The following is a 56,080-nucleotide window of genomic DNA, read 5'->3' as shown; positions in this document are numbered from 1 at the left end:
GGCCGGACATGGAATTTGCCCTGCACATCGAACCAACCGAGCCGGCGGTGGCCGATCCGGACCCGCAGGTGGCCGCCACCGCGCTCAATGCCGGCATCGAGCGCATCGCCCGGCGCGACCCGACGCAGTACCAGTGGACCTACAAGCGCTATACGCTGCGGCCACCGGGCAGCGGCGAGGACGACCCTTACGCCACCGAGGAACATCCGCACTGACGGCCGCCGCACCGAGGCCCGACCGGCCCCTGCGACCGGCAGCCGCACCGTGTTGAATACGACGCCGGCGCCCCCATAGAGACTGCGATGTCCGCCTCCCCCGGTCCTGCCATGCCTGCTTCTTCCCTGTTCGGCGACCCCGCCGCGATCCGCTGCGAACGCGCGGTGGCCGAACTGCGCGCCGGCCGCCCGGTGCTGCTCCACGATGGCCAGGGCCAGCGCCTGGCGGTCATCGCACTGGACAGTGCCACCGCCAGCAGCTTTGCCACCTTTGCCAATGCAGCGCGCGAGCGCCACTACCTGTTCCTGACCGCCACCCGCGCCCGCGTGCTCGGCGTGGAGGCAGCGCAGGGCGCGCGCCTGCCGCTGGCCGGCATCGCCTTTGATGCGCTGCCCTCGCTGGGTTATCTGCGCGAGCCGGGGCCGATGCCGGCTGACTGGAGCGCCGGTGATGCCTTCGATGCCGGTGCGGTGGAACTGGCGCGCCTGGGCCTGCTGCTGCCGGCGATGGTCGCGGTACGCCTGGAATCCGGCGACAGCACCTTCGACGGTGCCGCTGAAGTAGCCCTGTGCGACCTGGCCGAGGGTGCGGCACACGCGGCCCACGACTACGAACTGGTGGCGCGTTCGCCAGTGCCGCTGCGCGACGTCGGCATGACCACCTTCGCGGTGTTCCGCGGCGGCGTGGCGCAGCGCGACCAGGTGGCGATCATCGTCGGCGAGCCGGACCTGTCGGCGGTGGTGCCGGTGCGCGTGCACTCCTCGTGCCTGACCGGCGACCTGTTCGGTTCACTCAAGTGCGACTGCGGCGACCAGCTGCGGCGAGGCCTGCGCAAGCTGAAGGAGCTGGGCGGCGGCGTGCTGCTGTACCTGGACCAGGAAGGCCGTGGCACCGGCATTGCCGCCAAGATGCGCGCCTATGGCTACCAGCACGACGGCCTGGACACCATCGACGCCGATGCGCAGCTGGGCTTCGGTGCCGACGAGCGCCGCTATGGCAGCGCGGTGGCGATGCTGCGCGGCCTGGGCGTCACCCGCGTGGCCCTGCTCAGCAACAACCCGACCAAGGCGCAGCGCCTGCGCAATGCCGGCATCGAGGTGCTGGACTGCATTCCGGTCACTGGCGAGATCACCACCGAGAACGAGCACTATCTGCGCACCAAGGCCGACCGTGCCGGCCACCTGCTGGATGTGGATGCACTGATCCAGGCTGCGCAGTAACGCAGCCGACCTGCTACCGTCTGCGCGGTGCGGCCACGGCCGCCATCGCCCGCCCTGCCGCCTGACGGAGCCTGCGTGACCGACGTCGTTCCTGCCACCCCGCCCACCGCCGCCTGGCAGTCGCTGCCCCCGCGCGCGGCGCGTCTGGCCGCATTTGAAGGCGCCTTCGGTGGCCTGTTCGTGCCGGGCCTGCCACTGGCGGCGGCCTGGTGGTTCTTCGATCTTCCCGGCGGCTTCTGGGCTGCATCGGCGGGACTGCTGGCGGGGCTGCTGTTCGGCGCCTGGCTGGGCCATCGGCGCCTCACCCGCACCCGCTGGCGGCTGGATGCACAGGGCCTGGGCCTGCGTCGCGACCTGATGTGGCAGCTGGAAACGCGCATTCCCGTTTCGCGCGTGCAGCACCTGGACCTGCGCCGCGGTCCGCTGGAACGCCGCGCCGGCCTGGCCACCCTGATCGTGCACACCGCCGGCACGCGCATGAGCGCGGTCACCGTCAGCGGCCTGGACGAAGCCGACGCCGAACGCCTGCGTGACACCCTGGCGCACCAGCTGGACCAGGACGCCGACGCCCTGTGAGCCTGCCGCCGCCCCTGCCCGCATCGCTGCCCGCCGGTGGCGAGGACCATCGCCTGCACCCGTGGTCGTGGCTGTTCGTGCTGTTGATGCAGCTGCGCCACTACTTCCTGCCGCTGGTTGCGCTGCTGGTGTTCGGCCAGCGCGGTGACCGCGATCCGATGTGGGCACAGCTGGTTCCACTGTCCGCGATCGCCGTGCTGGTGCTGGTGTCGGTGCTGCAGTACCTGAGCTATCGCTACCGCATCGGCAGCGATGCGATCACCGTGCGCAGCGGATTGCTTGCGCGCAATCGTCGCGAGATTCCGTTCGCCCGCATCCACAATGTGGAGGTGCGGCAGAACCCGCTGCATCGCCTGTTCGGCGTGGCCGAACTGCGCCTGGAGTCGGCCGGCGGCGCCCGCCCGGAAGCGGAAATGCGGGTCCTGAAGCTGGACCAGGCGCTGGCGCTGGAGCGTCTGGTGCGCCAGCGCGGGCACGCGCCACAGGCCGCCGATACCCACGCCACCACCGACACCGCCGATGCAGGCGACGGGCAGGTACTGCTGCGCCTGTCGAGCTGGGAGGTGGTGCGCATGGGGCTGCTCTCCAACCGCGGCTGGACTCTGGTGGTGGCCGCCATCGGCGTGCTGTTCCAGATCGTGCCGCGTTCGCTGATGGACGATGCCCTGCAGCGCGGCGGCCGCGAGGCGTTTGGCTATGCCAGTCATCTGCACCCCGGCGTGGCCGGTGCCTTCGCGCTGCTGGCCGGTGCGCTGCTGCTGGGCTGGCTGGTGCTGCGCGCGCTGTCAGTGGTGCTGACCCTGTTGCGCTATCACGGCTTCATCCTCGCCGAGCAGGCCGGTCGCCTGACCGTGTCGGCCGGCCTGCTCAGCCGCACCCGCAGCAGCGTGGCGCGTCGCCGCATCCAGGCCTGGACGCTGCGTGAGGGCACCCTGCATCGATGGTTCGGGCTGCGTCAGCTGCGTATCGACAGCGCCGCCGGTGGCCCATCGCGCGAGGAAGATCGTGCCCTGCGCGAGCTGGCGCCGCTGGCTCCGGCGTCGCGTTGCGAGCAGTTGGTGCAGCAGCTGCTGCCGCACCTGCACTGGCCGCCCGCGTACTGGCAGGCGGTGCCGCAGCGCGGCCGGTGGCGGCTGTGCGTGGGTGCGCTGGTGCTGGTTCCAGCGCTGGCGGCGGCCGGCTACTGGCGCTGGGGTGGCTGGGGCCTGATCGTTCTGGCCTGGCTGCCGGTGGCATTGTGGGTGGCGCGCCAGCAGATGGAGCGCATCGGCTGGTACCTGGATGCGCACTACGTGGCGGTGCGTGGCGGCTGGTGGAACCGCTGGTGGCGCTGGGCCGAGCTGGACAAGGTGCAGGGCCTGCGGCTGCAACGCTCGCCGCTGGACAGGCTGCTGGGCACCAGCAGCCTGCAGCTGGACACCGCCGGTGCACACGGTGATGTGGCATTGACCCTGTCCTACCTGCCGCAGGCACAGGCGCAGCAGGTGATGGATCAGCTGGCCAGCGCGCTGGCACGGCGCAAGCTGCGCTGGTGAGGCGGCACTACCCGTTCACCGCTGCGACGGTCCCCAGTAGCCCAGATCCCTGCGGATCTGCAGGTCGCGAACCCAGCTGCCGAACGGCTTGCGGCGCAACACGCCCATTTCACCGGACAGGAAATCCTCGGTCGCCGCGATCACCCGTTCGCTGGACAGGCCATCACGGTAGGGATGGATGGCATCGGCATAACGCACGATCTCCGCCTTCAGCGCCGCGTCCGGGTGCAGCGCGCGCTGCAGCATCGCCGCCAGCTGCGCCGGGTCATCGAAGTCGATCATGTGCGGCTTCGGCACGCGGTTGCGGAAGGTCACCACCGGCTTGTGCTGGACGATGAACTCCGAAACGATCGACGAGGTATCCGACACCAGCACGTCGGCCGCACGCTGGGCGGCCATCACCTGCTCGGGCTCGATGAAGCGCGCATTGGCACCGGCCAGCGCGCGGTACTGCTCGAACAGCTGTGGCGGGCACTTCGGGTGCAGGGTCAGCAGCCAGTAGCGCTCGCCAGCGGCGATGTCGGCGGCGATCGGTGCATGCAGGTGCGGAGCCGCACTGAGGCGTTCGGTGAAGGTCGAGCCGAACAGGACCACCGGGCGATCGGCCGCGGGCGCGCGCAGCGCGGCGCTCTCGCCGCCATCATCGCGGAACAGGGGATCCAGTTTCGGCCAGCCGGTCTCGACCACCGCGAAGTGGCCCTGCTGATCGGCGATCTGGCGGAACGGTGCGGTGGTGGCCGGGCCCTGCGTGCAGTACAGGTCGAACATGCCGCGCACCCGGAAGTGGCCACGCGCACTGTCACGCTTCTCCACGTTGAAGCCATGGAACAGCTGCACCTTGGCCCCGGACAGGAACGTCGGTACCCAGTTGGCGGCGCTGAACACCGCGCGCGGACGCATCGCCAGGGCCTGCTTCAGGCCGATGTTGGGCACCCCGGGCAGGCTGCTGCCGGCCGCGCCGCCCTCGAACCAGGCGGCCAGCTCCTGCCCGGAGGCGTGCAAGGCCTGCGCCAACGGGGCGAGAATAGGCAGCGCATAGCGCTCCGTCGCAAACAACAGGTAACCGGCCATCATGTCCTCCACGACCGCTCCCATCGAACGGCCTCGCATCTCGGCGTGCATTATCACGTTCAACGAGGCCGGCCGCATCGGCGACTGCCTGGCCTCGCTGGACTTCTGCGATGAGATCGTGGTGGTGGACTCGCAGTCCACCGACGCCACCGTGTCCATCGCCGAAGCGGCCGGTGCCCGCGTGCTGCAGCGGCCGTTCGACGGCTTCCGCAGCCAGAAGGCGTTCTGCGTAGAGCAGGCCAGCCACGACTGGGTGCTGTGCCTGGACGCCGATGAGCGCATCAGCCCGGACCTGCGCACGGCCATCGAACAGGCCCGCGACGGCGGCTTCGCAGGCCATGCCGGCTACCGCTTCGCGCGCCTCTCCGAGTACTTCGGCAAGTTCCTGCGCCACGGCAACGCCTACCCGGACCGGGTGCTGCGCCTGTTCGACCGCCGCCAGGGCGGCTGGCGCGGCAAGCGCGAGATCCACGAAGCGGCCAGCGTCGACGGCAGCGTCGGCGCCCTGCGCGGCGACCTGCTGCACTATCCCTACCGCTCGCTGCAGCAGCAGCTGGCCAAGACCGAGAAGTACGCGCGGATGATGGCCGAGCACGAATTCGCACGTGGCAAGCGCGCCACCCTGGGCAAGCTGGTGCTGGCGCCGGCCTGGCGGTTCTGGCGCGGCTTCCTGTTCCGTGGCGGCTTCCGCGACGGCTGGCATGGCCTGGTCTATGCCTATGTCCGCGCCAACTACGTACGGCAGAAGACCATCATGCTGTGGATGCTGGGCAACGGCCAGGCGGTGGCCGATCCGCCAGGCGCCTGATCGTCGGCTGTCGCGTGGCGGTCAACCGCCGAGGCGTGCCCGGTGCCGCGCACCTTCGACGATCGACAGGCCGGTCAGCAGGCCGACCAGGGTGACGTAGAAACTGGCCGTCATCTGGTGCGCGAACATCGACTGGGTCAAGCCGCACAGGGCGTAGGTGATCACCAGCATCACGCCGGCGGCCGCTGGACCGCGGAACGTTGCCCGGCCACTGCGCCGGTGCAGGCGCACGAACAACCAGAGCGGAATGCCGTAGACCGCCAGCAGCAGTGCCAGGCCCGGAACTCCCTGGGTGGCCGCCCATTCGGCGATATCGTTGTGCGCATGCCCCAGGTGGCAACGTGCCTCGGCCGGGTTGTCGCGGCAGACCGGTACCCGCTGCATGGCGTTGTCGAAATGCCCGATGCCAACCCCAACCAGCGGGTGGTCAACGAAGGTGTCCCAGGCCACCTGCAGGCGTTCCACGCGCGCGCCGGCCGACGAATCGCTGTCGCCCTGCTCCATGCGCTGCACATCGCTGTGCAGTTCGCTCAGGCGTACCTGGTGGCGCAGTTCCGGCACCGACAGCAGCAGTGTCGCACCGATGGCCAGCATGCCCGCCAGCACCGACAGCCGCGCCGCACCGGTCCGCCAGCGCAGGCTCAGCGCCAACACCACCAGCAGCGCCAGCAACGCCGCGAAGACCCCGCGGCTGCCGGTCAGGACGATGGTGCCGCAGCCGGCCGCCATGCCCACGATCACCAGCGACCAGCGCCGCGATGGGCGGCAGAACACCAGCAGCACCATCAGCACCATCACGATGTCGGCCAGCACGATGGCATTGGTGAACAGTTCGGCGCGCGGCGCACCACCGAGCACCTGCCACAGCGACATGGCGAAGGTGGCCAGCAGACCGGTCAGCGCGCCGTACCAGAGCCAACGCAGGTCGGGACGCAACGCGCAGACCCACAAGGCGATCCACGGAATCACCACGAAGCGCGAGCGATTGTCGACGTCACGCAGGCCCTGTTCGAACAGCAGGACCGATACCAGCCCCAATACCAGCACGGCCAGCATCAGCCAGGTCAGCACCTTGACCGGCTGCCCGGCCATGCCACGCGCGCGCCACAGCAGCTCCGGCGCCAGCAAGGTACTGAGCAGCAGCAGCAGGCCATACGGCAGCAGGTTGATCGGCACGGTCAGGACCAGCGCCGGCAAGCAGAACAGGCCCAGTTGGGCCAGCCCGTGCGCAGCGCCCTGGCGCCCACCGACGGGAATGCCCAGCAGATCGCCGCCCTTGGAATTCAGGTTGTCCGATGAAGCTGGCACGTCGGAGATATCGCTGCAATCTGCGGAATGAACGGAAGCGGCCACCGAGGTCGTTTCCGCCTGCTGTTTTACTGCCTTTGGCCGCGCTTGGGCAGACTGGACAAGTCGAAATGGTAGGCGCTAGTCATGTTCCTGCAAGCGCCGTTCACGTTCCCGTTCGGCCGGGGTGGCCACGCACGGCAGGCTGACCGCTGCCGCAGGCACCAGCCACCAGCGGCGGCGGTTGGCCACACCGGCCAGTTCCGCGCGGCTGCGGTCGACGCAGGACAGCAGGGCGTGCTCGTTGACCAGCAACCAGCGACGTTCGGGCACCAGTCGCTGCCAGCGGGTCGCGGCCGCCAGCTGCGCGTACCAGGGGGTCTGGAAGCCGAACGTGGCCGCCGGGCGGTCGGCCAGCAGCAGGTTCTGTTCCTTCCATGCCACCAGCCCCAGTTCCGCGTCCGGGCCGATGCGGGCCCCCACCGTCCGCATCAGCCCATGGGCGGAACTGGAATCGTTCAGCAGCGGGTAGCCGATCAGGCTGTACACCGTCCATATCCCGGCCAGGGTCGAGACCAGCGCCAGGTGACGCCGGCGGCCACTGGCCAGCAGGCTCAAGCCACCCCACAGGCCCATGGCCAGAATCGCCCACGCCAGCGCGTCGACCGCCCCCGGCGCCAGCCCGCGGCTGTGCGTCAGACGCAGCTCGTAGCCCGGGTCCCCCAGCAGTGCCAGGGCTCCGGCCACTGCCAGGCCCAACGCCAACAGTGCGGTGAACGCGCCCACCACGGCCTGCACGTCACGCCGCTTCAGCAGGCCCGGCAACAACGGCGCCAGCGCCAGGCAGAACATCGGCAGCGCCGGCAGGATGTACACATCGCGCTTGCCGTCGGGCAGGGAAAAGAACAGCACCACCAGCAGCCACCAGGCCAGCGGCAGCAGGTAGCGCGGGTCACGGCGGCGCAGGCGCCGGCGCCACGCCGGGAGCGCCCAGGGCAAGGCCAGGATCGGCGGAATCCACAGCAGCGGCATCGTCGCCAGGAAGTACCAGCCGGGCTGGTGGTGGTCCCAGGAATGGGTGTAGCGCCGCGCCGTCTGCTGGAACAGGATGTCGTCGATGTAGGCCCGGTAGGCATCCGAGCCGGTAGCCAACGCCGCCAGCAGCATCGGCGCCAGCCACAACGCCACGGCCAGCACGAAGGCCAGCGGTGCCAGCCAGAAACGCGGGTCGCGTGCGTGCAGCTGCAGCCGCGGCCAGTGCAGCGCCGCGGCCAGCGCCGCCGGCACCAGCATCAGCAGCGCCAGCAGGCCCACGCCCTTGGTGATCACCCCGATACCGGCGAAGAACCAGCCCAGCCACCACCAGCGCCAGGCCGGGCCCAGCAGCAGATGGCGCAGCAGGCCGTAGTTGGCCAGGGTGATGAACAGCAGCAGCAGCGCGTCGATCTGCGCCTTCTTCGCCTGGAAGGTGAACTGCAGCGCGAACAGCAGGGCCCAGCCCGCATACAGCCCCACCCGCCGCGTCCACAGCCGGCGGCCCAGATCCACCACGCACCACAGCGTGCCCAGCGCCGCCAGCAGCGACGGCAGCAGGAAGGCCACGCGCCAGTGCCCGATCAGGCTGTACAGCGTGGCCTGCCACCACATCAGCATCGGTGGCTTGTCCGAGTACAGCTCGGTGCCACGATGCGGGAACAGCCAGTGCCCGCTGTCGATCATCTGCTTGGCCACCAGCGCGAAGCGTGGCTCGTCCGACGGCCACGGATCGCGAAGGCCAAGCCCGGCCCCCAGCACCAGCAGGGCCATCACCGCCAACAACCAGGTCTCGCGCGACGCGCGGGTTTTCAGCATGGGGCTCGCAACGGCAGCGGAGTCAGGCCGTTTTTAGCAGACGTGCGTAGAAGAATCCGTCAGCATCGTGGTCACCGGGCAGCCGTTGGCGTGCGATTCCGTCGCAGTCCAGGCCGAATGCGTCGCCCAGTGGTTGCGCCTGCGCATCCGGATGCCACTTCAGGAACGCCCTCACCTGATCGACGTTCTCGGCGCGCAGGATCGAACAGGTGGCGTACAGCAGCACCCCGCCCGGGCGCAGCATCGACCAGCAGGCTTCCAGCAGGCGTGCCTGCACACCGACCAGGGCCTCGATGTCCTCGGCACGGCGGTGGAACATGACGTCCGGCTGACGGCGGATCACGCCGGTGGCCGAACACGGCGCGTCCAGCAGGATGGCGTCGAACAGGGTGCCATCCCACCAGGCACCGGGATCACTTGCGTCCGCCACCCGGGTCTGCGCAGCTTCGCCCACGCCGGTGCGCACATAGGTATCGCGGGCGCGCGCCAGGCGACGGGCGTCGATATCCAGGGCCAGCAGCTGCAGGGTCGGGTCACGTTCGAGCAGGTGCGCCGACTTGCCACCGGGGGCCGCGCAGGCGTCCAGCACGCGGGCGCCGGGCGCCGGCGCCAACGCGTCGGCAGCACATTGCGCCGACAGGTCCTGCACCGACAGCGCGCCGTCGGCGAAGCCCGGCAGCTGGTTCACCGCGATGGGCGCCGCCAGGCGCAGCGCATCAGCGCTGAGCGGGCTGGGCTCGGCGGCGATACCGGCCTCGGCCAGCACCGCCAGGGCCTTGTCGCGGCCACCGTGCTGGCGGTTGGCACGCAGCCACAGCGGAGCCGGTTGCAGGCTGGCGGCGAAGATCGCCTCAGCCTGGCCCGGCCAATCGCGCTCCAGGGCATCGGCCAGCCAGTCAGGGAACGCATCACGGGCCGGCTGCTCGGGGAACCCCTCGCGCTGCGCACGGCGCAGGATCGCGTTGACCAGGCCGGCCTGGCGCTCGCGGCCCAGCGCGCGCGCGGCGTCAACAGTCGCCGACAGGGCCGCATGCGCCGGCAGTTCCAGCACGTCCAGCTGGGCGAACCCGACCATCAGCAGCGTGCGCAGGTCGGCATCGCGTGCCGACAGCGGCTTCTGCATCCACGACTGCAACGCCGCGTCGTAGGTGCTGCGCCGGCGCAGCACGGCAAAACACAGCGCTTCCAGCAGCGCACGGTCACGGCTGTCGGCCAGCTTCGGCAGTGCCCAGGCCAGTTCGGCCTTCAGCGAACGGCCGCGGGTGAACACCTGCGCCAGCACGCGCGCGGCCAGCATGCGGGTGGCTGCGCCCGGCGCGGCCTTGGCGATGGAGAAATCGTTCTGCTTCGACACCGCTTATGCCCCCACGCGCAGGTCGCGGCGGGCGTTGAGGTAGTCGGCGGCGGTGATCGCCTTGCCGCCTTCACGCTGCAGCACGCGCAGGCGCAGCGCGCCCTGGCCGCAGGCAATGTCGATGCCCTCGCGGCCGGCGGCCAGCACCGTGCCCGGTGCCTGGCCGTGGGCCAGGTCCAGCGCCACGGCACCATGGATGCGCACGCGCTCACCGGCCAGCGTGGCCTCGGCGATCGGCCACGGGTTGAACGCGCGCACGGTACGCGCCAGCGCCCCGGCGTCCTGCGCCCAGTCCAGCTTCGCTTCGGCCTTGTCCAGCTTGTGCGCGTAGGTCACGCCCTGCTCCGGCTGCGGCCGCGCGATCGGCTTGATGCCGGCCCGCAGCAGGCCCAGCCCGTCGGACAGCACCTGCGCGCCCAGCTCGGCCAGCCTGTCGTGCAGCTGGCCGCCGGTATCGGTCGCGGCAATCGGCAGTTCCTGGTGCAGCAGCACCGCGCCGGTATCCAGGCCGGCTTCCATCTGCATGAGGCAGACACCGGTCGTTTCGTCACCGGCCTGGATCGCGCGCTGGATCGGCGCGGCACCGCGCCAGCGCGGCAGCAGCGAAGCGTGCACGTTCCAGCAACCATGGGGCGGGATGGCCAGCACCGCCTTGGGCAGGATCAGGCCATAGGCCACCACCACCATCAGGTCCGGCTGCAGATCGCGCAGCTGCTGCTGTGCGGCTCCGTCCTTCAGCGACTCGGGCTGGTAGACCGGAATGCCACGGGCCACCGCTTCCAGCTTGACCGGCGACGGCGCCAGGCCACGGCCGCGGCCGGCCGGGCGGTCCGGCTGGGTGTAGACGGCCACGACCTCGTGGTGGCGCGCGGCGGCGCGCAGCGACGACACCGCGAATTCCGGCGTACCGGCAAAGACAATCCTCATGGCTACCCCACTTGCAGGATGGATTCGTGCAGGAAAGAAAACGGCGCCGTCGGCCGGCGCCGTGCAGCCTGCGCCGTGCGCAGGCACGGGCCACCCGGCGGGTGGCCCGGATGGGCGATCACGCCACGTGCTTGCGCTGCTTGGCCAGCTTCTTGCGGACCATTTCGCGCTTGAGCGGCGACAGGTAATCAATGAACAGCTTGCCGTCCAGGTGGTCCATCTCGTGCTGGATGCAGGTGGCCAGCACTTCACCGGCCTCGATCTGCTGCGGCTGGCCGTTGCGGTCCAGGTACTTCACGGTGATGGTGTCGGCACGGGTCACGTCGGCGAAGATGCCCGGCACCGACAGGCAGCCTTCCTGGTACACCCGGCCCCCGTCCTTGGCGATGATTTCCGGGTTGATGAACACATGCGGTTCATTCTTTTCTTCGCTGACGTCGATGACCATGAAGCGCTTGTGCACGTCCACCTGGGTGGCGGCCAGGCCGATGCCGGGGGCGTCGTACATGGTCTGGAACATGTTGTCGACCAGCTCCTGGAAGGCCGGCGTGGTGACTTCGGCGGCGTCGATCAACGCGGCCTTGGTACGCAGGCGCGGATCGGGGAACTCGAGAATGGGGAGAAGGGCCATGGCTGTTTCCGGATATAAGGGCCGGCACGCCGGCATACGTCGCAGATTCTAGCTCCAACGCTTGCCTTGCGCCCCGGTTTCTGGACTATAGTGCGCGAACCTGTTGGGGAATCAGGGCTTCACACCTATGTTGCTTCGTTTTCGTACGGTCGTCGCCGCGGCGATGCTGACCGTGGCTGCCTATGCTACCGCCGTGGAAGTGAATGGCGGGCACCCGGACACCTATGTGGTCCGAAAAGGGGACACGCTGTGGGATATCGCCGCGCGTTTCCTGCAGAAGCCCTGGCTGTGGCCGGAGATCTGGCAGGCCAATCCGCAGATCGCCAACCCGCACCTTATCTATCCCGGTGACGTGCTGAGCCTGGCCTATCTGGACCGGGTGACCGTGGCCGCGCAGCCCGGCCCGCGCCAGGAGGCCCCGATCGATGCCATTCCGCTGGCCCAGGTCGAGCCGTTCCTGAAGCAGCTGAGCGTGGTCGACAGTGTCAAGCAGCTGCCCTACGTGGTCGGCCTGGAAGACAACCGGCTGCGCGTCTCCGGCGGCGATACCGTCTATGTCCGCCTGGCCGATGCCCAGGTCGGCCAGCGCTGGGCCGTGGTCCGCCCGACTGTGCGCTACGCCCAGCCCAAGCCGACCGAGGATCTGACCGCCAATGGCGATGTCACCCCCGGCAGCGGCAACCTGTGGAAGGCCTACAACGCCCCCAACGCGCGCCGTGGCGTGCTGGGCTACGAGCTGGCCCAGGTCGCTACCGGCACCATCACCCAGATCGCCGGCGGCAAGGTCGAAGCGTCCACTCTGGTCCTGGACAAGAACGTCGGCGGCCGTGAAGTGCGTTCCGGCGACCGTCTGGTGCCGATCGAGGCCCGCCCGTACGACCTGCAGTTCGTGCCGCACGTACCGGCAGCCGGGGTCGAAGGCGTGGATGTGCGCGTGCTGGCAGTGACCGACATGTTCACCGCCGGTGGCCCGCGCGACGTGATCGCGATCTCGGCAGGCCGCGCGCAGGGCGTGGACAACGGAACGGTGTTCTCGCTGTGGCGTCCGGGCCGTCATGTCGCGCACCGCATGAAGTACCCGACCTCCTCGCGCATGGACGACGCGCTGGGCACCGGCGCCGGCCGCGTCTCGCTGCCGGATGAGTATGCCGCGCACGCGATGGTGTTCCGCACCTTCGACAACGTCAGCTACGCGCTGGTGATGCAGGGCGTGAAGCCGGTGCGGGTGGGCTACAACGCGCTGCACCCGGACGCGAAGTAGCGTCGAGCAAGCTCGGCTCTGCAGGGGCGGTCTCCGGCAAACCCTGACGGTCACACGCGAAGGCGCCCTAGGGCGCCTTCGTTGCATCCGGCCGATAGTGGGGCAATGACCAGACAGATGGATGAGGCGCTGCTGCGCCTGGTGATGGCGGGCGGCGCATTGGCGCCACGGCGGGCACTGCTGCAAGGGGCCGAGGACGCCACGGCGGCCATCGCACGCGGCGTCGCCGGATGGCGTGAACACGGCTGCACGCCGGAGCAGTGCGCGGCACTGGAGCGCCCCGAGCCGAAGGCGTGGGCAAGCACGCTGCGCTGGCTGCAGGACGACCACCATCACCTGCTGGCCTGCACCGACCCCGCCTTCCCACCGTCGCTGCTGGAGGTGCCCAACCCACCGCTGGCCCTGTTCACGGCCGGCGACCCCAGCCTGGCCTGGCGCCCATCGGTGGCCCTGGTCGGCAGCCGCTCGCCAACACCGGGCGGCCGCGCGCTGGCGGCCCGCTTTGCCGGGTGCTTCGTCGAGGCCGGCCTGGCCGTGACCAGTGGATTGGCGGCCGGCATCGACGCCGCGGCCCACCAGGCCACACTGGACGCCGGTGGCTGCACCGTGGCGGTGATTGGCACCGGCCCGGACCGGGCCTATCCGGACAGCCATGCACGGCTGCAGGCGCGGATCGCCGCCGACGGCGTGGTGCTCAGCGAGTACCTGCCCGGCACGCCCGCGCGCCCCGGCCATTTCCCGGCGCGCAACCGGCTGGTGGCCGGGCTGGCACTGGCCACGGTGGTGGTCGAAGCTGCACAGCGCTCGGGCGCGCTGATCACCGCACGGCTGGCCGCCGAGGCCGGCCGCGAGGTCTGCGCACTGCCCGGCTCGGTGCTCAACCCGCGGGCGGCGGGCTGCCACCGCCTGATCCGCGAGGGCGCGGCGCTGGTCGAGCGTCCCGAGGACGTACTGGAGCTGCTGGCCCCCGCCCTGCGCCAGCAGCTGCCGGGCTTGCAATCGCGGCTGGCCACCCCCACTGAACAGGCACTGCCGGCGCTCCTGCCGGCGCGCTGGGCGAACGACCCTGACTACCAGTGCTTGTGGCGGGCCCTGGACCACAACCCAAGCGGTATGGATTCACTGATCACGCGCTGTGGATTGACGGCGCCACAGGTGTCCTCCATGCTGCTGGCCATGGAACTGGCGGGAATCGTGGTGTGCGTACACGGCCGCTACTGTCGAACTCCCTAGTTTCTTCACCTCCACAGCGTCGCGCGACGCAGGCCGAGGGGCAATGAAAGAGAGCATCCTGGACGTACTGCTGTACCTGTTTGAACACTATTTCAGCGAAGATGCGGACCTGATCCGTGACCGCGATTCGCTCCAGAACGGCCTGATCCAGGCCGGTTTCAGCCCAACCGAGATCAACAAGGCGTTCGACTGGCTCGACGCCCTGGCCGCGCAGCGACCGAGCATGGCCCAGGCACGGGTCGACGGTCCTGTGCGCGTCTACCACGGCCCCGAGCTGGACAAGCTGGACGTGGAATGCCGCGGTTTCCTGCTGTATCTGGAACAGCACGGCATCCTCGACGCCGACCAGCGCGAGCTGGTGCTGGACCGGGCGATGGCCCTGGACCAGGACGAACTGGACCTGGACGACCTGAAATGGGTCGTGCTGATGGTGCTGTTCAACCAGCCCGGCTCCGAGGCAGCCTACGCCTGGATGGAAACGCAGATGTTCATGGACGAGCCAGAACCCCTGCACTGACCGTACACTTGGGGGCATAGCGCATTCAGGAGCGTCCCCGTGAGCGAGTGGTTCCATGCAGAAGGCAACCGGCAGCAGGGTCCGCTGCCGGCGGAACAGGTGGTGGAGTTGTTCCGCAACAACCAGATCACCCTGGACACCCTGGTGTGGCGCGACGGCCTGCCGCAATGGCAGCCGTTGCGCAGCGTCGTGGACGAGCTGGGCCTGATCGTGCCGGCACTGGACGCGGCAACACCGCCGCTGACGCCTGACCCCACGCCGGAACCCGCGCCGCCGCAGCCACCGGTGCTGCCGCCCTCCACCCCCTATACCGCCACGGCCGCCGCCGCCGGCGTGTTGCCGCCACCGAAGAAGAAGCTCTCCGGCTGCGCCCTCACCGCGATCATCGGTGGTGGGTTGCTGCTGGTGCTGGTGCCGATCATGGCCATTCTGGCGGCGATCGCGTTGCCGGCCTACAACGAGTACACCGTGCGTGCCAAGGTCGCCGCCGCGGCCGATGCCCTGCACCCGTTGCAGGACCAGGTGCAGCATTTCGCCGATGAGGAAGGCCGTTGCCCCGGCGCCAACGACGCCGGTTTCCCGGCCCCGGGCGACTTCACCCAGGTGGGCCTGTCGGCCGTGCACATCGGCCGCTTCAACAACGGCCATTGCGGCATCGAAGCCACACTGGCCGCGCCGGGCAAGCAGATCGACGGCGACCTGCTGTGGCTGGAATACGACCGCGACAGCGGCCGCTGGGAATGCAGCGGCGAGAGCGACAACAAGTACCTGCCGCCGTCGTGCCGCGGCTGAGCCGCATGCACGACCGCGCTTCCAAGGACGATCCTACAGGGAACATGCAATGACCGAGTGGTACTACGCCGAAGGACAGCAACGCCAGGGCCCGCTGCCGGTCCAGGAGATCCGCCAGCGCTTCCAGCGCGGCCAATTGAATCTGGACACCCTGGTCTGGCGAGAGGGCATGGCGCAATGGGCCGCGCTGCGCCAGGTGGTCGACGAGCTCGGCCTGCAGACGCTGGCCGATGCCAGCACGACCGCCGCCAGTGGCGGCTTCGACCTGCGCGGCGACTACGCCGCGATCGACAACGGCAGCGCGCCCCTGCCCGGCACCGGCGCCCTCAGCAGCTCGCCCTACAGCGCCCCTGCGGCCGCCGGCGACAGCAGCCATGGCCAACCGATCGCCGGTGGCGAAGTGGTCTACGCGGGCTTCTGGAAGCGTGTGGCCGCCTACATGATCGACTACTTCGTGCTGGCCATTCCCGGCGGCATCATCGGCGCCATCATCGGTGTCGTGCTGGGCGCCAGCATGGGTGCGTTCGGCGGTGGTGATACCGCCATCGAAATCGTCGCGCAGCTGGCCAGCGCGCTGATCAACCTCGGCATCGGCATGGCGTATTACACCTGGTTCCATGCCTCGCAGGGCGGCGCCACGCTGGGCAAGATGGCGGTCGGCATCAAGGTGGTGCGCAGCAACGGCGAGCGCCTGACCAAGGGCCGCGCCTTTGGTCGCTACTGGGCGGCGATGCTGAGCAGCGTGACCCTGGGCATCGGCTTCCTGATGGCCGCCTTCACCGAGCGCAAGCAGGGCCTGCACGACATGATCTGCGACACCCTGGTGGTGGATCGCTGGGCCTTCACCGACCAGCCGCACCTGCAACGGCGCGAACTGGGCGCGGTCACCATCGCGATCCTGGTGGTGACCGGCCTGCTGACGCTGGCCGGCCTGGCCCTGCTGGTGTTCGCGGTCGGCTTCATCGCCAAGATGGCCTCCTGAACGGCCATCCTCACGCCTGGCTGCTTGACAGGGGCCGCCCGGGCGTGATTCCTCTAACAAGGTGAAACCTGAACGCCCGGCACAGTACCGGGCGTTCAGTTTATGGATTTGCCCGTGGCCGCTTCACTAATGCGGCCGTTTGCTCCACCCTAGCGGCCCCTTCCCCACGGTTCGCCCCACAGACCCTGCTGCCATGCCCAAGCACCTGCTCATCGTCGAATCGCCGGCCAAGGCCAAGACGATCAACAAATACCTCGGCAAGGATTACACCGTCCTGGCCTCGTATGGGCACGTGCGTGACCTGATTCCGAAGGAAGGCGCGGTCGACCCGGACAACGGGTTCGCCATGCACTACGACGTCATCGACAAGAACGAGAAGCACGTCGATGCGATCGCCAAGGCCGCCAAGGGCGCCGATGACATCCTGCTGGCGACCGACCCGGACCGCGAGGGTGAGGCGATCAGCTGGCACATCGCCGAGATCCTGAAGGAGCGCGGGCTGGTCAAGGACAAGCCGATGCAGCGGGTGGTGTTCACCGAGATCACCCCGCGCGCCATCAAGGAAGCGATCAGCCAGCCGCGCGCCATCGCCAGCGACCTGGTCGATGCCCAGCAGGCGCGCCGCGCGCTGGACTACCTGGTCGGTTTCAACCTGTCGCCGGTGCTGTGGCGCAAGGTGCAGCGTGGCCTGTCCGCGGGCCGCGTGCAGAGCCCGGCACTGCGCATGATCGTCGAGCGCGAGGAGGAGATCGAAGCCTTCATCGCCCGCGAATACTGGTCCATCGGCGCCGAGTGCGCGCACCCGTCGCAGCACTTCAATGCCAAGCTGATCAAGCTGGACGGGCAGAAGTTCGAGCAGTTCACCATCACCGACGGCGACACCGCCGAGGCTGCCCGCCTGCGCATCCAGCAGGCCGCGCAGGGCTCGCTGCATGTCACCGATGTGGCCAGCAAGGAGCGCAAGCGCCGCCCGGCGCCGCCGTTCACCACCTCCACCCTGCAGCAGGAAGCCTCGCGCAAGCTCGGCTTCACCACCCGCAAGACCATGCAGGTGGCGCAGAAGTTGTACGAAGGCGTGGCGATCGGTGACGAAGGCACGGTCGGCCTGATCTCGTACATGCGTACCGACTCGGTGAACCTGTCGCAGGATGCGCTGGCCGAGATCCGCGACGTGATCGCCCGCGACTACGGCATCGCCTCGCTGCCGGACCAGCCCAACACCTACCAGACCAAGTCGAAGAACGCCCAGGAAGCGCACGAAGCGGTGCGCCCGACCTCCGCCCTGCGCACCCCGGCCCAGGTTGCCCGCTTCCTGACCGACGACGAGCGCCGCCTGTACGAACTGATCTGGAAGCGCGCGGTGGCCTGCCAGATGATTCCGGCCACGCTCAACACCGTCAGCGTCGATCTGTCCGCCGGCAGCGAGCACGTGTTCCGCGCCAGCGGCACCACCGTGGTGGTGCCCGGCTTCCTGGCCGTGTACGAGGAAGGCAAGGACAGCAAGAGCGCCGAAGACGAGGACGAAGGCCGCAAGCTGCCGGCGATGAAGCCCGGCGACCGCATCCCGCTGGAACGCATCCTGGCCGAACAGCATTTCACCCAGCCGCCGCCGCGCTACACCGAAGCGGCACTGGTGAAGGCGCTGGAAGAGTATGGCATCGGCCGTCCCTCGACCTACGCCTCGATCATCCAGACCCTGCTGTTCCGCAAGTACGTGGAAATGGAAGGCCGCAGCTTCCGCCCGTCCGACGTCGGCCGTGCGGTGTCCAAGTTCCTGTCCAGCCACTTCACCCAGTACGTGGACTACGACTTCACCGCCAAGCTTGAAGACGAGCTCGACGCCGTCTCGCGTGGCGAAGAAGAGTGGATTCCGCTGATGGCCCGCTTCTGGGAGCCGTTCAAGGAGCTGGTGGAAGACAAGAAGGAATCGGTCGACCGCGCCGAGGCCAGTGGCGCGCGCGAGCTCGGCACCGATCCCAAGACCGGCAAGCCGGTGAGCGTGCGCCTGGGCCGTTTCGGACCGTACGCGGCCATCGGCAGCACCGCCGAGGACGCCGAGGAAAAGCCCAAGTTCGCCTCGCTGCGCCCCGGCCAGTCGATGCACACCATTTCCCTGGAAGACGCGCTGGAACTGTTCCTGATGCCGCGCGCGCTGGGTGAGGACAAGGGCGAACCGGTCAGTGTCGGCATCGGCCGCTTCGGGCCGTTCGCCAAGCGTGGCAGCACCTATGCCTCGCTGAAGAAGGAAGACGACCCGTACACCATCGACCTGGCCCGCGCCGTGTTCCTGGTGGAAGAGAAGGAAGAGATCGCGCGTAACCGGATCATCAAGGAATTCGAAGGCAGCGACATCCAGGTGCTGAACGGCCGCTTCGGCCCGTACATCAGCGACGGGAAAATGAACGGCAAGATCCCCAAGGATCGCGAGCCGGCATCGCTGACCCTGGCTGAGGTGCAGCAGCTGATGGAAGAAACCGGCAAGCCGGTGCGCAAGGGCTTCGGCGCCAAGAAGGCCGCGGCGAAGAAGGCCCCGGCCAAGAAGGCGGCGGTGAAGAAGGAAGCGGCACCGAAGAAGGCGGCAGCCAAGAAGGCGCCGGCCAAGAAGGCGGTGAAGAAGGCCGTGAAGAAGGCGGCCAAGAAAGCGGTGAAAAAAGCCGCAAAATAGATCCACGCTATGCGTGGATGAAGGTCAAGGCGTGCGGACCAACGGTCCGCACCCACCACCCCATCTGCACGCCGCAGGGGGATAATGAAGGCCCACGTCGGGCCTGGTTGCCGTCATGAAAGAACTCACCCTGGACTCCGCTGTCGCCACGCTCCGCGCCGGCGGCGTGATCGCCTACCCGACCGAAGCGGTCTGGGGCCTGGGCTGCGATCCCTCGCACGAAGCGGCGGTGCACATGGTGCTGCGGCTGAAACAACGCCCCATCGAGAAAGGCATGATCCTGGTCGCCGCCGACCTGCCGCAGCTGGAAGGCTGGGTGCGCCTGCAGGCGCTGCCCGACGCCCGCCAACGTGCCGTGCTGGCCAGCTGGCCCGGTGCCAACACCTGGATCCTGCCGGCCGGTCCTCGGGCGCAGCCCTGGGTCACCGGCGAGCACAGCGGCATCGCCGTGCGCATCAGCGCGCATCCGCTGGTGGCCGCCCTGTGCAATGCCTGGGGCGGCCCGCTTGTGTCGACCAGCGCCAACCTGGCCGGTGAACCGCCGGCGCGCCGCCGCGAAGAGCTGGATCCACGCCTGCTGCGCCTGCTTGATGGCGTGCTTGATGGCCAGACCGGCGGCCTGGCCCAGCCGACGCCGATCCGCGATGCGCTCAGCGGCAACGTGCTGCGCTCGTGAGCCGACGATTGCACGGTTCCGGACAATCCCGCACCCTGCTGCCATGAACCTGACACGCACCGCCCTGGGTCTGTGCCTGCTGCTGCCGTGGGGCGCAGCGCCGGCCGCCGACGACGTGCGCGTGTACCGCTGCGTGGCCAGCAACGGTGCCGTGGCCCTGCAGGACAAACCCTGCAGCAATGGGCGGCAGGAAGTCCGCGACCTGCAGCGCCCGCGCGATCCGCCGCCGAGAGTGGTCAGCAGCGACACCCCGCCACCACCGCCCAGCGCCACGCCGGCCATCGGCGGGCGCGAAGTGCGCCACGTCTACATCCAGCCGCCGCAGCCGATGTACGAATGCGTGAGCGACGACGGCCGGCGCTACACCAGCGACAGCAACGAGGGCAATCCGCGCTGGGTCCCGTTGTGGACCAGCATCTGGTTGCCGCACGGGTACCCCGGCGGCGGCCATCCCGGTCCGCGCCCGTCCATCGGTGGGCCGGTGGGTCGGCCCATCGGCGGAGGCGCCGGGTATCGTCCGCCCACGGTCGGTGTCGGCGTGGAGATACCGGCCGGCAGCGTGCTGGTGCGCGACACCTGCCACGCCCTGCCGCAGCAGGAAGTGTGCGCACGCCTGCGTGACCGCCGCTGGGAACTGGACCGCCGCTACAACAGTGCGCTGCAGAGCGAACGCACCACCATCAGCACCGAACAGCGCGGCATCGACGCACGCCTGTCGCAGGACTGCGAGCGCTGAGCGCAGCCTGTACGCTGTGCGCATGAACAGACTGATCTGGCTGGCCCTGGCCGTGTTGCCCGGCGCTGCAATGGCCGAAGAAGGCGTGATCTACCGCTGCACCTCCGGCAGCAGCGACGTTCCGACCCTGCAACGTACGCCCTGCCCGGCCGGCAGCCAGCAGCAGGTCCTTCGCGTACCGGCGCCGGCCAATGCCGAACCGGCCGTGACCGAACCCTCACCGGTACAGGATCCCGCCGCGGCCGCCGTTTCCGGGGCCAGCGGAGCGGCTGCACCGGCTGCGCCCCCGACGGCGCCACGGCGCGCGGACGAAGGGCGCACGATCATGGAAGCGGGCATGGTGGAAGCCGAAGGCGGCGATCAGATCCTGGACAGCGCAGCGCTGCACCACGATGCCGAGGCGCGTGCCGCCAGCGACGGGCCGCCGAGGCCGCCGCTGCCCCCGATCTTCCAGTGCACCGACAGCCAGGGCGGCGGCTACCTGCACGAATACGAGGCCTCGCCGGCACGCTGCGAACTGATGACCGTGCAGGGCCTGGGCGGTGCAACGCCGGTCAATGCGGCCAGCTGCGAAGTGGTGCGCGACACCTGCGAGGAGCTGCCCGAGGCACAGCGCTGTGGCAGCTGGCAGCAGCGCTTCCGCGACGCACGCGGCCGCGAGCGCTTTGCCGCGCCGGAGAACCGCGAACATGCCCAGGGCGAGCGCGAGCGGTTGCAGGGTGTGCTGGAGGCCAGCCATTGCCCGGTGCCGGGATGACCGCCACCCGGTAGGGCCGGCCGCTGGCCGGCAGCCACATGATGTTCAGAGGATTGCAGTTGCCGGCCGGCGGCCGGCACTACCGAGACCCGAGACCCGCGATCAGAACCCGTAACGCAGGAATCCACCATCCACGGCGATGCATTCGCCGGTGACATAGCTGGCTGCCGGCAGGCACAGGAAGCCCACGGCCGCCGCCACTTCCTCCGGCTCACCGATGCGACGCATCGGCGTGCGGTCGATCACCTCCTCGTAGTAGTCCGGGTCCGACAGTGGGCCGGAGGTTCGCCGCGTGCGGATGTACCACGGCGCCACGGCATTGACCCGGATACCGTCCTCGGCCCATTCCACGGCCAGGTTGCGGGTCATCTGGTGCATGGCCGCCTTGGTCATGCCATAAACCACGCCACTGCGCACGTGGGTCAGGCCGGACACGCTGCCGACGTTGACGATGGACGACGCGGCGTGGCGCGCCAGCAGCGGATGCGCGTAGCGCGACAGTTCGAACGCCGAGAACAGGTTGGTCTCGAAGATGTTGCGCCATTCGTCCTCGGTGTATTCGGTCGCGGGCCGGGTGATGTTGCCGCCGGCGTTGTTGACCAGGATGTGCAGGCCATCGCTGTGGTCTTCCACCCAGTCGAGGATCTGCCGGCGGTCTTCGTCATCGGAGACATCGGCGGCCAGCGCATGCACCTGCATCTGCGGATGCACGTCCAGCAGTTCGTCGCGTGCGGTCTCCAGCATGTCGATATCGCGCCCGACGATCATCAGGTCGGCGCCAAAGCCGGCCAGTTCGTGCGCGATGGCCAGGCCGATGCCGGCGCTGGCGCCAGTGATCAGGGCCGTCTGGCCATCCAGGCGCCACCGTTGCTGGGTCATGTGTTCTCCCGGGCCGCGCCCGCTGTGTTCCGATGCGGCAAGGATACGCGCTCACGGCGGCCCCCTGCCGGGGATGCGACACTGCGGGCACGCCCGTCATGGAGTGCCGCCATGCGCATCCTGAACCTGTCCACGCCCCTGCTGGCTGCCGTGCTGCTGTGTGCCTGCCAGCGCCCGCCCGCACCGAACCCGGAACAGCCGCCGGTGCCGAAAGCGATGTCGCGCGCGATCAACGAACCACTGGACCGCGCCAAGGGGGTGCAGAAGACCCTGGACGATAGCGACACGCGCGAGCGCAAGGCCGAGGCCGACGCGACGCAGTGACCGGTGGGGTCAGAGCTCTTTGCGCCGCAAAGGGATCCGACCCCATGAATGAAAACGCCCGGCCTGGGCCGGGCGTTCTCATTCGATACCGTTGCTGGTCAGAACCCGCAGAAGCAGTACGCCAGCGCCTTCACCGGCGCGCCGTTGCCCTTCTCGCGGGCCGCGTTCTCGACGAAACGCAGCTGCGTGTCCACTTCCGGCATCGTGCGGGCCAGCATCATCCGCGCCATGCCCGAGTCGGACAGCATCCACGCACCGGCACGGCTGCCGGCGAAACCGCTGACGAACTGCGCGAACGGCGTGGCCGCCTTCTCGATGTAGCGCACGCGGTAGGCGTCGGTCTTGCCGAGCTTGGCGCGGCCGGCCGCATCGGCCACGGCATCCTTCAAACCACCGAAGGCGTCAACCAGACCGCGCTCCTTGGCCTGGGCACCGCTCCACACGCGACCACGGGCCACTTCATCGATGGCCTCGACCGGCTTCTTGCGGGCCTCGGCGACACGGCCGGTGAAATCGGCGTAGCCCTTGTTGATCACCGACTGGATGACCTGGCCAACGGCCGGGTCCATCGGGCGGGTCACATCGAACGCACCGGCAAAGCGGGTGGTGCCGACACCGTCGGTATGCACGCCGATCTTGTCCAGCGCGCGGCTGAAGTTGGGAATCATGCCGAAGATGCCGATCGATCCGGTGATGGTCGACGGATCGGCATAGATGCGGTCGGCATTCATGCTGATCCAGTAACCCCCCGATGCGGCCAGGTCGCCCATCGATACCACCACCGGCTTGCCGGCAGCCTGCAGGGCCACCACTTCACGACGGATCTGCTCGGAGGCGAAGACTTCGCCCCCTGGAGAGCTCACGCGCAGCACCACCGCCTTGACGTTCTCGTCATCGCGCGCAGCACGCAGCAGCGCCGAGGTCGATTCGCCACCGATGCGACCGGCAGGCAGGTCACCGCCGCTGATTTCGCCGGCGGCGACCACCACGGCCACCTGCGGACGCGAGTCCACCGGGTTGCGACGTGCGTCGAGCAGGGCCAGGTAGCCGCCGAAATCGACATTGCGGAAACCGCCGTCGGCATCGTCATCGGCCACGCCGCGCTCGATCATCAGATCCTCGAATTCCTCGCGGGTCTTCAGCGCCGTCACCAGCTTCTGCTGCAGGGCGAACTTGGCCAGATCGCCACCGGCGGCGGCGACGCCTTCGGGCAGCGTATCGATGCCCGCAGCCAGCTGTGCCGGGTCCAGGCGGCGCGCCTTGGCGATATCACCCAGGTAGCGCTGCCACACATCGTTCATCCAGAACAGGTCGGCTTCCTTGGAGGCCGGCGAGGCGGCGTCGAGCACATACGGCTCGGCCGCGGACTTGTACTCGCCCACCTTGAACAGGTGTACGTCCACGCCCAGCTTGTCCTGCAGGCCGGTGCGGAAGTACTGGCGGTAACGGCCCAGGCCTTCCAGCACCACCGAGCCCATCGGGTCCAGATAGACCTCATCGGCCTGTGCGGCCAGCAGGTACTGCGACTGGCCCATGCTCTCGCTGTAGGCCACCAGCTGCTTGCCCGAGGCGCGCAGGTCCTGCAGCGCGGCGGCGACTTCACGCAGCGAGGCAAAGCCGGATGGCTGCAGCTTGTCCAGCTCCAGCACTACCCGCTCGATCTTCTTGTCTTCCTTGGCCGACTCGATCACCCGCAGCAGGTCGCGCAGCTGGATCTCTTCGGCACTGTTGTCGCCCACTGCCTTGGCCAGCGCGCGGCTGACTGGATCAGCGCTGAACTGCTCGACCAGGCGGCCTTCCGGCGCGATCACCAGGGTGGTCCGGTCCTGCAGCGATTTGCTGGCACCGGCGCCCATGCCGGCAGCGACGATGAACATCACCAGCAGCAGGAACAGCAGGCCGAAGAACAGCAGGTTGAGGATCAACCGGCGGGTGAAGTTCATGACGTCCCACAGCCCGATGAAGAAACTGGCGACGGGGTTGCGACGCGCCGGGGGCAGCGGGGGCACGGGTTGATTCATGGAACGCTCCGGATGGCTTCTTGCCGTGGTACCAGCATAGCCGCTGCCGCGTGATGCAGCATCGGACACAAGTCAGGGGATCGCCCGCCAGGGGTGAATATGGCGGGCGCGGAAGGTCAGGACAGCATCGACTGGCCGATGCGCAGGCTGCTGCGGCGCAGGCGCCAGCCCATCAGGATGGCGGCGGCGGTCAGGCCGACGATCAGGCCGATCCACATGCCCTGCGGCCCCATGCCCAGGCCCAGGCCGAGCCCGGCACCGAGCGGCATGCCCAGACCCCAGTACGCGAACATGGCGATGAACATCGGCACGCGGGTGTCCTTCAGGCCGCGCAACGCGCCGGCCGACAGCACCTGGATGCCATCGGGGAACTGGAAGGTCGCCGCATACAGCAGCAGGGTCGAGGCCAGCCCGGCCACCGCCAGATCGTTGGTGTAGACGCCGACGATGGCGTCGTGGCCGAACAGCAGCACCGCCGCCGACAAGGTCTGCGTGCCCATGATGATCGCGTAGCCGGCCCACGCCGCACGGCGCACGCCGAAGCCATCGCCACGGCCGACCGCATGGCCCACGCGCACGGTGGTGGCCTCGGCCACCCCCATCGGGATCATGAAGCACAGCTGCGCGACGTTGATCGCGATCTGGTGTGCGGCCGCCTCGTTGGCACCGAGGCGGCCGATCAGCAGCGCGGTGACGATGAACAGACCGCCTTCCATCAGCACGGTGATGCCGATCGGCAGGCCGGTACGCAGCAGGTCCCAGATCGCCTTCCAGCGCGGGCCTTCGAAATGCGAGAACAGCTGCAGGTGAGCAAAGCGCTTGGTGAACCACAGGTAGGTGGCGAAGGCGATGGCCTGCAGCCACATCATCACCGCCGAGGCGATACCGAGCCCTTCGGCGCCCATTTCCGGGAAACCAAGCTTGCCGTTGGCCAGCACATAGCCCATTGGCGCCAGTACCAGCAGGCCACCGAAACCGAGCAGCATGGTCGGCAGCGTCCAGTGCATGCCTTCACTGAGGTAGCGCATGCAGAAGTACAGGGTGAGCGCCGGACCGCCCCAGCGCACCGCATGCAGGAACGCGGTCGCTCCCGGCACGATGTCCGGCGCGATGCCGAACGCCGGCAGCAGCGGCGGCACCACGGTGAGGAAGGTGAACATGATCAGGCCCAGGCCCAGCGCCAGCCACAACGCCTGGCGGAACAGCGGGCCGATCTCGCGCTCGCGGCCGGCGCCATGCAGCTGCGAGACCGAGGCGGTAAGCGAGATGAGCGTGCCGATCGGGATCAGCATCGGCAGCCACAACAGTGCGGTACCGATGGTCACCGCGGCCAGGGTCGCCGTGGCGTGGTGGCCGGCAATCACGTTGTCGACGAAGGAGATCAGACCGGTGGATACGTGGCCCAGCACGAGCGGCAGGGCGAGCAGACCGGTGGCGCCGACTTCCTTGCTGAAGCGCGGCGTGGAGGTTGCAGTAGACATAAGGTGCTTGACGCGAACTACGGTTGCGCGCGAAGGGCACAGGCACCGGGTTGCGGCCGGTCATCTTACGCGCGCCGCGCGCGCATTCCCATGACATGGCGTGAATGCCGGGCTTCAGCAGCCCCGCACAAAAGGGGACGGAGGGGATTAAGTCGTTTCAGGCCCATTAGTGCCGGATGCGACTTAATCCCCTCCGTCCCCTTTTTTACTGGCCGGCCTGGCGCTTGAGCCAGGCGTCGCGCTCGGCGGCGGGCACGGCGAGGAAGGCGCTGCGTACGGCGTCGCGCTCCTGCGGCGGCGTGCGCTGCGCGACCAGGGTCAGCTGGGCCAGCTGCGCCGGGCTGAGCTGGCGCAGCACGGCCAGTGCGGTCTCCCGCTGCTCCGGCGGCACGAACCCGAACAGCCCATGCAGCTTGGGAAACTCCAGACCCAGCTGCGGGCCCAGCCGCCAGCCTTCACGGAAGGCCTGGTCCTGCGCCTGGAACTGTTGGCGCAGGCGTTGCTGCTGGTCGGCCGGCAGCGCATTGAAACGCGCAGCCGCTTGGCGGATGCGCTCGCGCTCGCCTTCCGGCAACGCGCGCCAGGCGGCGTAATCGGCGCGGCGCTGGCGCTGCTGCTGCGCATCGAGTTGGACAAAGGCCGACGGCGCAGCGGTCGATGCCGGCAGCGCGGCCGGTGCGGCCGGCGACGGTGCCGGCAACGGCACATTCAAGGTCTGCGGCGCGGCCGAAAGCGACAACGGCAAGGCCAGCAGCAGGCTGGCGAACACGGTCTTATTCATCGGCGGCGGTGGTTTCCAGCGTGGTGCTGGCCGGCTCCGGCCGGCTCGGCTTGGATTGCGACTCGTCCACCGGCAGCGGTCCGCCGGCGGCCGTCCACGCATACAGATCGGCGTCGGCGACCAGCGGATAGTCGCGGTCGCCCAGCATCGTGGCGTCATCCGTGGCCTGGACCGGGGTCGCCACCGGCGGGACGTTGACGGTGCTCGGCGGCAGCGCTTCCACTGTGACCGGACCGGCCTCGCCCACCACGCCTTCGGGCAGCGGCGCATCACTGCCGAACGAATGGCCCTGCCAGTGGCGCCAGCCGAGGGCGGCGACCAGCAGCACGGCCACAGTCACCAGCAGGATCAGTGGGCCGCGCCAGCGCGGCTTGGCATTCGGACGCCGCCGCTTGCCATGGGCAGGCGCACGTTCGTCGCGCTGTGGTGCGCGCCAACTGGTGGTGGGGGCTTCAGTGCTGGCCACCGCTGCAGCCGGCTGCTGCAGCTGCTGCAGGCGCTTGGCCGGCAGGTCACGGATCCGCCCCTGTACCTGTTCGGCCAACTGGCGCCAGGCCGAGGCATCGGGCTGGCCATGCACATCACGCGGGCAGGCATCGGCCAACAGATGCTGGTAACCCGCCTCGTCCTGGTCGAGTACGCGCATGGCAATGCCCTCGTCCAGGCTGCCGCCCACCCGCAGCAGCAGAGCCAGGCGCGGCAGGGGCGCCATCTCGCCCAGCGCCGCCAACGGCGGCTGCCATTGCCCGCCCACCGGCTCACGCAGCGCCTGGCGCTGGCCCAACAGGGTCCAGAACCGGGTCGGCCACTGCGCCATCGGCAGATCACTGGCCACAGCGGCGAAGGCACGCATCACGGCCACCAGGGTCTGCTCGGCACGCGCGGCATCGCCGCACTGCAGCTCGGCCACCACCAAGGCACGGCGCTCGACGCCGCGCAGGAACGCCGCCAGCGCGCCGGCCGCGGTCGAGGAAACAGGGGCGGGCACAGCCGTCATCGGTCACTCCAAAGGTCTGCCGGCATGATAGCGGCAGCCCATTGGCGCCCGGCAGGACTTGCGCCAACCGCTGCTTCGTGCTGCAGGTTGTGCACAGCACCACGCCCCCTGCGGGGAAAACTGGGGCATCCAGCTGAATTCACTCTGTTTCAGCAATGTTTCACACCCAAGTTGCTGTTTTCAAAGGCTTTTAATGTGTGGCGATTTTTTGACCAACCCGAGGGCAAGGCTGTCGCCATCAGCCTCACACGCGCCCGTCGACCGGTAACGCACAACGTTATCCACAGAATGTGTGGATAAGACTGAATCTCCAATGGACACCGATATTTAGGTGACATTTATGATTCCCGGGGCGTCGCTCGACCGCCTCCGGCGCCTACCATCCGCGTGCGCATGGCCCGTTACACTGGCCCGATGTTTGCCCCCATTCCGACTCTGCAGGTCGCCCTGCCCGTCCCGCTGCCCCGCCTGTTCGACTACCTGTCGCCGCAGGGCGGTGACCCGGAGGTGGCCGTCGGCTGCCGCCTGAAGGTGCCATTCGGCAACCGTGAACTGGTGGGTGTGGTCGCCGGGCACAGCCACAGCGAAGACGGCCAGGGGCTGCGCCAGGCGCTGGCCTGGTGCGACGGCCAGCCGCTGCTGCAGGGCGAACTGTGGCAGAGCCTGCAGTGGCTGGCACGCTATACCCACGCACCGCTGGGCGAAGTGGTGAATACCGCCCTGCCCGGCCCGCTGCGCCATGGCGAACCGCTGCCCGACACCCATCACTGGGGCTGGCAGCTGACCGCCGAGGGCCGCGCACAGCGCGACAAGCTGCGTGCCGGCAGCCGCCCCCGCCAATTGGCCGAACTGCTGGCCGAGGCCATCGTCGATGAAGACGTGCTGGGCGAACGCATGCAGGACTGGCGCACCGCCGCGCGCAGCCTGGCCAAGCGTGAACTGGCCGAGCGTGTCGCGCTCAGCGTGGCACCGCAGCATGCGCAACCGCTGCCCGGCCCCACCCTCAACCCCGACCAGGCCGAGGCGGTGGCGTCGATCAACGCTGCTGAAGGTTTCCAGCCGTTCCTGCTCGATGGCGTGACCGGCAGCGGCAAGACCGAGGTCTACCTGCAGGCGATCATCCACTGCCTGGCGCAAGGCCGGCAGGCGCTGGTGCTGGTGCCGGAAATCGGCCTCACCCCGCAGACCCTGGCGCGCTTCCGCGGTCGCCTCGGCATCGCGGTGCATGCGCTGCATTCGGGCCTGAACGACAACGAGCGCGCGCGGGTCTGGGCGGCGGCTTCGCGCGGCGAGGCACGGGTGATTGTCGGTACGCGTTCGGCAGTGTTCACGCCGTTGCCGCAGGCCGGCCTGTTGATCGTCGATGAAGAACACGACGGCAGCTACAAGCAGCAGGACGGCATCCGCTACCACGCGCGCGATTTCGCCCTGGTGCGGGCCAAGGCACTGGGCATCCCGGTGCTGCTGGGCAGCGCCACCCCTTCGCTGGAAACGCTGCACAACGCCTATGCCGGGCGTTACACCCACCTGCGCCTGAAGCAGCGCGCCGGTGATGCACGACCACCGCGCGTGCGCATTCTGGATGTGCGCAAGCGGCCACTGCATGACGGCCTCTCGGCCGATGTGCTGGCCGGCATCGGCGAACACCTGCAGCGCGGCCAGCAGGTGCTGGTGTTCAAGAACCGCCGTGGCTACGCACCGGTGCTGCTGTGCCACGACTGCGGCTGGACTGCGCCGTGCCAGCGCTGCGATGCGCCGATGACCGTGCACGGCGCTGGCCGTCGCCTGCAGTGCCATCACTGTGGCGCGCGACAGCCGGCACCGCTGGCGTGCCCGGCCTGCGGCAGCCTGGCCTTGCAACCGCAGGGCATCGGCACCGAACGCCTGGAAGAGCACCTCACTGCCGCATTCGCCGATTTCCCGGTGGTCCGCATCGATCGCGGCACCACCTCACGCCGTGATGCGCTGGAGCAGCAGCTGGCGAAACTGGGCGACCAACCCGGCATCCTGGTCGGCACGCAGATCCTGGCCAAGGGCCACGACCTGCCCAAGCTGACTCTGGTGGTGGTGGTCGGTATCGACGAGGGGCTGTTCTCGGCCGACTTCCGCGCCAGCGAGAAACTGGCCCAGCAGCTGATCCAGGTTGCAGGCCGTGCAGGCCGCGCACGTGATCCCGGCGAGGTCTGGCTGCAGACCCACCACCCAGGGCACCCGCTGCTGGAAACGCTGGTCAGCGGTGGCTACCACCCGTTCGCGCAGGCTGAGTTGAACCAGCGCCAGGCTGCGGGTTTCCCACCGTTCGCGCATCTGGCGCTGATGCGCGCCGAAGCGCAGCAGGTCGAACATGCCAATGCCTTCCTGCTGGCGGCACGGCAGCTGCTGGGCGAACAGGCGGTGGTGGACGCGTACGGCCCCATGCCGGCACCGATGCCGCGCCGCGCCGGCTACCAGCGCACACAGTTGTTGTTGTCGGCGTCGCAGCGCCCCCCGCTGCATGGCGTGCTGGCGCAGCTGGTGCCGCAGCTGTATGCGCTGCCGGAAGCACGCAAGGTGCGCTGGTCGCTGGATGTGGATCCAACGGATCTTTATTGAGGCCCCTCGCACCGTAGCGCCGGGCCGTGCCCGGCGGACCTTCGTACACCGCGTTCGCCGGGCATGGCCCGGCGCTACCCGCGGGGTCACCGCGATCCGGAACGCCGGCGCTTACGTCATCGGTGACATCACGCCACGCTGGTACGCCGGTCGCTCACGCAGGCGGGCGTACCACTCGGCCAGATGCGGTAGTTCCGGGCGCTGGATCGGCAGTTCGAACCAGGCATAGACCAGCGCACCGAGCGGAATGTCGCCCATCGCGAACTTCGCGCCCGACAGCCACGGCTGGGTGGCCAGCGTGGCATTGGCCATGGCGAGATAGTCTCCGGCACGCACGATGGCGGCATTGATGCGCGCCTCGTCACGGTCGGCCGGGGCGGTGCGCATGATGCCCCAGATCAGTTCGGAGTACAGCGGCGCCATCCGCGAAGTGCTCCAGTCCATCCACTTCTCGGCCTGCGCACGCTCCATCGGGTCTTCGGCATACAACGTGCCCAGCGCATAGCGTGCGCTCAGGTAGCGCACGATGGTGTTCGATTCCCACAGCGGAAGGCCGTGGTCCTCGATCACCGGCACCAGTCCGTTCGGATTCATCGCCACGTACTCGGCTGACTGCGTGCCGCCATGGCTGCCGCCCACCTCGATGGACTGGTAGGGCAGGCCGATCTCCTCGGCACACCACAACACCTTGCGGACGTTGCTGGAATTGTGACGTCCCCAGATCTTCAACATGCAGGTTTCCTTGCTGGCAATGCGAGCGGCAACGATACGCCTGATCCGCGCGGGTGTGTGCGTGCTGGATGCTGGATCTGGTGGCCGGGCATTGCCGGCCAGCGGCCGGTACTACCGGTTCTTTTTCGGCAGCGCGCGCACGTAGGAGGATTTGCCGTCCTTCTTCAGCTCGAACAGGCCAATGGCCGCCAGCAGGTCACTGAGTTTGCCGTAGCCGTAATTGCGCGAATCGAACGAGGCCTGGTTGCCGATCTGGCTGCCGACCGGCCCCAGATGCGACCAGCCGTCCTCGCCTTCGGCCGCCGACACCGCGCGCCTCAGCATCTTCACCAGCCGGGTGTCGCTGCGCATTTCCGCGCCGCTCTTGCGCGGGCGCGCATCGTCGCTGGGCAGCGGCTCGTTCGATGTCTGCTCACTCGGCGCCTGCTCGACATCCGGCACACTGGCATGGGTCTGGCCCAACGCTTCCAGGTAGGTGAACTTCGAACACGCGTTGACGAACGGTTCCGGTGTTTTCTTTTCGCCGAAGCCATACACCTTCACGCCGTCGGTAAGCAGGCGCATCACCATCGGAGTGAAATCGGCATCGCTGGAAACGATGGCAAATCCATCCAGGTTGCGCGCGTACAGCAGGTCCATGGCATCGATCACCATCGCCATGTCCGAGGCATTCTTGCCCTTGCTGTAAGCGAACTGCTGGATCGGGCGGATCGCATACTCGTGCAGCACCGCTTCCCAGCCCTTCAATCGCGGGCTCTTCCAGTTGCCATAGGCGCGACGCACGTTGGCCACGCCATAGCGCGCCACTTCGGCCAGGACTTCGTCGATCTTCGAGGCCGGCGCATTGTCGGCGTCGATCAACAGGGCGATGCGCTTTTCCGGTTCGCTCATGGGCTCCTCAGGGGCATGTGCCTGAACCCGAGTATCGCCGATCCTTGCAGGCGCTGACGTGACAGGCGGCCGGCGTGCGAAGATGCCAGGCGCTTCCCCCAATGCCCCCACTGGAGTGAGTCGATGAGTCGTGAGCGCGTTCCCCACCTGGTCGTTGTCGGCGGCGGTTTTGCCGGTCTCTGGGCCACCCGTGCCCTGGCCCGCGAGCGCATACGCATCACCCTGGTCGACCGCCGCAACCATCACCTGTTCCAGCCGCTGCTGTACCAGGTGGCCACCGCCGGCCTGTCCGCGCCGGATATCGCCGCACCGCTGCGCCACATCCTCGGCCACCAGCGCAATGTGGAAGTCCGGCTGGGCGAAGTGGTGGCCATCGACAAACAGGCCCGGCAGATCCGCATGGCCGATGGCAGCACGCTGGACTACGACAGCCTGCTGCTGGCCACCGGTGCTACCCACGCTTACTTCGGCAACGATCAGTGGGCCGATGATGCGCCCGGCCTGAAGACCCTGGACGACGCCATCGCGCTGCGCCGCAAGCTGCTGCTGGCCTTCGAACGCGCCGAGGCCGAGCCGGACCCGACCAAGAAGGCGGCGTGGTTGAGTTTCGCCATCGTCGGCGGCGGCCCCACCGGCGTTGAACTGGCCGGCACCCTGGCCGAGATCGCACGGCACACGCTGCGCAACGAATTCCGCCACATCGACCCGGCCAGCGCCAAGGTGCGGTTGGTCGAAGCCGGGCCTCGCGTGCTGTCCTCCTTCCCGGAAGTGCTTTCGCTGAAGGCGCGCCGGCAGCTGGAAAAGCTGGGCGTGGAAGTGCTGACCGGCACCCCGGTAAGCGACATCGACAGCCAGGGCTTCAAGCTGGGCGATCAGTTCGTGCCGGCACGCACCGTGGTGTGGGCCGCCGGCGTGGCCGCCTCACCGCTGGCGCGCACGCTGGAGGTGCCGCTGGACCGCGCCGGGCGCGTGCAGGTGCAGCCGGACCTGACCCTGCCCGGTCACCCGGAGCTGTTCGTGGCCGGTGACCTGGCCGCACTGAGCCAGGCCGACGGCAAGCCTGTACCCGGCGTGGCACCGGCCGCCAAGCAGATGGGCAAGTACGTGGCCGAGGTGATCGGCGCGCGCCTGCACGGCAAGCCCGAACCCGGTCCGTTCACGTATGCCGACTACGGCAACCTGGCCACCATCGGCCGCATGGCCGCGATCGTTCATCTGGGCCGCCTGCAGCTGTCCGGTGTGCTGGCCTGGTGGTTCTGGCTGGCCGCGCACGTGTTCTTCCTGATCGGCTTCCGCAACCGCATCGTGGTGCTGCTGAACTGGGCGGTGGCGTACTGGAGCTACCAGCGCAGCGCGCGCATCATCTTCGGTGATGACCAGGACGACCGACGGCCGAAGCGGTAGAGCCGCAGCCTGTTCCTGTAGAGCCGAGCCCATGCTCGGCTGCACCTCGTGCGGACTGCAGAAGCCGAGCATGGGCTCGGCTCTACGGCGCCTTCGGCTTCGGGTACCACAGTGCGTTGACGATGACCCAGCGCTGGTCGAAACGCCCCATGTGGAAGTAGTCGACGAACCACGGGGTTTCCAGCCGCACCGAGGCCGCGTTGCCGGTCACGTCCAGCACCGTGCAGCGGCGATCCCATTGATCCTTCGGGGTCTTCAGCGCGCCCTGTTTCGTCGACGAGACCAGCTCTTCCTTCGACATCCGGCGCAGGCCCAGGCGCTCGTCGGGTGTATCGCCGAGCACAGCGCGCTTGGCCAGGTCCGGATGCAGGGAACGGGCGACGCGCTGCGGGTCGGCTTCCAGCTGGCCGTCCACGTAGTCGTGGCAGGTCGCTTCGATGGCCGCGAGGGTGGCCGGGTCGGCGGCGGGGCTGGTTGATGCGGAGAGAGCGAACAACAGGGCAACGGCGGACATCCGGGTCTCCAGCGCTGAGGGCTGGGCGATCATGGCATGGGCGCACGCGCCCATCCACGCATGGCGTGGATCTACTGTAGAGCCGAGCCCATGCTCGGCTGATCCTCGTCGCCACTCCAGCAGCCGAGCATGGGCTCGGCTCTACAGAACAGCCTCGGCAGGCGCCTGCAGCCAGGCCAGCTTGCGTTCGCGCGGCTGCTGCTTGAGCTGCCATTCGGCGCGCGAGGCGGCGGCGCGGTCCGGGTATTCGCGCACGGCCAGGATGCGCAGCGGCGGCCGGGCGCGGGTGTAGCGGGCACCCTTGCCGGCCTGGTGGGCAGCGAAACGCGCGTCCACGTCAGTGCTGATGCCGGCGTAGAAGCTTCCATCGCGGCATTCGAGCAGGTACAGGAACCAGGGGCGGAGGGACGGGGCCATGGCCGGATTATGCCGTGCTGCACTGCAGCGGATATACTGGCGCCCGAATGCAGGAGAGAGGCGCCGCGCTGGCGCCCGCCGAAGGCGCAGGCTCCCATGATCGCTCAGGCCGGTGGGCTGGAATCCCACCAACCATGCATTCGACTCGCCGAGCTGGAGAGAGGTCACCGGGCATGCCCGGGACGATCCGCCGAAGGGGCACGCGGCCTACGCCGCTGAACTCTCAGGCAAAAGGACAGCGGGAGCGGCACCGGTCATCGTCATCACGTCATTGCGCAGGCAGTGGCGGTATACGCGCATGGCCGGCCCCACCGCGCCCGGAGCCTGCCCCATGCTGCTTTCCATCATCTACCTGATCGCCATTTCCGCCGAAGCCATGACCGGCGCGCTGTCCGCCGGCCGCCGCCGCATGGACCTCTTCGGCGTGGTCATGATCGCCTGCGTCACCGCCCTCGGCGGCGGTTCGCTGCGCGACATCCTGCTCGGCCACTACCCGCTGGGCTGGGTGAAGCATCCCGAGTACCTGGGCTTCACCGTGTGCGCGGCGCTGATCGCCACCTGGGTGGCGCGCTGGATGCACCACTTCCGCCGCACCTTCCTGGTGCTCGATGGCCTGGGTCTGATCGCCTTCACCCTGATCGGCTGCTCGATCGCGCGTGAGGCGGGCCATGCCACGCCCATCGTGTTGATTGCCGGCATGCTGACCGGTGCGTTCGGCGGCGTGCTGCGCGACATCCTCTGCAACGAGGTGCCGCTGATCTTCCAGAAGGAGCTGTACGCAATCATCGCGCTGCTGACCGGCGCGGCGTATCTCCTGCTGCTGCACTGGGGCGTAGCCGACGCCACTGCCATCCTGTGCTGCCTGGGCGGCGGCTTCGCGATGCGCCTGCTGGCGATCCACTACCGCTGGGAAATGCCGAAGTTCGTGTATCACGACGAAGTGCATTGAACGATGGCGTGTTCGCCGGGCATGGCCCGGCGCCACCCTTCGAGCCCTGCACCACCCCGGCGATGTACCTGGCGCTGTCGCACATACGCAGCGCCAGGCGCATCGCCGGTGCGGACGGGCCGGTCTCCAACTCCGACCGGCCCTGATCGCGGCCGCACCCCCGCAGGCGCTGGCCGCCATCCACACACATGCCGCACTCAGGCGGCTCCCATCAGGCGGCTTCGGACACCTTCACTCCGCGACGGGCGCGCACGGCCGCAGCCAGTCGCTCCAGCACCGTCACGGTGGTGTCCCAGTCGATGCAGCCATCGGTGATGCTCTGGCCGTAGACCAGCGGCTGGCCTTCGACCAGTTCCTGGCGGCCACCGACCAGATGGCTCTCGATCATCACACCGACGATGCGCTGTTCACCGTCTTCCAACTGAACGGCGATGTCCTCGATCACCTTCGGCTGGTTCTCCGGGTTCTTCAGGCTGTTGGCATGGCTGGCGTCGATCATCAGGCGTGTCGGCAGCTTGGCCTTGGCCAGCGCCTGACAGGCATCAGCCACACTGGCTGCGTCGTAGTTCGGCTGCTTGCCGCCGCGCAGGATCACGTGGCAATCCGGGTTGCCGGTGGTTGACACGATGGCGGTGCCGCCCTGCTTGGTGACCGACAGGAAGTGATGCGGATTCGAAGCAGCACCCACGGCATCGGCGGCGATCTTGACGTTGCCGTCGGTGCCATTCTTGAAACCGACCGGGCACGACAGCCCCGACGCCAGTTCGCGGTGCACCTGGCTTTCAGTGGTGCGTGCACCAATGGCGCCCCATGCCACCAGATCGGCGATGTACTGCGGCGAGATCACGTCGAGGAATTCGACACCGGCCGGCAGGCCGAGCTTGTTGATGTCGCGCAGCAGGCCACGTGCGATGCGCAGGCCCTTGTCGATCCTGAAGCTGCCATCCAGGTCCGGATCGTTGATCAGGCCCTTCCAGCCCACCGTGGTGCGCGGCTTCTCGAAGTACACGCGCATGATGATTTCCAGTTCACCGGCCAGCGCATCGCGCAATGGCTTCAGGCGCTGGGCGTACTCGATGGCGGCACTCGGGTCGTGGATCGAGCACGGGCCGACCACCACGGCCAGGCGGTCGTCACGGCCTTGCAGGATCTGGTGCAGGGCCGCGCGCGAGGCGCTGACAGTGTCGGAAGCTTCATCGTCACACGGCAGCATCGCCAGCAGCTGGGCGGGCGGTGTCAGCGGTTCGATGGTGCGGATACGCAGGTCGTCGGTGTGCGGGGGCATTGCGGGGGTTCTCCGGAACGTTGGGGGTCCCCAGCGTGGCGGCATGAAAAAAGCCGCCAGGTTCGCTGGCGGCTTTCGGGAATGCGTCTGAAGCTTTCTTCAGGGTGAGCGCAATCCTTCCTCCGCCAGAGGCTTCGGAAAGTAATACCAAAAGTAAAAGCTGGCGCGGGCTGCGTTCATGGGGTGTATTGATAGCACAGCTTTTGCGCAGTGCAAAATGTTTCATCCGCAACTGGGGAAGCGGTTCAGCGATGTGCGCACCCGCACCGCCTATCGGCGCGCAGGCACGCGAAACCGCTCATTTGCCATGCACTTCCACATCCAGCAGCAACCCCTCATGGATGTCGGCCCAGCGCTCCAGCACGCGCCCCAGCTCCTGCCGCGCCTCATCCAGCTGCTCGGGATTGAGCAGGGAACGGGCGGTGTAGAGATCGGACACCAGCCGGCGCAGGACCGGTTCCCGGATCGCCACCGACGGTCCTTCCACCTGCGGCAGCTGCAGCGCGGGCGTATCGCCTTGCGGGCCGTACAGCGTTACCTGGAGCGTGCTCTGCATGATCGACTTCCGTGCGGATGACAGGGGCAATGCACTGTTTACCGCGTCCGGGTGACAGGCGCATGTGCCGTGGGCATCCGCAGGCGCTGCTACAACGCGGCCAGATCGGTCAGGTGCTGTGCCATGCCATCGTCGGCACCCAGTGCGTTGGTGGTGGTGAAGTACCGATGCCAGCCGGTGGCAGCAATGCCTTCGACCAGGGCGTCGGCGTCTTCCCGGCTCTCGCACCTCCAGACAGCATAGAACTGCTCGCTGCTACCGTGCGCTACGCCGGAGAGAACGCGGCCCATTGCCACCGCCGTGATGCGGGCCGGGTCGAAATGCTGCATGCCGGCACCGATGCGGTCGAAGAAGGCGGTGCGTTGCTCGGGCGGCAGTGCGGCCCAGGCGGGCGTGGCGGTGTAGAGCTCGATGAGCGTGTGCGACATGGCGTTCTTCCTTGAGGGTTTGAGGGTTGCCGGCCAGCGGCCGGCACTACCGCAGCGAACGTAGTGCGCGATTGCGGATGTAGGCGTTGGCGCTGCTGTGGTGTTCGCGCTGCCAGCGCGTGCACAGATCGCTCAGCCAGCGCGGCTGGGTCTTGCCGGCATCGTTGAGCCAATTGCCGACCGAATCCTGCACGTAGCGCTCGGGGTCGTTGGCCAGGGCTTCAAGCATCGGCAATGCATGTTCTGGATGCTGCTTGAACAGCGCGATATGCGTGGCCCACACGCCTCGCGGGCGCAGGGCTTCACAGGCGAAGCGACGCAGATAGGGCGATGCTTCATCTGTCCACGGCAGCAGCAGCTCAAGCGCCTGCAGCGGTGCCGCCACGATGTCCATGCGCAGTGCCAGCCACGCCCATTCGCGCACGCCGAAATGCGGGTCATCGGCGAGTGGACGCATCGCCTGCAGCTTCGCCGCAAGGGATGCAGCACTGTCGCCGCCGATCAGATGGCAGGCCCAGCCACGCACGGTGTCGGAAGGGTGCGCTTGCCACTGCAGCGGATCACCCTGCCCGGCTTCGCGCAGCAGCGTCGCGGCCAACGCCATGCGCACGGTGATGCCTTTGCCTGCTGCATCACGCATGCGTTGCACGGCGGCCGCCTGCAGCATGGGCACCACCGCAGGCAGCAGTGCACCGAAGTCCATTGCCAGGCATTCGGCCAGATGGGTGGCGGCGGTGCTGCCGGTGTTGAGCGCACGAAGGCGCTCTGCCGGGATCGCGGCGCTCATGCTGCCGGCTCCCGACCCGCATCGGTGTGCTGCCAGACCTTGTGCAGCAGCTGCGAAAGCTGCTGCTGTTCGCCAGCATCCAGCCCGTCGAACAGGCCACCGATCCAGTTGCTGTGCTGTTCGAACAGGCGTTCGGCCAGGCGCTGGCCTTGCGCAGTCAGCACGATCTGCAGGCGACGGCCATCTTCCGCATCGCTGCGCCGTTGCAGCAGCCCTTCGCGCTGCAGGCCATCGAGCAGGCCGCTGATGGTGGCGCGGGTGACGCCTGCGCGCTCGGCCAGTTCATGCGGCGGCAGCGTGCCACCGGCACCGTGCAGCAGGAACAGCACGATGAAGCGGCCTTCACTGAGCCCGTGCGGCGCGAGCCGGCTGGCGCAGTCGCGATCGATCGCCGAGGACAGCGACAGCAGCTGGAAGCACAGGCGCAGCTGGGCGACATTGGCGTGGCCACGCCGCCGGGCCTCGTCCAGAAGAGCTCCATGTTTTGCTTCAAGCATCATTATTTTCACTATGCTTAGGCGCCTAATTATATTCATTCCAGGATGGAAGGCAAGACTGGCGGGGGCCTGCCGCCGGCCCGTGCTGGGCGCCCCCACCTGGCGCAGGGTCTGGACGCAGCCGAAGCTGCGGTAGCATCGCGCCACGTCCCGCCAGGAGGTCCACGCATGCGCCGTGCTGCCCTGTTGTTGCTGACGCTGTTCCCGCTGGCCGTGCTGGCCGCCCCACCTCCGGTACCCACGCCGGCCCGCATCGACACCGAAGCTCAGCGGCTGATGCGGGCCGCGCACGCGCGCGGCATGGCGCTGGCGGTGATCGATGGCGGCAAGGTGGCGCACGTGGCCGCCTACGGCGAGCGCAATGCCGCAGGCGAGCCGCTGCGCACCGACACCGTGATGTATGCCGCGTCGCTGACCAAGATGGCGTTCGGCCACCTGGTCGCACAGCTGGCGCAGAACAGGAAGATCGAGCTGGATGCCAGCATCGCTGCGGCGCTGGACAAGCCCCTGCCGGACTATGCGCCCGAGCCGAAGAAGTACGCCGACTACCGCGTGCTGGCCGATGATGCGCGCTGGCGCCAGCTCACCCCGCGCCTGCTGCTCAACCATTCCAGTGGCTTTGCCAACTTCGGCTTCCTGGAACCCGATGGCCGCCTGAAGTTCCACTTCGATCCGGGCAGCCGCTACGGCTATTCCGGCGAAGGGCTGATCCTGTTGCAGTTCGTGATCGAGCGTGGGCGGCTGGGCCAGGACGTCGGCACATTGATGCAGCGGCAGGTGTTCGACCGCTTCGGCATGACCCGCACCAGCATGATGTGGCGTGAGGATTTCGCCGCCAACCTGGCCGATGGCTGGACGGCAGAAGGCGCGACCGAACCGCACGATGAGCGCAGCCGCGTACGTGCGGCAGGGTCCATGGATACCACCATCGCCGACATGGCCCGCTTCGCCGCCGGCTACGTGCGTGGCGACGGGCTGTCCGCATCGATGCGCCGGGAGCTGGTGCGGCCGCAGCTGCCGATCACCACCGCCAGCCAGTTCCCCACCCTGCAGCCAGAGCTGCCGCCTGCACAACGGCACCGGAACCTGGCGGCGGGGCTGGGCGTGGTGACGTTCCAGGGCCCGCAGGGGGCCGGCTTCTACAAGGGCGGCCATGATGATGCGGTGGGCAATACGCTGGTGTGCATCGAACAGGGCCAGCGCTGCGTGGTGATCCTGGGCAACGATGTCCGCGCCGAGGCGGCGTTCCCGGCCTTGGTGCGCTTCGTGCTGGGTGAAACCGGCGTGCCGTGGGAATGGGAGTACGGGGCGAACAAGCCGTTCGTGCGCTGACCGCATTGCCCAGCGCGCCTACAAAAAAACCCCGCCTTGCGGCGGGGTTTCTGGTGCATCGGCAACGCGGGAACTTAGAAGTCCATGCCGCCCATGCCACCCATGCCGCCCATGCCACCGGCGCCACCCATGGCCGGCTCGTCCTTCTTCGGAGCTTCGGCAACCATGGCTTCGGTGGTGATCATCAGGCCCGCGATCGAGGCCGCGTTCTGCAGCGCCGAACGGGTCACCTTGGTCGGGTCCAGGATGCCGAACTGCAGCATGTCGCCGAACTCGCCGGTGGCCGCGTTGTAGCCGAAGCTGCCGGTGCCTTCCTTGACCTTGTTGATGATGACCGACGGCTCTTCACCGGCGTTGGCCACGATTTCGCGCAGCGGGGCTTCCATCGCGCGCAGGGCGATCTGGATGCCGTGGTTCTGGTCTTCGTTGGCACCCTTCAGGCCGGCCAGCGCGGTGACCGCACGGACCAGGGCCACGCCGCCGCCCGGGACCACGCCTTCTTCAACCGCTGCACGGGTAGCGTGCAGGGCGTCGTCGACGCGATCCTTCTTTTCCTTCATTTCGATTTCGGTCGAGGCGCCGACCTTGATCACGGCAACGCCGCCGGCCAGCTTGGCCACGCGTTCCTGCAGCTTCTCGCGATCGTAATCGGAGGAGGTGTCCTGGATCTGGGTCTTGATCTGGCCGACGCGTGCGTCGACGGCCGCCTTGTCACCCACGCCATCGATGATGGTGGTGTTTTCCTTGGAGACCTGCACCTTCTTGGCGCGGCCCAGGTCCTTGATGGTGGCCTTTTCCAGCGACAGACCCACTTCTTCGGAGATCACGGTGCCGCCGGTCAGCACGGCCATGTCTTCCAGCATCGCCTTGCGACGGTCGCCGAAGCCCGGAGCCTTGACGGCCACGACCTTGACGATGCCACGGATGGTGTTCACCACCAGGGTCGCCAGCGCTTCGCCTTCGACTTCTTCGGCAACGATCAGCAGCGGCTTGCCGGCCTTGGCGACGCCTTCCAGCACCGGCAGCAGGTCACGCACGTTGGAGATCTTCTTGTCGTGCAGCAGGATGAACGGGTCATCCAGGTCAGCGGTCTGCGCCTGCTGGTTGTTGATGAAGTACGGGGACAGGTAGCCGCGGTCGAACTGCATGCCCTTGACCACGTCCAGCTCGTTGTCCAGGCCCGAGCCTTCTTCAACGGTGATCACGCCTTCCTTGCCGACTTCCTTCATCGCATCGGCGATGATCTGGCCGATCGACTCGTCCGAGTTGGCCGAGATGGTGCCGACCTGGGCGATCGCCTTGTCGTCGGCGGTCGGCTTGGAGATGTTCTTCAGCTCGGTGACGGCGGCCACGACGGCCTTGTCGATACCACGCTTGAGGTCCATCGGGTTCATGCCGGCGGCCACGGCCTTGGCGCCTTCGCGGATCAGGGCCTGGGCCAGCACGGTGGCGGTGGTGGTGCCGTCGCCGGCGTCGTCATTGGTGCGCGAGGCGACTTCCTTCACCATCTGTGCGCCCATGTTCTCGAACTTGTCAGCCAGTTCGATTTCCTTGGCGACGGAGACGCCGTCCTTGGTGATGGTCGGAGCGCCGAAGCTCTTTTCCAGCACGACGTTGCGGCCCTTCGGGCCCAGGGTGGCCTTGACGGCATTGGCGAGAACATTGACGCCGCGCACCATGCGCGAACGGGCGTCTTCACCGAAACGAATATCCTTGGCAGCCATTGCAGTTACCTCATTGGTAGCGCCGGGCCATGCCCGGCGGCTGGGTGTTTGGAATCAGGGGATGAAGCAGGTCGCGCCGAGGCTCAGCCGATGATGGCGAGCACGTCGTCTTCGCGCAGGACCTTGTACTCGACGCCTTCGCTCTTGTACGAGCTGCCGGCGTACTGGCCGTAGATGACCTTGTCGCCGACCTTCAGCGACGGCGCGCGCACGCTGCCGTTGTCCAGCGGCTTGCCCGGGCCGACGGCCACGACTTCACCCTTGGTGGACTTTTCCTTGGCCGAATCCGGGATCACGATGCCGCCGGCGGAGATTTCGTCGGCTTCGATCGGCTTGACCACAACGCGGTCGTGCAGCGGCTTGATGCTCATGAGAGACCTCTTAAGTTATTGATTGGTCTGAAAAAGTCTGGCGATGTTAGCACTCACCCCAGGTGACTGCCAGCATTGCTCGCGAAAAAGCCCGACGAATCGGGAGCAGGACAGAGATGGAGCTGGCCCCGGACCTTTCAAGGGCGATCCTGGAAAAAATTTCGTCGCGGCCAGGCTTGCCCGGTGCGGCCCTGCATGAAGACGTTCAGCCCGGTGAAGCGCGTCGAATCGCGCGCTGACACCCTCGACTTTTGGTGATCAGCGTCGCACTGTCAGATATCTGACGTTCATTTACGACAAAGTGTCACCAGATCGGCCTTAGGCTCGGCCGCGCATTCCCAATCACAAGGAGTTGTCGATGCGATTGCTGTCCCCGCTTGCCGCCGCCTGCCTGCTGGCGCTGGCCGCCGCGCCGGCCCAGGCCGAGGTCTTCATCAACGAACTGCACTACGACGACAGCACCGCCGCCGGTGACGTCGGCGAAGCGATCGAGGTGGTGGCCACCGCCGGTGAGGATCTGTCCGGCTACCGCCTGTACCTGTACAACGGCAGCAATCCGTCGGCCGCCACGGTCTACGCCAACAACCCGGTCCCGGCCGGCAGCGCCGCCGGCTGCGGCAGCGCCAGCATCGCCGTGGTCAGCTACCCGACCAACGGCCTGCAGAACGGCCCGAACGACGGCATCGCCCTGGTCGATGCCAGCGGCAAGGTGGTCCAGTTCCTCAGCTACGAGGGCGCCATCACCGCCTCCGGTGGCCCTGCCGCCGGCATGACCAGCCAGAACATTCCGGTGGCCGAGACCAACAGCACCGCGCCGGGCACCTCGCTGCAGCTGACGGGCAGCGGCAGCCAGTACGCCCACTTCACCTGGGCCGAGTCGGCCAGGCAGACCTTCGGCAGCTGCAACAACGGCCAGACCTTCAGCGGCGGCGGCACCCCGGGCCCGAACACGCCGCCGTCGGTGTCAACCACCACCCCGGCGCAGGGCAGCAGCACCTTCCCGGCCGCGGCCGATCTGGAAGTGGTGTTCAGCGAGACGGTGAACCTGGCCAGTGGCGCCTTCGCGCTGAGCTGCGGCACCTCCGGCAGCGTGCCGCTGACCTTCCCGGCCAGCGGCCGCAGCGTGAAGCTGTCCACGAATACCGCGCTGGTGGCCGGTGAAGCCTGCCGCTTCGACATCCGCGCCGCGCGCATCAGCGACCTGCAGGGCGCGCACCCGGCCGCCGACAGCCGCATCGCCTTCACCGTGGCCAGCACCGGCGGCAACCCCGACCCTGGCAATCCGGGCGTACCGGCCGGCTACTACTCGAAGGTGAACACCTCCAGCCCGAGCCAGCTGCGCTGCTCGCTGCACGCCACCATCAAGGGCCACACCGCCTACCCGTACAGCGGTTCGGGCACCAGCACCTGGACCATCCTGGAGATCGCCGACGAGGACCCGAACAACAGTGGCAGGATCCTCGATGCGTACCGCAACCGCAGCTACGCCAAGGTGACCGATCGCGCCGGCAGCGGCAGTGGCCTGAAGTACAACCGCGAGCACACCTGGCCGAACTCGCTGGGCTTTGCCAGCACCACCGGTGACAAGGGCCTGCCGTACGCGCCGTATACCGACACCCACATGCTGTACCTGACCGATGCGCAGTGGAACGCCGACCGTGGCAACAAGCCGTTCGCCAAGTGCGACGCCGGCTGCGGCGAGCGTGCCACCGAGGCCAACAACGGCCAGGGCGGCGGCAGCGGCGGCTACCCGGGCAATTCCAACTGGGTGCGCACGCCGGACGGCAACACCGGCACCTTCGAGGTGTGGGGCAAGCGCAAGGGCGATATGGCGCGTGCGGTGATGTACATGGCGATCCGCTATGAGGGCGGCAAGGACGCGGCAACCGGCCAATCCGAGCCGGACCTGGAGCTGACCGACGACCGCAGCAAGATCGTCAAGACCAGCAGCTCGCCGGCCTACATGGGCCTGCTGTCGACGCTGATCGATTGGCACCTGTCCGATCCGCCGGATGATGCCGAGCGCGCCCGCAACGACGTGGTCTACAGCTTCCAGGGCAACCGCAACCCGTTCATCGACCACCCCGAGTGGGCGACCCCGGGCCTGTTCACTTCGGCCAAGCCGGCCACCTGCCAGCTGGCCAACTGAGTCCGCCTCCAAGAAGTTGCAATCGCCCCTGTCCGGTCCTGACCCGGCCGGACAGGGGCCCTATACTCGACGGTCATGTCGACCGTCGAACCTGTCCTGCTGCTGTTGACCACCTGCCCGGACCGGGCCAGTGCCGAGCGCATCGCGCACGCGCTGGTCGGCGAGCGCCTGGCCGCATGCGTGACCCGGCTCGAGGGGGCGCAGTCGACCTACCGCTGGCAGGGCGAGGTCACCACCGACGCCGAGCTGCAGCTGCTGGTAAAGACCACCGCGAGCCGCGTCGATGACGCAATCGCCCGGATCGTCGAACTGCATCCGTATGAACTCCCGGAGTGCATCGCGGTCGAAACCCGGGCCGGTCTGCCGGCGTATCTGGATTGGATCCGGGCACAGACCCGGGAGGACACTGATTGAAGACTCTGTTTGCGCGTGGCGCTGCCTTGTGCGCCCTGTTGTGGCTCTCGCTGCCGGCGTTCGCGCTGGATGAGAAGGACCTGCTGCCGGTGGACCAGGCGTTCGCGCTGACCGCCACCGCCCCCGAGCGCGGCCAGGTGCAACTGCAGTTCAAGATCGCACCGGGCTACTACCTGTATCGCCACCGCACCAGCGTCAAGGCCGACCCGGCGTTCAACGCCGGCGCGTTGCAGATGCCGAAGGGCGACAAGCACCACGACGACTTCTTCGGCGAAGTTGAAACCTATCGCGAGCGCCTGCTGGCCACCCTGCCCGGCGCGCCGACCGACGCGGCCGGCACCATCAGCCTGGAAGTGCGCTACCAGGGCTGCGCCGATGCGGGGGTCTGTTACCCACCGCAGAAGCGCGTGGTGCAGGTCACCCTGCCCGGTGGCGGTGCCCAGGCTGCCGCACCCGCCGCGCGTACCGGTGCCGCCAGCCCGTTCAACAACCCACTGGCCGGTGCCGGCAACGGCGGCGGCCTGCGCCTGCCGGGCGCCGCCAGCAACAGCCAGGCGTTGCCGCTGCCGTCGGAACAGGCGTTCGGCTTCGATGCCATCGCCAGTGATGGCAACACCCTGCTGCTGCGCTTCAGCCCCGCGCCGGGCTACTACCTGTATCGCGACCGCACCTCGCTGAAGCTGGAAGGCAGCGCCGGCGTACTGGCCGACAAGCCGCGCTGGCCGGCCGCGCAGTCGCATCGCGATGAGCACTTCGGCGATGTCTCGGTGTATTTCAACCAGGTGGAAGTGCCGCTGCCACTGCGCCGCACGGTATCCGAGGCGGTCGACAGCACCCTGGTGGTGACCTTCCAGGGCTGCCAGACCGATGGCATCTGCTATCCGCCGATGACGCGGCGGGTGAAGCTGCCGATCCCGGCGGGAAAGATCAATGCCAGCGCCGACCAGGCACCGCCACGCACCGAGGTGATCAGCCCGTTGCCCGCCGCCACCGGAGCGGCGCGCGAAGGCACCAATGGCACCACGCTGCGCCTGCTGCCGACCGTACCCAACACCGATGCCGGCGCTCCGCTTGCCGCCGGCGCTGCGGGGGCCAGCACCGGCAATGAGTTCGCCGCCGATGCCCGCGGTGACAACGCCCTGCGCACGCGCCCACCGGCGAGCACGCCGAATCCGGACCGCTCGTTCGTGTGGGTGCTGTTGCTGGCGCTGGCCGGTGGCCTGGTGCTGAACCTGATGCCGTGCGTACTGCCGATCCTGTCGCTGAAGGTGCTGAGCCTGGCGCAGAGCGGCGAAAGCCCGCAGCGCGCACGCAGCCACGCGCTCTGGTACACGCTGGGCGTGCTGGTCGCGTTCGCGGTGATCGGCGCGTTGATGGTTGGCCTGCGCGCGATCGGCAACGCGGTCGGTATCGGCTTCCAGCTGCAGCATCCGGGCGTGGTGGCCACGCTGGCCTACATCATGTTCGCGGTGGGCCTGAGCCTGTCCGGCGTGTTCACCCTCGGTGGCGGCATCGGCAATCTGGGCCAGTCGCTGGCCAGCCGCAGCGGTCCCGCCGGCGACTTCTTCACCGGCGCGCTGGCCTGTGTGGTCGGCAGCGCCTGCGTCGGCCCGTTCATGGGCGGGGCGATTGCCTACGCTTTCATCGCCCCGCCGCTGAAGGCGATGACGGTCTTCCTGTTCCTCGGCCTGGGCCTGGCGTTGCCGTTCCTGCTGGTCGGCTTCGTGCCCGCATTGGCGCGCCGCCTGCCCAAGCCGGGCCCGTGGATGGAAACGCTCAAGCATGTGCTGGCCTTCCCGATGTATGCCACCGCGCTGTGGCTGCTGTGGGTGCTGGGCAAGCAGCGCGGCGTGGACGGCATGGCGCTGGTGCTGGGCGGCCTGCTGCTGTTCGCCTTCGGCCTGTGGCTGTTCGAACGCAACCGCTGGACCGGGTCGCGGGCGGTGACCCTGCTGGGCGTGCTGCTGGCGATCGGCGCACTGGTGCCGGCATGGAGCGTGACCCAGCTGGAACCACCGGCGCGGGCGGCGCAGGCGGCCAGCGACAACGTGGTCGAATACTCCCCGCAACTGCTGGACCGCCTGCGCGCCGACAACCGCGTGGTGTTCGTCAACATGACCGCCGACTGGTGCGTCAGCTGCAAGGCCAACGAGCGTGCGGTGCTGTCGCGCCCGGAGTTCAAGGAGCTGCTCAAGCGCACCAACGCGGTATACATGCGCGGTGACTACACCAATGTCGACCCGCAGATCACCACGTTCCTGGAAGAGCACAAGGCGGTGGGTGTGCCGCTGTACGTGGTGTACGGCCCCGGCGCACCGCCGACCGTGCTGCCGACCCTGCTGACCCAGGCGGTGGTGGAGGAAGCGCTGCTGCGCACCGCACGATGAAGTGGCAACGGCCAGCGCTGCTGTGGACAGCGGTACTGGCCGCCGGCCTGGGCCTGTGGGCCGGGCACCGGCTGGGCCCCACCCCGGCGGCCCCGGTTGCCGCAACGCCTGCACCTGCGGCCGTGCCTGCACCGCCCCCACTGCAGGCCGGAGACTGGATGCCGGCCCTGTCGCTGCCCGACCTCGATGGCCGGCCATTGGACCTGCAGCAGCGCTTCAGCGGTCGCCCGTTGCTGGTCAACGTCTGGGCCAGCTGGTGCGCGCCGTGCGTGGAGGAGATGCCTGAACTGGCCCGTTTCGCCCATGCCCAGGGCGACGACGGGGTGCAGGTGCTGGGTCTGGCCCTGGATACGCCGGAGGACGTGCGCCGCTTCCTGCAACGGGTGCCGGTGGACTACCCGATTGTGATCGAGACGCCAGGCCCGCGCGATGCCAGTGTGCAGCTGGGCAATACCCAGGGCCTGCTGCCCTACAGCGTGCTGTTCGATGCGCAGGGCCGCATGGTGAAGGCGAAGCTGGGACCGTTCGCGCACGGCGAGATCGACCGCTGGGTGAAGTGAGGGTTCGGCAGGGCTGCACCCTGCACCCGCTTCAGGCCAGAGCAACAGCCGAAGCAACAGCTACAGCGGGCTTTCCGTGGGATGGCGGGGCGATGTCGGAGTGCGGGGACGCTGCAAGTACGTCCCTGTAAGCTTGGCAGCCGCATCCATGCGGCTGACACCCCGCGCTCCGACACCGCCCCACCTCTGACAGATTCCGATGGCTGTTGGTAGATGTCGACCTTGGTCGACACGGTAGATCCACGCCATGCGTGGATGGATCTCCATCGAAATCGAGTATTCCGACAGTTGAACGAAGAGCATCCACGCATGGCGTGGATCTACAGACCGCGGAGATCTGTCGAAGGCGGGGTGGGTCCGGTGGCGGGGGTGTCCGCGGCATGGATGCCGCGGCCAAGCCCCCAAGGAAGGGTTTACGGCGTCCCCCGCCACCGGACCCATTCCGCCTCCCACCGGAAACCCGCTTTTGACGTTGACGTTGCCTCGGCGGGTGCCGGGCGCCGCCCGGCCGATACCCCTGCTTGACCGCAGGCAGGGCGCCCGGGAGAATTCCGCGACTAATTCTCATTTGCTGTTGCGCAGGATGCGGGCGGCAGCCTCCCGGGCCCCTCTCCTTCGATGTTCAAGAACGTCCTGTTCCAACTGCACTGGCTGCTGGGCATCACCGCCGGTGCCGTCCTGGCCGTCATGGGCCTCAGTGGCGCGGCGCTGTCCTTCGAGGACGAACTGCTGCGCGCGGGCAATCCCGGTTTCGCCGAGATCGCCGAACACCATGCCGACGGCCAGCACCCGCTTGCGCTCAGCGAACTGGTGCCGCTGCTGCAGGCCGGCAGCGAGCGTCCCCTGCAGCGCCTGCGCGTGGATGCGACCGGGCAACGTCCCTCGGTGGCGCGTTTTGCCGGTGGCAAAGAACACTGGGTGTACTTCGACCCCTACAGCGGCGAACGCTTCAGCGCGCTGCGCGGGCAGGCATTCTTTGATTTCGTCGAAGACCTGCACCGCCACCTCGCTGCCGGTGAACGCGGCAAATGGATCACCGGCAGCTGCGCGATCGCCCTGTTGTTCTTCACCCTGTCCGGCCTGTACCTGCGCTGGCCACGGCGCTGGTGGCACTGGCGCAGCTGGCTGGCGGTGGAATGGAAGCGCAGCGGCCGTGGCTTCCTGTGGAGCCTGCATTCGGTGGTCGGCACCTGGGTGCTGCTGATCTACCTGATGAGCGCGCTGACCGGCCTGTGGTGGTCGTTCGACTGGTACCGCAGCGCCGCCAATACCCTGCTCGGCGTCGCACCTGCGGCCAAGCACAAGGTGCCCGTCGATGCGACGCTGGACCTGCAGCGCGTCGAAGCCACGCTGTATGCGTTGCCCGGCGTGCGCACCGGCTTCATCGACCTGCGCCTGCCGGAAAAGCCAGGCCAGCCTCTGAACATCCGGGTGATGGCCGGCGATCGGTCGCAGCGCGGTGGCCACCATGATCGCGCCCATGATCTGCTGCAGCTGGACCCGGCCAGTGGTGCGGTCCTCGATGCGCGCCCCTATGCGCGCCAGGGCGCTGGCGGACAGCTGGCCACCAGCGTGTTCGCATTGCACTCGGGCAGTTACTTCGGTGTGCCGGGGCGTGTGGTGGTGATGCTCAGCAGCCTGGGCATGAGCCTGTTCTTCATCACCGGCTGGATGCTGTACCTCGATCGCCGGCGCAGCCAGCGCGCGGCGCGCGGCCTGCGCCGGTCGCTGCCGGTCGCCGCCGCCGATGACGGCGCTGCGCCGTGGCTGGTGGTGCACGCCAGCCAGAGCGGGCTGGGCGAGCAGCTGGCCTGGCGCGCAGCGGCGCAGGTGCAGGCCGCCGGCCATGCGGTGCGGGTGCTGCCGCTGGCCCGCGTCGATGCGGCCGAACTACAGCGCAGCACGCACGCGCTGCTGGTGCTCAGTACCTTCGGCGATGGCGAGCCACCGGATGCGGCACGACGCGCCGCGCGACAGCTGCTTGCACAACGGCCGGACCTGTCGGGCCTGGAATTCGGTCTGCTGGCGCTGGGTGATCGCCAGTATCCGCATTTCTGTGGCTTTGGCCGCCAGGTCGACAGCTGGCTGATCGACAATGGCGCACGCCCGCTGTTCGAACGCATCGATGTGGATGCCGCAGCGCTACCGGCCCTGCGCCAATGGCAGCTGCAACTGGCAACCCTGACCGGAATCGCCACCGATGACAGCGTGCTGCCATCGGCCACGGTGATGCACGACTGGCGATTGCTTGGCCGCGAGCGGCTCAATCCCGGCAGCGTCGGCGGTGCGATCTGGCGCATCCGCCTGGCAGCCCCGGCGCAGGTGCAGTGGCAGGCCGGTGACATCCTGCATGTATCGCCCCGCCACAGCGCACGACATGCCAGCGCGGTACTGAAGGCGCACGGGCTGGATCCGCTGCAACCCCTGCTGGTGGAGGGTCAACCACGCACGCTGCTGGCACTGGCCAGCGAACGCGAACTGCCCGATGCCGATGCCGCGCTGGTGGTGCAGGACGCCTGCCTGTGGTTGGCCGGCCTGCCCGTGCTGCCCGGACGCGAATACTCGATTGCCTCCGCTGCGCAGGATGGCGCAGTGGAACTGGTGGTGCGGCTGACGCACGACCCGGCCGGTCGCCCCGGGCTGGGCTCGGGTTGGCTGTCGCTGCATGCCCCGGTGGGCGCTGGCATCGTTGCCCGCGTGCACCGCAACCCGGGTTTCCATCGCGTAGCCGCAGCGCCGATGGTGCTGATCGGCAATGGCACCGGCATCGCCGGCCTGCGCAGCCTGCTGCGCGAAGCTGCACATGCCGGCGCGCACGGGCACTGGCTGCTGTTCGGCGAACGCCAGCGTGCGCACGACTTCCTGTTCGGCGAAGAGATCGAAGCCTGGCAGGCCGAGGGCCATCTGCAGCGGGTGGACCTGGCGTTCTCGCGCGATGGTGACGGTGGCTACGTGCAGGATCGGCTGCGCGCGGCCTGCGATGTACTGCGCGACTGGATGCAGCGCGGCGCGGTGATCCACGTCTGCGGTTCGTTGCAGGGCATGGCCGAAGGCGTGGACCAGGTGCTGCGTGAAGCCCTGGGTGATGAGGCGGTGGAAACGCTGCTGGAGAACGGCCGCTACCGCCGCGACGTGTATTGAGCCCATCGGTAGTGCCGGCCGCTGGCCGGCATTCCGATGATCGTCCCGGTCAACGACCGGCACCACCAGGGCAGGTTCAGGCCGCTGCGCGTGCCGTCGGCTGCGCCGGCTGCAGCCGGAACGCGCCCACGGCCTCTGCCAGAGCCTGCACCTGCGCCTGCATCTGTGCAGTGGAGGCACCGGCCTCTTCCACCAGACTGGCGTTGCGTTGAGTGCTGGCTTCCATCTGCACGATGGTCTGGTTCACCTGCGCGATGCCAGCATGCTGCTCATGCGAGGCGCTGCGGATACCGGCCAGCAGGTCCGCCAGCTGCTGCACGCTGCCAACGATCTCCCCCATTGTGGTGCCGGCCTGCTCGGCCTGCTGGTTGCCTTGGCCGACCCGCGCCACCGAATCCTCGATCAATCCCTTGATCTGCTTGGCGGCCTCGGCACTGCGCTGGGCCAGCAACCGTACTTCGGCGGCCACCACGGCGAAGCTGCGGCCCTGCTCGCCGGCGCGTGCGGCCTCCACGGCCGCGTTGAGCGCAAGGATGTTGGTCTGGAAGGCGATGCCATCGATCAGCTGGGTAATGTCGCCGATGCGGCGCGATGCCTCGCTGATGCCCTGCATGGTCGCCACCACCTGACCGACGGCCTGCCCGCCGCGCTGCGCCACTGCCGCCGCGCCCTGTACCAGCGCATCGGCACGCCCTGCCGCGTCGGCGTTGCGGCCCACCGTATCGGTCAGCTCGTGCATGGAGGCCGCCGTCTCTTCCAGGTTGGCCGCCTGCTGCTCGGTGCGCTGCGACAGGTCGTGATGGCCGGCGACGATCTCGCCCACGCCGGTATCCAGATGCGACGTGGCTTGCTGGATGCGGGTGACGATACGCCCCAGCTGCGCCACGGTGGCGTTGGCATCATCGCGCATGCGCGCGAACACGCCCTGCAGATCACCGCCCATGCGCACACTGAGATCGCCGCTGGCCAGTGCCGCCAGCAGCGCCTGCAGATCGCCGAGATTGGCTTCGAAGGTGGCCAGCAGACGGTTGATGCTGGTTGACAGCGTGCGCACGAAGCCCTGCTTGCCGTCCAGTTCGATACGCCCATGCAGATCGCCCTGCGCGGCCGCATCGACCAGCGCGGCCACTTCGGTTTCCAGCAGGGTTTCCAGCGCGCGGCTGCGCCATTCCACCGCCACGCCGAGGTAGTGCCCGTCATCGATGATGGCGTTGGCGATCAGCTGGTAGCGCACGCCGGCATGGCCGATCTCGCGTTCCTCACGCTGGCGCACGCCGACCAGGTTGGCCAGTGCCGGGTGCAGCCGTACCGCCTCGCGGCCCACCAGCTCATCGGCCGGCAGCGCCAGCTGCTGCTGCAATGCCGGGTTGGCGTAGGCCAGCTGGCCCTCGGCATCGATCACCATCAGCCCGGTCTGCGCGCTGTCCAACGCCTGGCGCACACGGGTATTGCCGCGGGCCACCGCACGCTCGGTATCGATACGTGCGCGCAGGCGCTGCTGCATGTCGACCAGGCGTTGCGCCAGCTGGCCGATCTCATCGTTGGCGTTGTACACGCGCAGGGTGGTGTCGAGGCGATCGTCGGCGATGTCACTGGCAAAGCGCAGCGTGTCCTGGATCGGCTGGCGTACCGCGCGCAGCACCAGTACCAGGCTGGTGATCAGCACGCCGGCCACCAGCAGCAGGGTCAACGCGAACAGTACGCTCATGGTGCGCGCGCCCGTCTGCTGGCGTGACTGTGCGGTGGCCAGCGCCGATACCTGGGCCTGCTGGAACGCGGCCAGCGCGGGAGCAACGCCGGCGGCGGTGTCCAGCAGCGACTGCGTCTCCACATCCAGGCCCACGCGGGCGGCGGTATAGGCCAGCAACGCGCCCTGGTAGCCTTCCATTTCGCTGCGCAGGGTGTCCTGCACATCGGCCGGCAGTCCGGCCAGCCCCAGGTCGAACGGCAGCTTTTCCTCGCTGGCACGGTCGGCATGGGCTGCGTCGCCGTCGAGCAACAACAGCGCCTCCTGGCGGCGCATCTTCTGCATCGTCAGCGCCAGTGCTGGTCGCTGCAGCGCATCCACCCGGGTCTGCAACGTATCAGCGGCCTGCTGCAGCTGCGCGGCAAGCCCGGCGTCACCCCGTCCCATCTCATCCACGCGCTCGAACAGTGCAGCCACACCCTGCGAGAAGGCGTCCACGGCTTCAGCCAGCGCCTGGAGTGCCTTGCGCCGGCCGGCGTCCATCGGCATCGCCCGCAATGCCCGCAGGTCCGCCTGCAGTGCCTTCTGCGTGGCCAGCAGCTGATCGCGGTCCGCGTCATCGAAACTCCGCGCATACTGGGTCTGCAGGCGGCGGGCTTCGGCCACCTGCGTGGCCAGGCGGGCAGCCAGATCACTGCCATGCTGGTAGCTGGCCTGGTTGCACGCGGCCTGCGCGCTGGTGTGTCCGGTCCAGGCGTAGACGGCGGCGATCGCCACCAGGCCCAGGCCGCAGACCCACAGGGTGGCCTTGAGCCTGTTGGCCACGCTGAGCCGATGCGGCTGCAACCAGCGCAACAGGTCGGGGAGCACCCTGCGCCATGTGGCAAGACGCGTGCGCAGGGACCGGAGGTGGGGAACGACGGCCGACATGACAGGCTCCAGGCAGAAGGACGCACCTGTATCGGCCGGAATCGATGCATCTTTAGGGCTGTGTTCCATGTCTGCCCGCGCTTGCCAGCGCACACGGCCTTTGTACCGGGTGCAGGCGACGGCGGGATGACACCGCGGCCGCGCTTGACCTCAACCCCGGTTGGGGGAGCACAGTGGACCTCCCTCCCCCGCCCGGTGCCGCCATGGCCATGCTCGATGTCCCCCATTACCTGCAACGCCTGCAGCTGGATGCGCCGCCACCAGCGACGCTGGCCGGGCTGACCCTGCTGCAGCAGCGCCACAACGCACTGCTGCCGTTCGAGACCCTCAGCTGCCTGCTGCGCGATGCGGTACCGATCGACCTGGACAGCGTGCAACGCAAGCTGCTCGACGCGCGCCGGGGTGGCTACTGCTTCGAGCTCAATGGCGGCCTGCTGGCCCTGTTGCAGGCGCTGGGCTTTGATGCGCAGCCGTTGAGCGCACGCGTGCTGCTGGCCGCGCAGGGCGGCGAGCTGACCGCGCGCACCCACCTGCTGTTGCGCGTGCGGGTGGACGGTGATGACTGGCTGGTGGATGCCGGGTTCGGCAGCCTGACCCCCACCGTGCCGCTGCGCCTGCATGATGCGCAGCCCCAGTCCACTCCGCACGAGCGCTACCGGCTGCAGCGCCTGCCGGACGACGGCGACTTCGTGCTGTCGGTCGAATCGAGCAACGAGTGGCGGGCGATGTACCGGTTCGACCTGCAGGTGCCTGCGCCGATCGACAACGTGGTGGGCAACTGGTACGTGTGCACCCATCCTGATTCCAGCTTTCCGGGCCAGCTGCGTGCGTCACTGACCGGGCCGGACTGGCGCCGCACCATCGGCAGCGGCAACTACACCGAATACCGGCCCGGGCAGGCGCCGGACAAGCGCCCACTGCACGATGTCGGTGACGTGCGCGACGTGCTGCAGCAGCGCTTCGGCGTGCAGCTGCCGGACGACCCGCGGCTGGACCCGGCGATCAACGACTGGCTGCAGCGCTCGCGCGCCACGCTGTTGTAGCGTCCAGCTTGCTCGCCTGGGGAATTGGTAGCGGAATCAATTGCAGTCGAGCACGCTCGACGCTACGGAACGGCGGGCGACTGCAGCGCGATGCGGTTGCCTTCGCTGTCGCGGATCTCGGCCACGCGCCAGTCGCCGGCGTCGGCCGGGCCGAAGCGCAGTTCGGCGCCGGCCAGCAATGCGCGCTCAAGGCTGGCCTCCACATCGCCCACGCCAATGTAGATGCGCGCGCCCTGCTCGGAGGGCCGGTAGTCCGCGCCCTGTACCAGCGCCATGCTGGCACCCGCTGCGTCATCCGAAAACGGCAGGTACGCCATGCGGCAGTCATGCAGCAGGATCGGCGCATCCACGTCCACCCGCAGCCATCGCTGGTAGAACGCGATGGCCCGTTCCAGGTCAGTAGTGGGTATTTCAACGTGCAGGATCGGGTTCATGCGTCGCCTTCTGCCTTCCACTCAGATGATGCGCAGGGTAATCGCCTTCAGTACCGCGCGGGTGCGGTCGCGGGTGCCCAGCTTGTCGAGGATGGCCGAGACATAGTTCTTCACTGTGCCCTCGGCCAGGAACAGGCTGCGCGCGATCTCCTTGTTGCTGTAGCCCCCGGCCAGCAGCCGCAGGATCGCCACTTCGCGCTCGCCAAAGGTATCGGTGGGCGGCGCTTCATCGTGGAAACGATAGCGGGCGCGTATCGGCTCGGTGCTGACCGGCAGCAGCAGTGTCTCACCGGCGGCGACGCGCTCGATCGCCTCACGCAGGTCGGCCGGAGCCGCGTCCTTGAGCAGGAATCCCTGCGCACCGGCTTCGCTGGCCCGCAGCAGCAGATCGCTTTCGTCAAAGGTGGTCAACAGCAGCAACGGCGTGGTGTCACCGCGCGCACGCAGTTGGCGCAGGGCCTGGATGCCATCCAGGCCAGGCATGCGGATGTCGCTGAGCACCACATCAACCGGCTGCGCGGCCAGTGCATCGAGCAGCGCTTGGCCGTCTTCAGCCTCCAGCACCACCTGCACACCCAATCCCTGCAACAACGCGCGCAGGCCGGCGCGGACCAGCGCCTGGTCATCGGCCAGGGCAACACGGATCGCCGCGCCGCTCATGCCGGCAACCACGCGGTCAGGTGCATGCCGCCCTGCGCGGTGCGGGCCAGTTCCAGTTGGCCGCGCACCGCGGCCAGACGCTCGCGCATGCCGGCGATGCCGTTGCCTTCACGGATACGCTCGGCGCGTTGGCCATCATCACGGATATCGATACGCAACTGCGCGTTCTCCTGGTTGATCGTCAGCCATACCGTGCCTGCGTTGCCATGCCGGGCGGCATTGGTCAGCGCTTCCTGCGCCAGCCGCAGCACGGTCTCGGCGGTCAGCGGGTCGGTCACGCGCACACCCTCGCCGATGTGCAGTTGCAGCGCAGGGCGTGGGAAGGGCGCGGCCAGCGCATGCAGTGCGGTGGCCAGGTCGAGGCCGCGATCATCGCGCATCGATTGCACCACCTGGCGGATATCGTCGAGCAGCTCGCCCGACAGCTGCTCGGCCAGCACCAATCCTTCGCGCCCGGCCAGCGCCGGATCCGCCGCCAGCGCGCGCAGGTTCAAGCGCATCGCGGTGAGCTTGTGGCCGGCCACATCGTGCAGTTCACGCGCCAGACGCAGGCGCTCTGCATCGCGTGCACTGTCGGCCAGCAGCGCGCGGGTCGCCAGCAGATCGGCGTTGACCCGG

The 56,080-nt window shown here is 68.4% G+C and carries 52 protein-coding genes and 2 riboswitches (2 of these 54 cut by a window edge); of the genes, 26 read left to right on the top strand and 26 right to left on the bottom strand.

Features of this window, described 5'->3' with window-relative positions:
• From LZ605_RS18065 to LZ605_RS18050, 4 genes are all read left to right on the top strand, one after another.
• Positions 1-215, top strand: partial view of a lauroyl acyltransferase gene (locus tag LZ605_RS18065; protein ID WP_249842750.1) — the 3' end only. Its footprint begins 706 nt before the window's first position; the window shows 215 of its 921 coding nt (coding positions 707-921); its start codon lies beyond the left edge, outside the window; it ends in the stop codon at positions 213-215.
• 87 nt (positions 216-302) lie between these two features.
• Positions 303-1,436 (top strand): GTP cyclohydrolase II RibA, encoded by a 1,134-nt coding sequence (ribA, locus tag LZ605_RS18060; RefSeq protein ID WP_249842749.1) that lies wholly within the window; start codon positions 303-305, stop codon positions 1,434-1,436.
• Positions 1,437-1,511: 75 nt separating this feature from the next.
• The gene (locus tag LZ605_RS18055; protein ID WP_249842748.1) at positions 1,512-2,012 is read left to right on the top strand and encodes a PH domain-containing protein; all 501 of its coding nucleotides are present in this window, start codon (positions 1,512-1,514) and stop codon (positions 2,010-2,012) included.
• Positions 2,009-3,547 carry a PH domain-containing protein gene (locus LZ605_RS18050; RefSeq protein WP_249842747.1) on the top strand — a complete coding sequence of 513 codons (1,539 nt, stop codon included), beginning with the start codon at positions 2,009-2,011 and terminating at the stop codon, positions 3,545-3,547. The genes LZ605_RS18055 and LZ605_RS18050 overlap by 4 nt, the downstream gene beginning before the upstream one ends.
• A gap of 15 nt (positions 3,548-3,562) precedes the next feature.
• On the opposite strand, the gene LZ605_RS18045 is transcribed toward LZ605_RS18050, so the two are convergent.
• Positions 3,563-4,621, bottom strand: coding sequence for a CDP-glycerol glycerophosphotransferase family protein (locus tag LZ605_RS18045; RefSeq protein WP_249844945.1), 1,059 nt, complete (start codon positions 4,619-4,621; stop codon positions 3,563-3,565).
• On the opposite strand from LZ605_RS18045, the gene LZ605_RS18040 reads away from it, so the two are divergent.
• Positions 4,620-5,426, top strand: a complete 807-nt coding sequence (locus LZ605_RS18040; RefSeq protein WP_249842746.1) for a glycosyltransferase family 2 protein — start codon at positions 4,620-4,622, stop codon at positions 5,424-5,426. The genes LZ605_RS18045 and LZ605_RS18040 overlap by 2 nt on opposite strands.
• Before the next feature lie 21 nt (positions 5,427-5,447).
• Here the strand turns inward: LZ605_RS18040 and LZ605_RS18035 are convergent, their stop codons facing one another.
• The 5 genes from LZ605_RS18035 to def all read right to left on the bottom strand — a co-directional run bounded on the left by LZ605_RS18035 (position 5,448) and on the right by def (position 11,476).
• Positions 5,448-6,713, bottom strand: coding sequence for an O-antigen ligase family protein (locus LZ605_RS18035; RefSeq protein WP_409461467.1), 1,266 nt, complete (start codon positions 6,711-6,713; stop codon positions 5,448-5,450).
• A 141-nt stretch (positions 6,714-6,854) separates the two neighbouring features.
• Positions 6,855-8,564 carry an ArnT family glycosyltransferase gene (locus tag LZ605_RS18030; protein ID WP_249842745.1) on the bottom strand — a complete coding sequence of 570 codons (1,710 nt, stop codon included), beginning with the start codon at positions 8,562-8,564 and terminating at the stop codon, positions 6,855-6,857.
• A gap of 22 nt (positions 8,565-8,586) precedes the next feature.
• Complete coding sequence (gene rsmB, locus LZ605_RS18025) at positions 8,587-9,918, bottom strand: 16S rRNA (cytosine(967)-C(5))-methyltransferase RsmB (protein ID WP_249842744.1); 1,332 nt, start codon at positions 9,916-9,918, stop codon at positions 8,587-8,589.
• Positions 9,919-9,921: 3 nt separating this feature from the next.
• Positions 9,922-10,845: a methionyl-tRNA formyltransferase gene (gene fmt, locus LZ605_RS18020; protein ID WP_249842743.1), complete on the bottom strand. Its 924-nt coding sequence runs from the start codon at positions 10,843-10,845 to the stop codon at positions 9,922-9,924.
• Positions 10,846-10,963: 118 nt separating this feature from the next.
• Positions 10,964-11,476 (bottom strand): peptide deformylase, encoded by a 513-nt coding sequence (gene def, locus LZ605_RS18015; RefSeq protein ID WP_107231889.1) that lies wholly within the window; start codon positions 11,474-11,476, stop codon positions 10,964-10,966.
• Positions 11,477-11,603: 127 nt separating this feature from the next.
• Here def and LZ605_RS18010 point away from each other — a divergent pair, with 127 nt between their 5' ends.
• The 9 genes from LZ605_RS18010 (at position 11,604) to LZ605_RS17970 (ending at position 21,095) form a co-directional block, all read left to right on the top strand.
• Positions 11,604-12,737, top strand: a complete 1,134-nt coding sequence (locus LZ605_RS18010; protein WP_249842742.1) for a LysM peptidoglycan-binding domain-containing protein — start codon at positions 11,604-11,606, stop codon at positions 12,735-12,737.
• Between the two features lie 105 nt (positions 12,738-12,842).
• A complete protein-coding gene (gene dprA / locus LZ605_RS18005) occupies positions 12,843-13,970 on the top strand; it encodes a DNA-processing protein DprA (RefSeq protein ID WP_249842741.1) in 1,128 nt (375 codons plus the stop codon).
• Positions 13,971-14,013: 43 nt separating this feature from the next.
• Complete coding sequence (locus LZ605_RS18000; RefSeq protein WP_057497164.1) at positions 14,014-14,487, top strand: DUF494 family protein; 474 nt, start codon at positions 14,014-14,016, stop codon at positions 14,485-14,487.
• Between the two features lie 39 nt (positions 14,488-14,526).
• Complete coding sequence (locus LZ605_RS17995) at positions 14,527-15,279, top strand: pilin (RefSeq protein WP_249842740.1); 753 nt, start codon at positions 14,527-14,529, stop codon at positions 15,277-15,279.
• A gap of 49 nt (positions 15,280-15,328) precedes the next feature.
• Entirely contained in the window at positions 15,329-16,261 is a 933-nt protein-coding gene (locus LZ605_RS17990; RefSeq protein WP_249842739.1) for an RDD family protein, read from the top strand.
• Positions 16,262-16,454: 193 nt separating this feature from the next.
• Positions 16,455-18,926 carry a DNA topoisomerase I gene (locus LZ605_RS17985; RefSeq protein ID WP_107231884.1) on the top strand — a complete coding sequence of 824 codons (2,472 nt, stop codon included), beginning with the start codon at positions 16,455-16,457 and terminating at the stop codon, positions 18,924-18,926.
• Between the two features lie 115 nt (positions 18,927-19,041).
• Positions 19,042-19,602, top strand: coding sequence for a Sua5/YciO/YrdC/YwlC family protein (locus LZ605_RS17980; RefSeq protein WP_249842738.1), 561 nt, complete (start codon positions 19,042-19,044; stop codon positions 19,600-19,602).
• A gap of 43 nt (positions 19,603-19,645) precedes the next feature.
• Entirely contained in the window at positions 19,646-20,338 is a 693-nt protein-coding gene (locus tag LZ605_RS17975) for a DUF4124 domain-containing protein (protein WP_249842737.1), read from the top strand.
• 22 nt (positions 20,339-20,360) lie between these two features.
• The gene (locus tag LZ605_RS17970; protein ID WP_249842736.1) at positions 20,361-21,095 is read left to right on the top strand and encodes a hypothetical protein; all 735 of its coding nucleotides are present in this window, start codon (positions 20,361-20,363) and stop codon (positions 21,093-21,095) included.
• A 102-nt stretch (positions 21,096-21,197) separates the two neighbouring features.
• Here LZ605_RS17970 and LZ605_RS17965 read toward each other — a convergent pair whose 3' ends face one another.
• The gene (locus LZ605_RS17965; RefSeq protein WP_249842735.1) at positions 21,198-21,974 is read right to left on the bottom strand and encodes an SDR family oxidoreductase; all 777 of its coding nucleotides are present in this window, start codon (positions 21,972-21,974) and stop codon (positions 21,198-21,200) included.
• Between the two features lie 111 nt (positions 21,975-22,085).
• Between LZ605_RS17965 and LZ605_RS17960 the strand changes: the two genes are divergently transcribed.
• Complete coding sequence (locus LZ605_RS17960) at positions 22,086-22,298, top strand: hypothetical protein (RefSeq protein ID WP_249842734.1); 213 nt, start codon at positions 22,086-22,088, stop codon at positions 22,296-22,298.
• 98 nt (positions 22,299-22,396) lie between these two features.
• On the opposite strand, the gene sppA is transcribed toward LZ605_RS17960, so the two are convergent.
• From sppA to LZ605_RS17940, 4 genes are all read right to left on the bottom strand, one after another.
• Entirely contained in the window at positions 22,397-24,319 is a 1,923-nt protein-coding gene (sppA, locus tag LZ605_RS17955) for a signal peptide peptidase SppA (RefSeq protein WP_249842733.1), read from the bottom strand.
• A 116-nt stretch (positions 24,320-24,435) separates the two neighbouring features.
• Positions 24,436-25,800, bottom strand: coding sequence for an MATE family efflux transporter (locus LZ605_RS17950; protein ID WP_032129679.1), 1,365 nt, complete (start codon positions 25,798-25,800; stop codon positions 24,436-24,438).
• A 205-nt stretch (positions 25,801-26,005) separates the two neighbouring features.
• Positions 26,006-26,581 (bottom strand): DUF3106 domain-containing protein, encoded by a 576-nt coding sequence (locus tag LZ605_RS17945; protein WP_249842732.1) that lies wholly within the window; start codon positions 26,579-26,581, stop codon positions 26,006-26,008.
• Positions 26,574-27,578, bottom strand: a complete 1,005-nt coding sequence (locus LZ605_RS17940) for a hypothetical protein (RefSeq protein ID WP_249842731.1) — start codon at positions 27,576-27,578, stop codon at positions 26,574-26,576. The genes LZ605_RS17945 and LZ605_RS17940 overlap by 8 nt, the downstream gene beginning before the upstream one ends.
• A 414-nt stretch (positions 27,579-27,992) precedes the next feature.
• On the opposite strand from LZ605_RS17940, the gene LZ605_RS17935 reads away from it, so the two are divergent.
• Positions 27,993-30,170 (top strand): primosomal protein N', encoded by a 2,178-nt coding sequence (locus LZ605_RS17935; RefSeq protein WP_249844943.1) that lies wholly within the window; start codon positions 27,993-27,995, stop codon positions 30,168-30,170.
• 111 nt (positions 30,171-30,281) lie between these two features.
• On the opposite strand, the gene LZ605_RS17930 is transcribed toward LZ605_RS17935, so the two are convergent.
• Together LZ605_RS17930 and LZ605_RS17925 are read right to left on the bottom strand one after the other, a co-directional pair.
• Positions 30,282-30,902: a glutathione S-transferase family protein gene (locus LZ605_RS17930; protein ID WP_107231874.1), complete on the bottom strand. Its 621-nt coding sequence runs from the start codon at positions 30,900-30,902 to the stop codon at positions 30,282-30,284.
• Positions 30,903-31,013: 111 nt separating this feature from the next.
• Entirely contained in the window at positions 31,014-31,793 is a 780-nt protein-coding gene (locus LZ605_RS17925; RefSeq protein ID WP_249842730.1) for an NYN domain-containing protein, read from the bottom strand.
• 123 nt (positions 31,794-31,916) lie between these two features.
• Between LZ605_RS17925 and LZ605_RS17920 the strand changes: the two genes are divergently transcribed.
• Positions 31,917-33,197: an NAD(P)/FAD-dependent oxidoreductase gene (locus LZ605_RS17920; protein WP_249842729.1), complete on the top strand. Its 1,281-nt coding sequence runs from the start codon at positions 31,917-31,919 to the stop codon at positions 33,195-33,197.
• Positions 33,198-33,279: 82 nt separating this feature from the next.
• Here LZ605_RS17920 and LZ605_RS17915 read toward each other — a convergent pair whose 3' ends face one another.
• Both LZ605_RS17915 and LZ605_RS17910 read right to left on the bottom strand, forming a co-directional pair.
• Entirely contained in the window at positions 33,280-33,711 is a 432-nt protein-coding gene (locus LZ605_RS17915; RefSeq protein ID WP_249842728.1) for a nuclear transport factor 2 family protein, read from the bottom strand.
• Positions 33,712-33,852: 141 nt separating this feature from the next.
• A complete protein-coding gene (locus tag LZ605_RS17910; RefSeq protein WP_249842727.1) occupies positions 33,853-34,128 on the bottom strand; it encodes a GIY-YIG nuclease family protein in 276 nt (91 codons plus the stop codon).
• Between the two features lie 40 nt (positions 34,129-34,168).
• Positions 34,169-34,258: riboswitch (glycine riboswitch) on the top strand.
• Positions 34,259-34,271: 13 nt separating this feature from the next.
• Positions 34,272-34,377: riboswitch (glycine riboswitch) on the top strand.
• Between the two features lie 82 nt (positions 34,378-34,459).
• Between LZ605_RS17910 and LZ605_RS17905 the strand changes: the two genes are divergently transcribed.
• Both LZ605_RS17905 and LZ605_RS17900 read left to right on the top strand, forming a co-directional pair.
• Positions 34,460-35,077 (top strand): trimeric intracellular cation channel family protein, encoded by a 618-nt coding sequence (locus LZ605_RS17905; protein WP_107231868.1) that lies wholly within the window; start codon positions 34,460-34,462, stop codon positions 35,075-35,077.
• Positions 35,074-35,223, top strand: coding sequence for a hypothetical protein (locus LZ605_RS17900; protein WP_249842726.1), 150 nt, complete (start codon positions 35,074-35,076; stop codon positions 35,221-35,223). Before LZ605_RS17905 ends, LZ605_RS17900 begins: the two co-directional genes overlap by 4 nt.
• A 65-nt stretch (positions 35,224-35,288) precedes the next feature.
• Here LZ605_RS17900 and LZ605_RS17895 read toward each other — a convergent pair whose 3' ends face one another.
• From LZ605_RS17895 to LZ605_RS17875, 5 genes are all read right to left on the bottom strand, one after another.
• Positions 35,289-36,362 (bottom strand): 3-deoxy-7-phosphoheptulonate synthase, encoded by a 1,074-nt coding sequence (locus LZ605_RS17895; protein ID WP_249842725.1) that lies wholly within the window; start codon positions 36,360-36,362, stop codon positions 35,289-35,291.
• A gap of 298 nt (positions 36,363-36,660) precedes the next feature.
• Complete coding sequence (locus tag LZ605_RS17890) at positions 36,661-36,918, bottom strand: hypothetical protein (protein WP_249842724.1); 258 nt, start codon at positions 36,916-36,918, stop codon at positions 36,661-36,663.
• A gap of 89 nt (positions 36,919-37,007) precedes the next feature.
• Positions 37,008-37,346: a DUF6616 family protein gene (locus tag LZ605_RS17885; RefSeq protein WP_249842723.1), complete on the bottom strand. Its 339-nt coding sequence runs from the start codon at positions 37,344-37,346 to the stop codon at positions 37,008-37,010.
• Positions 37,347-37,392: 46 nt separating this feature from the next.
• Positions 37,393-38,133 carry a DNA alkylation repair protein gene (locus LZ605_RS17880; RefSeq protein ID WP_249842722.1) on the bottom strand — a complete coding sequence of 247 codons (741 nt, stop codon included), beginning with the start codon at positions 38,131-38,133 and terminating at the stop codon, positions 37,393-37,395.
• The gene (locus LZ605_RS17875) at positions 38,130-38,630 is read right to left on the bottom strand and encodes a MarR family winged helix-turn-helix transcriptional regulator (protein ID WP_249842721.1); all 501 of its coding nucleotides are present in this window, start codon (positions 38,628-38,630) and stop codon (positions 38,130-38,132) included. Before LZ605_RS17875 ends, LZ605_RS17880 begins: the two co-directional genes overlap by 4 nt.
• Positions 38,631-38,798: 168 nt before the next feature.
• Between LZ605_RS17875 and LZ605_RS17870 the strand changes: the two genes are divergently transcribed.
• Complete coding sequence (locus tag LZ605_RS17870) at positions 38,799-39,962, top strand: serine hydrolase domain-containing protein (RefSeq protein WP_249842720.1); 1,164 nt, start codon at positions 38,799-38,801, stop codon at positions 39,960-39,962.
• Positions 39,963-40,036: 74 nt separating this feature from the next.
• On the opposite strand, the gene groL is transcribed toward LZ605_RS17870, so the two are convergent.
• Both groL and LZ605_RS17860 read right to left on the bottom strand, forming a co-directional pair.
• Entirely contained in the window at positions 40,037-41,686 is a 1,650-nt protein-coding gene (gene groL, locus LZ605_RS17865; RefSeq protein WP_249842719.1) for a chaperonin GroEL, read from the bottom strand.
• 83 nt (positions 41,687-41,769) lie between these two features.
• Positions 41,770-42,057, bottom strand: a complete 288-nt coding sequence (locus LZ605_RS17860) for a co-chaperone GroES (protein WP_049427125.1) — start codon at positions 42,055-42,057, stop codon at positions 41,770-41,772.
• Positions 42,058-42,415: 358 nt separating this feature from the next.
• On the opposite strand from LZ605_RS17860, the gene LZ605_RS17855 reads away from it, so the two are divergent.
• The 5 genes from LZ605_RS17855 (at position 42,416) to LZ605_RS17835 (ending at position 50,708) form a co-directional block, all read left to right on the top strand.
• On the top strand, positions 42,416-44,206 hold the full coding sequence (locus LZ605_RS17855; RefSeq protein WP_249842718.1) for an endonuclease: 1,791 nt from the start codon (positions 42,416-42,418) through the stop codon (positions 44,204-44,206).
• 75 nt (positions 44,207-44,281) lie between these two features.
• Complete coding sequence (gene cutA / locus LZ605_RS17850; protein WP_249842717.1) at positions 44,282-44,620, top strand: divalent-cation tolerance protein CutA; 339 nt, start codon at positions 44,282-44,284, stop codon at positions 44,618-44,620.
• On the top strand, positions 44,617-47,007 hold the full coding sequence (locus LZ605_RS17845; RefSeq protein WP_249842716.1) for a protein-disulfide reductase DsbD family protein: 2,391 nt from the start codon (positions 44,617-44,619) through the stop codon (positions 47,005-47,007). The genes cutA and LZ605_RS17845 overlap by 4 nt, the downstream gene beginning before the upstream one ends.
• The gene (locus tag LZ605_RS17840; RefSeq protein ID WP_249842715.1) at positions 47,004-47,567 is read left to right on the top strand and encodes a TlpA disulfide reductase family protein; all 564 of its coding nucleotides are present in this window, start codon (positions 47,004-47,006) and stop codon (positions 47,565-47,567) included. Before LZ605_RS17845 ends, LZ605_RS17840 begins: the two co-directional genes overlap by 4 nt.
• 618 nt (positions 47,568-48,185) lie before the next feature.
• Positions 48,186-50,708: a PepSY domain-containing protein gene (locus LZ605_RS17835; RefSeq protein ID WP_249842714.1), complete on the top strand. Its 2,523-nt coding sequence runs from the start codon at positions 48,186-48,188 to the stop codon at positions 50,706-50,708.
• 76 nt (positions 50,709-50,784) lie between these two features.
• Here LZ605_RS17835 and LZ605_RS17830 read toward each other — a convergent pair whose 3' ends face one another.
• Complete coding sequence (locus LZ605_RS17830; protein WP_249842713.1) at positions 50,785-53,325, bottom strand: methyl-accepting chemotaxis protein; 2,541 nt, start codon at positions 53,323-53,325, stop codon at positions 50,785-50,787.
• 203 nt (positions 53,326-53,528) lie between these two features.
• Here LZ605_RS17830 and LZ605_RS17825 point away from each other — a divergent pair, with 203 nt between their 5' ends.
• Entirely contained in the window at positions 53,529-54,368 is an 840-nt protein-coding gene (locus LZ605_RS17825) for an arylamine N-acetyltransferase family protein (RefSeq protein ID WP_249842712.1), read from the top strand.
• Between the two features lie 62 nt (positions 54,369-54,430).
• Here the strand turns inward: LZ605_RS17825 and LZ605_RS17820 are convergent, their stop codons facing one another.
• The 3 genes in view from LZ605_RS17820 to LZ605_RS17810 are tightly spaced (at most 21 nt apart) and all read right to left on the bottom strand, a layout consistent with a single transcriptional unit that may run on beyond the window.
• Positions 54,431-54,802, bottom strand: coding sequence for a VOC family protein (locus LZ605_RS17820; RefSeq protein ID WP_249842711.1), 372 nt, complete (start codon positions 54,800-54,802; stop codon positions 54,431-54,433).
• 21 nt (positions 54,803-54,823) lie between these two features.
• Positions 54,824-55,462 carry a response regulator gene (locus tag LZ605_RS17815; RefSeq protein WP_249842710.1) on the bottom strand — a complete coding sequence of 213 codons (639 nt, stop codon included), beginning with the start codon at positions 55,460-55,462 and terminating at the stop codon, positions 54,824-54,826.
• Positions 55,459-56,080, bottom strand: partial view of a sensor histidine kinase gene (locus LZ605_RS17810; protein WP_249842709.1) — the 3' portion only. It continues 479 nt past the right edge of the window; 622 of the gene's 1,101 nt are visible here — the last part of the coding sequence; its start codon lies off the right edge, out of view — the gene reads right to left on this strand; the stop codon is at positions 55,459-55,461. Before LZ605_RS17810 ends, LZ605_RS17815 begins: the two co-directional genes overlap by 4 nt.

The organism is Stenotrophomonas maltophilia (assembly GCF_023518235.1).
Lineage (GTDB): Bacteria > Pseudomonadota > Gammaproteobacteria > Xanthomonadales > Xanthomonadaceae > Stenotrophomonas.
This window is presented reverse-complemented; position numbering and strand designations above follow the sequence as displayed.

What these genes read in the sequence shown, in the direction of transcription:
- ribA (WP_249842749.1), top strand. Translation starts at nt 303, where the DNA reads ATGTCCGCCTCCCCCGGTCCTGCCATGCCTGCTTCTTCCCTGTTCGGC.
- LZ605_RS18040 (WP_249842746.1), top strand. Translation starts at nt 4,620, where the DNA reads ATGTCCTCCACGACCGCTCCCATCGAACGGCCTCGCATCTCGGCGTGC.
- LZ605_RS18045 (WP_249844945.1), bottom strand. Translation starts at nt 4,621, where the DNA reads ATGATGGCCGGTTACCTGTTGTTTGCGACGGAGCGCTATGCGCTGCCT.
- LZ605_RS18030 (WP_249842745.1), bottom strand. Translation starts at nt 8,564, where the DNA reads ATGCTGAAAACCCGCGCGTCGCGCGAGACCTGGTTGTTGGCGGTGATG.
- fmt (WP_249842743.1), bottom strand. Translation starts at nt 10,845, where the DNA reads ATGAGGATTGTCTTTGCCGGTACGCCGGAATTCGCGGTGTCGTCGCTG.
- def (WP_107231889.1), bottom strand. Translation starts at nt 11,476, where the DNA reads ATGGCCCTTCTCCCCATTCTCGAGTTCCCCGATCCGCGCCTGCGTACC.
- LZ605_RS18010 (WP_249842742.1), top strand. Translation starts at nt 11,604, where the DNA reads ATGTTGCTTCGTTTTCGTACGGTCGTCGCCGCGGCGATGCTGACCGTG.
- dprA (WP_249842741.1), top strand. Translation starts at nt 12,843, where the DNA reads ATGACCAGACAGATGGATGAGGCGCTGCTGCGCCTGGTGATGGCGGGC.
- LZ605_RS18000 (WP_057497164.1), top strand. Translation starts at nt 14,014, where the DNA reads ATGAAAGAGAGCATCCTGGACGTACTGCTGTACCTGTTTGAACACTAT.
- LZ605_RS17990 (WP_249842739.1), top strand. Translation starts at nt 15,329, where the DNA reads ATGACCGAGTGGTACTACGCCGAAGGACAGCAACGCCAGGGCCCGCTG.
- LZ605_RS17985 (WP_107231884.1), top strand. Translation starts at nt 16,455, where the DNA reads ATGCCCAAGCACCTGCTCATCGTCGAATCGCCGGCCAAGGCCAAGACG.
- LZ605_RS17980 (WP_249842738.1), top strand. Translation starts at nt 19,042, where the DNA reads ATGAAAGAACTCACCCTGGACTCCGCTGTCGCCACGCTCCGCGCCGGC.
- LZ605_RS17975 (WP_249842737.1), top strand. Translation starts at nt 19,646, where the DNA reads ATGAACCTGACACGCACCGCCCTGGGTCTGTGCCTGCTGCTGCCGTGG.
- LZ605_RS17970 (WP_249842736.1), top strand. Translation starts at nt 20,361, where the DNA reads ATGAACAGACTGATCTGGCTGGCCCTGGCCGTGTTGCCCGGCGCTGCA.
- LZ605_RS17965 (WP_249842735.1), bottom strand. Translation starts at nt 21,974, where the DNA reads ATGACCCAGCAACGGTGGCGCCTGGATGGCCAGACGGCCCTGATCACT.
- LZ605_RS17960 (WP_249842734.1), top strand. Translation starts at nt 22,086, where the DNA reads ATGCGCATCCTGAACCTGTCCACGCCCCTGCTGGCTGCCGTGCTGCTG.
- sppA (WP_249842733.1), bottom strand. Translation starts at nt 24,319, where the DNA reads ATGAATCAACCCGTGCCCCCGCTGCCCCCGGCGCGTCGCAACCCCGTC.
- LZ605_RS17950 (WP_032129679.1), bottom strand. Translation starts at nt 25,800, where the DNA reads ATGTCTACTGCAACCTCCACGCCGCGCTTCAGCAAGGAAGTCGGCGCC.
- LZ605_RS17945 (WP_249842732.1), bottom strand. Translation starts at nt 26,581, where the DNA reads ATGAATAAGACCGTGTTCGCCAGCCTGCTGCTGGCCTTGCCGTTGTCG.
- LZ605_RS17940 (WP_249842731.1), bottom strand. Translation starts at nt 27,578, where the DNA reads ATGACGGCTGTGCCCGCCCCTGTTTCCTCGACCGCGGCCGGCGCGCTG.
- LZ605_RS17935 (WP_249844943.1), top strand. Translation starts at nt 27,993, where the DNA reads ATGTTTGCCCCCATTCCGACTCTGCAGGTCGCCCTGCCCGTCCCGCTG.
- LZ605_RS17930 (WP_107231874.1), bottom strand. Translation starts at nt 30,902, where the DNA reads ATGTTGAAGATCTGGGGACGTCACAATTCCAGCAACGTCCGCAAGGTG.
- LZ605_RS17925 (WP_249842730.1), bottom strand. Translation starts at nt 31,793, where the DNA reads ATGAGCGAACCGGAAAAGCGCATCGCCCTGTTGATCGACGCCGACAAT.
- LZ605_RS17920 (WP_249842729.1), top strand. Translation starts at nt 31,917, where the DNA reads ATGAGTCGTGAGCGCGTTCCCCACCTGGTCGTTGTCGGCGGCGGTTTT.
- LZ605_RS17915 (WP_249842728.1), bottom strand. Translation starts at nt 33,711, where the DNA reads ATGTCCGCCGTTGCCCTGTTGTTCGCTCTCTCCGCATCAACCAGCCCC.
- LZ605_RS17910 (WP_249842727.1), bottom strand. Translation starts at nt 34,128, where the DNA reads ATGGCCCCGTCCCTCCGCCCCTGGTTCCTGTACCTGCTCGAATGCCGC.
- LZ605_RS17905 (WP_107231868.1), top strand. Translation starts at nt 34,460, where the DNA reads ATGCTGCTTTCCATCATCTACCTGATCGCCATTTCCGCCGAAGCCATG.
- LZ605_RS17895 (WP_249842725.1), bottom strand. Translation starts at nt 36,362, where the DNA reads ATGCCCCCGCACACCGACGACCTGCGTATCCGCACCATCGAACCGCTG.
- LZ605_RS17890 (WP_249842724.1), bottom strand. Translation starts at nt 36,918, where the DNA reads ATGCAGAGCACGCTCCAGGTAACGCTGTACGGCCCGCAAGGCGATACG.
- LZ605_RS17885 (WP_249842723.1), bottom strand. Translation starts at nt 37,346, where the DNA reads ATGTCGCACACGCTCATCGAGCTCTACACCGCCACGCCCGCCTGGGCC.
- LZ605_RS17880 (WP_249842722.1), bottom strand. Translation starts at nt 38,133, where the DNA reads ATGAGCGCCGCGATCCCGGCAGAGCGCCTTCGTGCGCTCAACACCGGC.
- LZ605_RS17875 (WP_249842721.1), bottom strand. Translation starts at nt 38,630, where the DNA reads ATGCTTGAAGCAAAACATGGAGCTCTTCTGGACGAGGCCCGGCGGCGT.
- LZ605_RS17870 (WP_249842720.1), top strand. Translation starts at nt 38,799, where the DNA reads ATGCGCCGTGCTGCCCTGTTGTTGCTGACGCTGTTCCCGCTGGCCGTG.
- groL (WP_249842719.1), bottom strand. Translation starts at nt 41,686, where the DNA reads ATGGCTGCCAAGGATATTCGTTTCGGTGAAGACGCCCGTTCGCGCATG.
- LZ605_RS17860 (WP_049427125.1), bottom strand. Translation starts at nt 42,057, where the DNA reads ATGAGCATCAAGCCGCTGCACGACCGCGTTGTGGTCAAGCCGATCGAA.
- LZ605_RS17855 (WP_249842718.1), top strand. Translation starts at nt 42,416, where the DNA reads ATGCGATTGCTGTCCCCGCTTGCCGCCGCCTGCCTGCTGGCGCTGGCC.
- cutA (WP_249842717.1), top strand. Translation starts at nt 44,282, where the DNA reads ATGTCGACCGTCGAACCTGTCCTGCTGCTGTTGACCACCTGCCCGGAC.
- LZ605_RS17840 (WP_249842715.1), top strand. Translation starts at nt 47,004, where the DNA reads ATGAAGTGGCAACGGCCAGCGCTGCTGTGGACAGCGGTACTGGCCGCC.
- LZ605_RS17835 (WP_249842714.1), top strand. Translation starts at nt 48,186, where the DNA reads ATGTTCAAGAACGTCCTGTTCCAACTGCACTGGCTGCTGGGCATCACC.
- LZ605_RS17830 (WP_249842713.1), bottom strand. Translation starts at nt 53,325, where the DNA reads ATGTCGGCCGTCGTTCCCCACCTCCGGTCCCTGCGCACGCGTCTTGCC.
- LZ605_RS17825 (WP_249842712.1), top strand. Translation starts at nt 53,529, where the DNA reads ATGGCCATGCTCGATGTCCCCCATTACCTGCAACGCCTGCAGCTGGAT.
- LZ605_RS17820 (WP_249842711.1), bottom strand. Translation starts at nt 54,802, where the DNA reads ATGAACCCGATCCTGCACGTTGAAATACCCACTACTGACCTGGAACGG.
- LZ605_RS17815 (WP_249842710.1), bottom strand. Translation starts at nt 55,462, where the DNA reads ATGAGCGGCGCGGCGATCCGTGTTGCCCTGGCCGATGACCAGGCGCTG.